General features: G+C 63.7%; 53 protein-coding genes, 1 tRNA gene and 1 pseudogene (1 of these 55 only partly in view). 29 read left to right on the forward strand and 26 right to left on the reverse strand.

Going from position 1 to position 57,414, the window contains the following annotated elements:
- Positions 1–198: pseudogene (locus VF716_RS15195) on the forward strand (hypothetical protein); the annotation flags it as partial.
- A gap of 29 nt (positions 199–227) precedes the next feature.
- On the opposite strand, the gene tyrS reads toward VF716_RS15195, so the two are convergent.
- A complete protein-coding gene (gene tyrS / locus VF716_RS15200) occupies positions 228–1,427 on the reverse strand; it encodes a tyrosine--tRNA ligase (protein WP_440552788.1) in 1,200 nt (399 codons plus the stop codon).
- Between the two features lie 175 nt (positions 1,428–1,602).
- Here tyrS and VF716_RS15205 point away from each other — a divergent pair, with 175 nt between their 5' ends.
- Positions 1,603–3,012, forward strand: coding sequence for a peptidoglycan DD-metalloendopeptidase family protein (locus tag VF716_RS15205; protein WP_061373959.1), 1,410 nt, complete (start codon positions 1,603–1,605; stop codon positions 3,010–3,012).
- Between the two features lie 2 nt (positions 3,013–3,014).
- The gene (locus VF716_RS15210) at positions 3,015–4,106 is read left to right on the forward strand and encodes an anhydro-N-acetylmuramic acid kinase (protein ID WP_430730986.1); all 1,092 of its coding nucleotides are present in this window, start codon (positions 3,015–3,017) and stop codon (positions 4,104–4,106) included.
- A gap of 59 nt (positions 4,107–4,165) precedes the next feature.
- On the opposite strand, the gene erpA is transcribed toward VF716_RS15210, so the two are convergent.
- On the reverse strand, positions 4,166–4,516 hold the full coding sequence (gene erpA / locus VF716_RS15215; RefSeq protein ID WP_011911967.1) for an iron-sulfur cluster insertion protein ErpA: 351 nt from the start codon (positions 4,514–4,516) through the stop codon (positions 4,166–4,168).
- 113 nt (positions 4,517–4,629) lie between these two features.
- Positions 4,630–5,664 (reverse strand): N-acetyl-gamma-glutamyl-phosphate reductase, encoded by a 1,035-nt coding sequence (gene argC, locus VF716_RS15220; RefSeq protein WP_019405631.1) that lies wholly within the window; start codon positions 5,662–5,664, stop codon positions 4,630–4,632.
- Between the two features lie 130 nt (positions 5,665–5,794).
- Here argC and hemJ point away from each other — a divergent pair, with 130 nt between their 5' ends.
- Complete coding sequence (hemJ, locus tag VF716_RS15225; protein ID WP_013981703.1) at positions 5,795–6,223, forward strand: protoporphyrinogen oxidase HemJ; 429 nt, start codon at positions 5,795–5,797, stop codon at positions 6,221–6,223.
- Positions 6,224–6,354: 131 nt separating this feature from the next.
- Positions 6,355–7,308, forward strand: coding sequence for a DUF805 domain-containing protein (locus VF716_RS15230; RefSeq protein WP_125881812.1), 954 nt, complete (start codon positions 6,355–6,357; stop codon positions 7,306–7,308).
- 9 nt (positions 7,309–7,317) lie between these two features.
- Here the strand turns inward: VF716_RS15230 and VF716_RS15235 are convergent, their stop codons facing one another.
- Entirely contained in the window at positions 7,318–8,796 is a 1,479-nt protein-coding gene (locus VF716_RS15235; protein WP_125881960.1) for an AAA family ATPase, read from the reverse strand.
- A gap of 76 nt (positions 8,797–8,872) precedes the next feature.
- On the opposite strand from VF716_RS15235, the gene VF716_RS15240 reads away from it, so the two are divergent.
- Positions 8,873–9,214 (forward strand): histidine triad nucleotide-binding protein, encoded by a 342-nt coding sequence (locus VF716_RS15240; RefSeq protein WP_014595767.1) that lies wholly within the window; start codon positions 8,873–8,875, stop codon positions 9,212–9,214.
- Positions 9,215–9,280: 66 nt separating this feature from the next.
- A complete protein-coding gene (coq7, locus tag VF716_RS15245) occupies positions 9,281–9,928 on the forward strand; it encodes a 2-polyprenyl-3-methyl-6-methoxy-1,4-benzoquinone monooxygenase (protein ID WP_017244325.1) in 648 nt (215 codons plus the stop codon).
- Between the two features lie 413 nt (positions 9,929–10,341).
- Here coq7 and VF716_RS15250 read toward each other — a convergent pair whose 3' ends face one another.
- The gene (locus tag VF716_RS15250) at positions 10,342–10,764 is read right to left on the reverse strand and encodes an OsmC family protein (protein WP_013981698.1); all 423 of its coding nucleotides are present in this window, start codon (positions 10,762–10,764) and stop codon (positions 10,342–10,344) included.
- 215 nt (positions 10,765–10,979) lie between these two features.
- Between VF716_RS15250 and crp the strand changes: the two genes are divergently transcribed.
- On the forward strand, positions 10,980–11,630 hold the full coding sequence (gene crp, locus VF716_RS15255; protein ID WP_020307843.1) for a cAMP-activated global transcriptional regulator CRP: 651 nt from the start codon (positions 10,980–10,982) through the stop codon (positions 11,628–11,630).
- Positions 11,631–11,672: 42 nt separating this feature from the next.
- Here crp and trpC read toward each other — a convergent pair whose 3' ends face one another.
- The 14 genes from trpC to VF716_RS15325 form a co-directional block, all read right to left on the reverse strand.
- The gene (gene trpC / locus VF716_RS15260; RefSeq protein ID WP_011911959.1) at positions 11,673–12,509 is read right to left on the reverse strand and encodes an indole-3-glycerol phosphate synthase TrpC; all 837 of its coding nucleotides are present in this window, start codon (positions 12,507–12,509) and stop codon (positions 11,673–11,675) included.
- Complete coding sequence (gene trpD, locus VF716_RS15265; protein ID WP_011911958.1) at positions 12,506–13,552, reverse strand: anthranilate phosphoribosyltransferase; 1,047 nt, start codon at positions 13,550–13,552, stop codon at positions 12,506–12,508. Before trpD ends, trpC begins: the two co-directional genes overlap by 4 nt.
- Complete coding sequence (locus VF716_RS15270; RefSeq protein ID WP_011911957.1) at positions 13,552–14,145, reverse strand: aminodeoxychorismate/anthranilate synthase component II; 594 nt, start codon at positions 14,143–14,145, stop codon at positions 13,552–13,554. Before VF716_RS15270 ends, trpD begins: the two co-directional genes overlap by 1 nt.
- Before the next feature lie 2 nt (positions 14,146–14,147).
- Positions 14,148–15,632, reverse strand: a complete 1,485-nt coding sequence (trpE, locus tag VF716_RS15275; protein WP_020307794.1) for an anthranilate synthase component I — start codon at positions 15,630–15,632, stop codon at positions 14,148–14,150.
- Between the two features lie 180 nt (positions 15,633–15,812).
- Positions 15,813–16,514: a phosphoglycolate phosphatase gene (locus VF716_RS15280; RefSeq protein ID WP_011911955.1), complete on the reverse strand. Its 702-nt coding sequence runs from the start codon at positions 16,512–16,514 to the stop codon at positions 15,813–15,815.
- A complete protein-coding gene (gene rpe / locus VF716_RS15285) occupies positions 16,511–17,185 on the reverse strand; it encodes a ribulose-phosphate 3-epimerase (RefSeq protein WP_020307793.1) in 675 nt (224 codons plus the stop codon). Before rpe ends, VF716_RS15280 begins: the two co-directional genes overlap by 4 nt.
- A 103-nt stretch (positions 17,186–17,288) precedes the next feature.
- Positions 17,289–18,569 (reverse strand): 4-aminobutyrate--2-oxoglutarate transaminase, encoded by a 1,281-nt coding sequence (gabT, locus tag VF716_RS15290; RefSeq protein WP_020307792.1) that lies wholly within the window; start codon positions 18,567–18,569, stop codon positions 17,289–17,291.
- 157 nt (positions 18,570–18,726) lie between these two features.
- Entirely contained in the window at positions 18,727–20,187 is a 1,461-nt protein-coding gene (gene gabD / locus VF716_RS15295) for an NADP-dependent succinate-semialdehyde dehydrogenase (RefSeq protein WP_037004979.1), read from the reverse strand.
- Between the two features lie 18 nt (positions 20,188–20,205).
- Positions 20,206–21,033, reverse strand: a complete 828-nt coding sequence (locus VF716_RS15300) for an ABC transporter permease (RefSeq protein WP_011911951.1) — start codon at positions 21,031–21,033, stop codon at positions 20,206–20,208.
- Between the two features lie 63 nt (positions 21,034–21,096).
- On the reverse strand, positions 21,097–22,350 hold the full coding sequence (locus VF716_RS15305; protein ID WP_011911950.1) for an ABC transporter permease: 1,254 nt from the start codon (positions 22,348–22,350) through the stop codon (positions 21,097–21,099).
- A 63-nt stretch (positions 22,351–22,413) separates the two neighbouring features.
- Positions 22,414–23,445 carry an ABC transporter substrate-binding protein gene (locus tag VF716_RS15310; RefSeq protein WP_011911949.1) on the reverse strand — a complete coding sequence of 344 codons (1,032 nt, stop codon included), beginning with the start codon at positions 23,443–23,445 and terminating at the stop codon, positions 22,414–22,416.
- Positions 23,446–23,492: 47 nt separating this feature from the next.
- Positions 23,493–24,602 (reverse strand): ABC transporter ATP-binding protein, encoded by a 1,110-nt coding sequence (locus tag VF716_RS15315; protein ID WP_011911948.1) that lies wholly within the window; start codon positions 24,600–24,602, stop codon positions 23,493–23,495.
- Between the two features lie 148 nt (positions 24,603–24,750).
- Positions 24,751–25,380 carry a response regulator gene (locus tag VF716_RS15320; protein ID WP_011911947.1) on the reverse strand — a complete coding sequence of 210 codons (630 nt, stop codon included), beginning with the start codon at positions 25,378–25,380 and terminating at the stop codon, positions 24,751–24,753.
- Positions 25,377–27,794 carry a PAS domain-containing sensor histidine kinase gene (locus VF716_RS15325; RefSeq protein ID WP_095461310.1) on the reverse strand — a complete coding sequence of 806 codons (2,418 nt, stop codon included), beginning with the start codon at positions 27,792–27,794 and terminating at the stop codon, positions 25,377–25,379. The genes VF716_RS15320 and VF716_RS15325 overlap by 4 nt, the downstream gene beginning before the upstream one ends.
- A gap of 95 nt (positions 27,795–27,889) precedes the next feature.
- On the opposite strand from VF716_RS15325, the gene VF716_RS15330 reads away from it, so the two are divergent.
- On the forward strand, positions 27,890–28,900 hold the full coding sequence (locus VF716_RS15330; RefSeq protein ID WP_125866310.1) for an alpha/beta hydrolase family protein: 1,011 nt from the start codon (positions 27,890–27,892) through the stop codon (positions 28,898–28,900).
- 5 nt (positions 28,901–28,905) lie between these two features.
- On the opposite strand, the gene VF716_RS15335 is transcribed toward VF716_RS15330, so the two are convergent.
- From VF716_RS15335 to VF716_RS15345, 3 genes are read right to left on the reverse strand one after another with little or no spacing between them, the layout of a single operon-like run.
- Positions 28,906–29,673 (reverse strand): TerB family tellurite resistance protein, encoded by a 768-nt coding sequence (locus VF716_RS15335; RefSeq protein ID WP_125866311.1) that lies wholly within the window; start codon positions 29,671–29,673, stop codon positions 28,906–28,908.
- 1 nt (position 29,674) lies between these two features.
- Positions 29,675–30,346, reverse strand: a complete 672-nt coding sequence (gene murU, locus VF716_RS15340) for an N-acetylmuramate alpha-1-phosphate uridylyltransferase MurU (protein ID WP_125866312.1) — start codon at positions 30,344–30,346, stop codon at positions 29,675–29,677.
- Positions 30,343–31,362 (reverse strand): aminoglycoside phosphotransferase family protein, encoded by a 1,020-nt coding sequence (locus tag VF716_RS15345; protein ID WP_095461307.1) that lies wholly within the window; start codon positions 31,360–31,362, stop codon positions 30,343–30,345. The genes murU and VF716_RS15345 overlap by 4 nt, the downstream gene beginning before the upstream one ends.
- Before the next feature lie 129 nt (positions 31,363–31,491).
- On the opposite strand from VF716_RS15345, the gene VF716_RS15350 reads away from it, so the two are divergent.
- The 11 genes from VF716_RS15350 to VF716_RS15400 all read left to right on the forward strand — a co-directional run bounded on the left by VF716_RS15350 (position 31,492) and on the right by VF716_RS15400 (position 45,557).
- Positions 31,492–34,299, forward strand: coding sequence for an LPS-assembly protein LptD (locus VF716_RS15350; RefSeq protein WP_095461306.1), 2,808 nt, complete (start codon positions 31,492–31,494; stop codon positions 34,297–34,299).
- The gene (locus VF716_RS15355; protein WP_026012444.1) at positions 34,280–35,587 is read left to right on the forward strand and encodes a peptidylprolyl isomerase; all 1,308 of its coding nucleotides are present in this window, start codon (positions 34,280–34,282) and stop codon (positions 35,585–35,587) included. The genes VF716_RS15350 and VF716_RS15355 overlap by 20 nt, the downstream gene beginning before the upstream one ends.
- Positions 35,588–35,696: 109 nt before the next feature.
- Complete coding sequence (gene pdxA, locus VF716_RS15360) at positions 35,697–36,686, forward strand: 4-hydroxythreonine-4-phosphate dehydrogenase PdxA (RefSeq protein WP_049325896.1); 990 nt, start codon at positions 35,697–35,699, stop codon at positions 36,684–36,686.
- 133 nt (positions 36,687–36,819) lie between these two features.
- Positions 36,820–37,614, forward strand: a complete 795-nt coding sequence (gene rsmA, locus VF716_RS15365) for a 16S rRNA (adenine(1518)-N(6)/adenine(1519)-N(6))-dimethyltransferase RsmA (protein WP_013981677.1) — start codon at positions 36,820–36,822, stop codon at positions 37,612–37,614.
- 33 nt (positions 37,615–37,647) lie between these two features.
- The gene (gene apaG / locus VF716_RS15370) at positions 37,648–38,031 is read left to right on the forward strand and encodes a Co2+/Mg2+ efflux protein ApaG (RefSeq protein ID WP_013981676.1); all 384 of its coding nucleotides are present in this window, start codon (positions 37,648–37,650) and stop codon (positions 38,029–38,031) included.
- The gene (locus tag VF716_RS15375; RefSeq protein WP_011911936.1) at positions 38,028–38,855 is read left to right on the forward strand and encodes a symmetrical bis(5'-nucleosyl)-tetraphosphatase; all 828 of its coding nucleotides are present in this window, start codon (positions 38,028–38,030) and stop codon (positions 38,853–38,855) included. Before apaG ends, VF716_RS15375 begins: the two co-directional genes overlap by 4 nt.
- Positions 38,852–39,181 carry a thiosulfate sulfurtransferase GlpE gene (gene glpE / locus VF716_RS15380; protein WP_095461305.1) on the forward strand — a complete coding sequence of 110 codons (330 nt, stop codon included), beginning with the start codon at positions 38,852–38,854 and terminating at the stop codon, positions 39,179–39,181. Before VF716_RS15375 ends, glpE begins: the two co-directional genes overlap by 4 nt.
- 271 nt (positions 39,182–39,452) lie before the next feature.
- Positions 39,453–41,375, forward strand: a complete 1,923-nt coding sequence (locus tag VF716_RS15385) for a PrkA family serine protein kinase (RefSeq protein ID WP_013981674.1) — start codon at positions 39,453–39,455, stop codon at positions 41,373–41,375.
- Positions 41,376–41,457: 82 nt separating this feature from the next.
- A complete protein-coding gene (locus tag VF716_RS15390; protein ID WP_011911933.1) occupies positions 41,458–42,729 on the forward strand; it encodes a YeaH/YhbH family protein in 1,272 nt (423 codons plus the stop codon).
- A gap of 10 nt (positions 42,730–42,739) precedes the next feature.
- Complete coding sequence (locus VF716_RS15395; protein WP_095461304.1) at positions 42,740–44,287, forward strand: SpoVR family protein; 1,548 nt, start codon at positions 42,740–42,742, stop codon at positions 44,285–44,287.
- 94 nt (positions 44,288–44,381) lie between these two features.
- On the forward strand, positions 44,382–45,557 hold the full coding sequence (locus tag VF716_RS15400) for a multifunctional CCA addition/repair protein (RefSeq protein WP_095461303.1): 1,176 nt from the start codon (positions 44,382–44,384) through the stop codon (positions 45,555–45,557).
- Here VF716_RS15400 and folK read toward each other — a convergent pair whose 3' ends face one another.
- Both folK and folB read right to left on the reverse strand, forming a co-directional pair.
- The gene (folK, locus tag VF716_RS15405; RefSeq protein WP_014595741.1) at positions 45,558–46,100 is read right to left on the reverse strand and encodes a 2-amino-4-hydroxy-6-hydroxymethyldihydropteridine diphosphokinase; all 543 of its coding nucleotides are present in this window, start codon (positions 46,098–46,100) and stop codon (positions 45,558–45,560) included.
- Positions 46,091–46,444, reverse strand: coding sequence for a dihydroneopterin aldolase (folB, locus tag VF716_RS15410; protein ID WP_095461302.1), 354 nt, complete (start codon positions 46,442–46,444; stop codon positions 46,091–46,093). The genes folK and folB overlap by 10 nt, the downstream gene beginning before the upstream one ends.
- A gap of 75 nt (positions 46,445–46,519) precedes the next feature.
- On the opposite strand from folB, the gene plsY reads away from it, so the two are divergent.
- Positions 46,520–47,089, forward strand: coding sequence for a glycerol-3-phosphate 1-O-acyltransferase PlsY (plsY, locus tag VF716_RS15415; RefSeq protein WP_043942105.1), 570 nt, complete (start codon positions 46,520–46,522; stop codon positions 47,087–47,089).
- An 11-nt stretch (positions 47,090–47,100) separates the two neighbouring features.
- Here the strand turns inward: plsY and tsaD are convergent, their stop codons facing one another.
- Positions 47,101–48,126: a tRNA (adenosine(37)-N6)-threonylcarbamoyltransferase complex transferase subunit TsaD gene (gene tsaD / locus VF716_RS15420; protein WP_125921162.1), complete on the reverse strand. Its 1,026-nt coding sequence runs from the start codon at positions 48,124–48,126 to the stop codon at positions 47,101–47,103.
- A gap of 195 nt (positions 48,127–48,321) precedes the next feature.
- Here tsaD and rpsU point away from each other — a divergent pair, with 195 nt between their 5' ends.
- The 8 genes from rpsU to VF716_RS15460 all read left to right on the forward strand — a co-directional run bounded on the left by rpsU (position 48,322) and on the right by VF716_RS15460 (position 56,984).
- Entirely contained in the window at positions 48,322–48,537 is a 216-nt protein-coding gene (gene rpsU, locus VF716_RS15425; RefSeq protein ID WP_003290642.1) for a 30S ribosomal protein S21, read from the forward strand.
- Between the two features lie 134 nt (positions 48,538–48,671).
- A complete protein-coding gene (gene dnaG, locus VF716_RS15430) occupies positions 48,672–50,624 on the forward strand; it encodes a DNA primase (protein WP_013981667.1) in 1,953 nt (650 codons plus the stop codon).
- 67 nt (positions 50,625–50,691) lie between these two features.
- Complete coding sequence (rpoD, locus tag VF716_RS15435; RefSeq protein WP_020307772.1) at positions 50,692–52,545, forward strand: RNA polymerase sigma factor RpoD; 1,854 nt, start codon at positions 50,692–50,694, stop codon at positions 52,543–52,545.
- Between the two features lie 110 nt (positions 52,546–52,655).
- Positions 52,656–52,732, forward strand: a tRNA-Ile gene (locus tag VF716_RS15440).
- A gap of 217 nt (positions 52,733–52,949) precedes the next feature.
- On the forward strand, positions 52,950–54,740 hold the full coding sequence (locus VF716_RS15445) for an SLC13 family permease (protein WP_013981665.1): 1,791 nt from the start codon (positions 52,950–52,952) through the stop codon (positions 54,738–54,740).
- A gap of 92 nt (positions 54,741–54,832) precedes the next feature.
- Positions 54,833–56,110 carry a bifunctional O-acetylhomoserine aminocarboxypropyltransferase/cysteine synthase gene (locus VF716_RS15450; protein WP_011911801.1) on the forward strand — a complete coding sequence of 426 codons (1,278 nt, stop codon included), beginning with the start codon at positions 54,833–54,835 and terminating at the stop codon, positions 56,108–56,110.
- A 68-nt stretch (positions 56,111–56,178) separates the two neighbouring features.
- Positions 56,179–56,616 (forward strand): thioredoxin TrxC, encoded by a 438-nt coding sequence (gene trxC / locus VF716_RS15455; RefSeq protein WP_011911800.1) that lies wholly within the window; start codon positions 56,179–56,181, stop codon positions 56,614–56,616.
- Positions 56,617–56,693: 77 nt separating this feature from the next.
- Positions 56,694–56,984 (forward strand): hypothetical protein, encoded by a 291-nt coding sequence (locus VF716_RS15460; RefSeq protein ID WP_011911799.1) that lies wholly within the window; start codon positions 56,694–56,696, stop codon positions 56,982–56,984.
- Between the two features lie 8 nt (positions 56,985–56,992).
- Here the strand turns inward: VF716_RS15460 and VF716_RS15465 are convergent, their stop codons facing one another.
- On the reverse strand, positions 56,993–57,414 hold the end of the coding sequence (locus tag VF716_RS15465) for a LysR family transcriptional regulator (RefSeq protein ID WP_011911798.1). It continues 478 nt past the right edge of the window; only the last 422 of its 900 coding nucleotides appear in the window; its start codon lies beyond the right edge, outside the window; it ends in the stop codon at positions 56,993–56,995.

Raw genomic sequence — 57,414 nt, forward strand, 5'->3', positions numbered from 1 at the left:
ACTGTCAACCACCTCTTTCAACCGCTTTCGATCAATCCGACCGAAGCCACCAACAGGACTCAACCACCACCCTGCCAGCGCGGCGCATTCTACTCGAATCCGCCACCAGTGCAACCCTTTTATTTAGCTAACCTTTTGATTTACAAGAGGTTTTGCTTGAGGACTGCACCGGAAGTGGTGCGCATTATAGGCACCTGAAAACAGCCGTCAACCGTTTATTTCAGTTTTTAACCCGACTTTAGCGAAACGCGAGCGAACGACTTCTTGCCCGCCTGACAGACATGCGTCGCGCCCAGCTCAAACACGAAGTCGCGATCCACGACCTTCCCGTCAACACGCACCCCGCCAGAGCCGAGCAGATCGCGCGCCATGGCAGCGTTCTTAACGAGGCCCGCTTTATTAAGCACAGAGGCAATAGGCATGTCCTGCTCGGAAACCAAGTCAATCTGAGGCAGGTCCTCTGGAAGCTCGCCATCCTTCATTCTATTACCTGCCGAGCGATGAGCCGTCGCAGCGGCCTCGTCACCATGGAATCGCGCAACGATTTCCTCAGCCAACTTGATCTTGATGTCGCGCGGATTGGCACCGCGCGACACGTCGGATCGAAACTCGGCAATCTCCTCCTCAGAGCGGAAGCTAAGCAGCTCGAAATACCGCCACATGAGCGAATCAGGAATCGACACCAGCTTGCTATACATCACTCCAGGCGCTTCCTGGATCCCAACGTAATTCCCAAGGGATTTGGACATCTTCTTGATGCCATCCAGCCCTTCAAGCAACGGCATGGTCACCACGCACTGGGAAGGCTGGCCGTACGCCCGCTGCAGCTCACGCCCCATGAGCAGGTTGAATTTCTGGTCCGTCCCGCCGAGCTCGATATCAGCTTTCAGCGCCACGGAGTCATAGCCTTGAACCAGCGGATACAGGAATTCGTGAATGGAGATCGGTTGGTTGGTCGAGTAACGCTTACTGAAGTCGTCACGCTCGAGCATTCGCGCAACTGTGTACTGGGAAGCCAGGCGAATGAAGTCTGCAGGCGACAGCTGGTCCATCCAGGTAGAGTTGAATGCCACTTCGGTTCTTGCCGGATCCAGAATCTTGAACACCTGAGCCTTGTAGGTCTCGGCGTTCTCCAGCACCTGATCGCGCGTCAGCGGCGGCCTTGTGGCACTTTTGCCACTTGGGTCACCAATCATCCCGGTGAAATCACCTATAAGGAAGACTACCTGATGCCCGAGCTCCTGAAGCTGGCGCATCTTGTTGATCAGCACCGTGTGACCGAGATGAAGGTCGGGAGCCGTCGGATCGAATCCAGCCTTGACGCGCAGCGGCTCGCCTCGCTCAAGCTTGGCAACCAGCTCAGACTCGACGAGCACCTCATCAGCGCCCCTCTTGATCACCGACAACTGCTCTTGAACCGACTTCATGGCAATGCCCCGCACCATCCATTATAAAGGGCGACAACCTTACAATATCGCAGGCCGTTTACAAACCTCGAGGCCTGCACCGGCCGGCAGTTAACTAGCCGCAAGGGTTGCCTCAGCAGGGCTTTGCTTATATTTTAGACAGTTATTTCCCGCACAAAAAAATGCCAGAAGCCCAATGATGCCTTCCAAATCAAAAGCTCCGAACTACCCCAAGAGCCATCTTCTGGCTGCTAGTGGTGTAGCCGCGCTGCTGAGCCTGGCGCTGCTCGTATTCCCATCCCGTGAAGTCGAAGCGAAGAAAACCTTCCTCGACCTCAAGCTCGAGTCCTCCGGACATATCATTGCCGAGCCTGATACCACCGCGCAAAGCCCCGCAGATTCTCCGTTCGCCTACGCTTCCGACATGCAGACATCCGAGCAGGCGAGCAGTGACGAGGGCAAACCAGAAGACCAGACTGGCGAGCCTGTTGCCGAAACCGATCCTCTGGCAAAAAGCGTAGTGGTAGCCAATGGGGATACGCTATCGACCGTATTTGCCAAGGTTGGCCTGTCGCCAGCCGTCATGCATGCAGTCCTGGCGAGCAGTCCGGATGCCAAGCAGCTTTCCCGCCTGAAGATCGGTCAGACGCTCGAATTCCAGCTGACCGAACAAGGTGAGCTGGCGAGCCTGCGAAGCAAGCTCAACAGTCTCGAAACCCTCGCGCTGGAACAAACCCCCAAGGGATACGTATTCAAGAAAGAGCAGGTGAAGCCGGAGGTCAGTACCGTCTACGCCCGCGGCGAGATCGATAGCAGCCTGTTCCTCGCAGCCAAGCGCGCCGGCCTCAGCCACAACCTGACGATGGATCTGGCCAATGTCTTCGGATATGACATCGATTTCGCGCTCGACATCCGCAAGGGCGACAGCTTCGAGGTCATTTATGAAGAGAAGACTGTGGAAGGTCAGCGCGTAGGTACCGGCAATATCCTGGCTGCCCGCTTCACCAACCGTGGCAAGACCTATTCTGCGGTTCGTTACACCAGCAAGGATGGCACCACCAGCTACTACAACGCCGACGGCACCAGCATGCGCAAAGCGTTTATCCGTACGCCGGTGGACTTCGCCAGAATCAGCTCGCGCTTCTCCAATGGCCGCAAGCATCCCATTCTGAACAAGATTCGTGCACACAAAGGTGTGGATTACGCCGCTCCACACGGCACGCCGATCAAGAGCGCGGGAGATGGCAAGGTCCTGCTGGCAGGCCGCAAGGGGGGCTACGGCAATACCGTGATCATCCAGCACGGCCAGCGCTATCGGACCCTTTACGCGCACATGCAGGGCTTCGCCAAAGGCGTACGCAACGGTTCCACCGTGAAGCAGGGCCAGATCATCGGGTATATCGGGACCACCGGCCTTTCCACCGGACCGCACCTGCATTACGAGTTCCAGGTAGACGGTGTCCACGTCGACCCACTCGGACTGAAACTGCCAATGGCCGACCCGATCGCCAAGAGCGAGATGCCACGTTTCATGCAGCAGAGCCAACCCCTGATGGCGCGCATGGATGAAGAAAGGGCCACCATGCTGGCCCTCAACCGGCAGTAATCGTGCCCCTCTATCTGGGAGTGATGTCTGGCACCAGCCTGGATGGTGTGGACCTCGCTCTTGTAGAGCAGACCGACCACACTTGCCTGCTTGCCACCCGCTACCAGGCGATGCCTGACCAGCTCCGCCAGGAGCTGTTGGCGTTGTGCTCATCCTCTGGGGATGAACTGGCGCGGGCGGCCATAGCGGAGCAGCATTGGGCGAAGCTGGTGGCCGGCATGGCCAACCAGCTACTCGCCGAGCAGCACCTCTCGCCCGAATCCGTACGCGCCATCGGCAGCCACGGCCAAACGGTGCGTCACGAACCCCAGCGCGGTTTCACCATTCAGATCGGCAATCCAGCGCTGCTGGCAGAGCTGACCGGCATCACCGTCGTCAGCGACTTCCGCCGTCGCGATGTGGCCGCTGGCGGCCAGGGCGCGCCGCTTGTGCCGGCCTTCCATGAGTCGGTCTTTGGCAGGGCTGATCGAGTGCGCGCGGTGCTCAACATCGGCGGCTTCAGTAATCTCAGTCTTCTATGTCCCGGTAAGCCCGCCCATGGTTTCGACTGCGGCCCGGGCAATGCCCTGATGGATGCGTGGATTCAGCGCCACTTGAGCCAACCGTACGACCGTAACGGCGACTGGGCGGCCAGAGGCACGACAGACCAAGGCCTGCTTGACGACATGCTGCGCGACAGCTTCTTCACGACCCGTGGGCCGAAGAGCACCGGGCGCGAGCGATTCAATCTCGAATGGCTGGAAAGAATGCTGGCAGGACGCGAGCACCTGCAGCCCGAAGCAGTACAGGCAACACTGCTCGAGCTAACCGCCAGAAGCATTGCCGAATCACTTGTTGGGAGCCAACCCGATACCCAGGACCTGCTCGTTTGCGGCGGCGGCGCGCATAACCTGGCGCTGATGCGGCGTTTACAAGCGCTACTCCCCGCCATAGATGTCAGGAGCACGGACGGCGAAGGCGTGCCGCCGGATTGGGTGGAAGCGATGGCGTTCGCCTGGCTCGCGCATTGCTGCCTGGAGCGCATCCCTGCCAACCGCCCCAGCGTGACCGGGGCAAGAGGCGAGCGCATCCTCGGCGCCATCTATCCCGCATAGCAAGCCGCGTAAACAAAAACGCCGCGCATAAGCACGGCGTTTTTCGGTTCAACGATGGGTCAGATTGAAAACGACTGTCCGCAACCGCAGGTGGTCGTGGCGTTCGGATTCTTGATGACAAAGCGCGAGCCTTCCAGACCTTCCTGATAGTCAACCTCAGCACCTGCCAGGTACTGATAGCTCATCGGGTCCACCACGAGACTGACGCCCTCGCGCTCGATAACCGTATCGTCATCGGCCACATCCTCATCGAACGTGAAGCCATACTGGAAACCCGAGCACCCGCCACCCGTGACGAAGACGCGCAGCTTCAGGCGCGGATTGCCTTCCTCATCGACGAGGCTCTTCACCTTGCTCGCAGCCCCCTGACTGAACTGGATGGCGGTGGGCGTGAAGGATTCGACACTCATTGGGTTCTCCTGGCGTGAAACGCCCTACTGCGTTGACGTTGCATTATCGGCTTGCCTGACAAAACCGGTCAACTATTCACCATTGCCCGGTCGAGCTACGTCATGCGACTCCATCACGGCAGCAGCGCCGCATTGCCCAGCCCCATGCGCTCGTCCAGATCAAAAAGGATGTTCATGTTCTGGACGGCCTGACCAGAGGCACCCTTCACCAGATTGTCGATGACCGACAGGATCACGACCAGATCGCCACCCTGAGGGCGGTGCACAGCGATACGGCAGACGTTGGCGCCACGCACGCTACGGGTCTCAGGGTGGCTGCCCGCGGGCATGACGTCCACAAAAGGCTCATCGGCATAGCGCTGCTCGTACAGGCGCTGCAGATCCACCGAAGTATCCGCAACCGTAGCGTACAGTGTCGCATGGATGCCGCGAATCATCGGGGTCAGATGCGGGACGAAGGTCAGGCCAATGTCACCCCGAGCCGCTCGGCGCAGCCCTTGGCTGATTTCAGGCAGGTGACGGTGCCCTTTGACGGCGTAGGCCATCATGCTTTCGCCAGCCTCGGTGAACAGCGATCCGATCTTTGCGGCGCGTCCGGCACCACTGACACCGGACTTGCAGTCGGCGATCAAGCGCGACGCATCGGCCAGTCCGCTCTCCAGCAAAGGCAGAAAACCCAACTGGGTCGCGGTTGGATAGCAGCCAGGTACCGCGATCAGGCGAGCCGTCCTGATCTGATCGCGATTGACCTCCGGCAGGCCGTAAACCGCTTCGGGCAGCAACTCGGGAGCGCCATGAGCCTGACCGTACCACTTGGCCCACTCATCGGCATCCTGCAATCGGAAATCAGCCGACAGGTCGATCACCCGCGTTCCCGCAGCCAGCAGCTCTCCGGCCAGTGCGTGAGCAACACCATGCGGCGTGGCGAAGAACACGACATCGCAGGCGCCCAGCGTGGCTGCATCGGGCACGCTGAATGCGAGGCCATCGTAATGCCCGCGCAGGTTCGGGAACATGTCGGTGACCTTCACTCCATCCTCAGAGCGGGAGGTGATCACCACCACTTCGGCCTGCGGATGCTGAGCGAGCAGGCGCAGCAATTCGACGCCCGTATAGCCTGTGCCGCCTACGATACCGACCTTGATCATGACCTGCCCTCGAACTGAAAACGTAAAGGCGCGATGATAAAGCTGCTTTGATCGCGGGCCAACCGTCGGGATGACGGGCGCGACCCCAGCCACTACTATCGACGCGTCCGCCTTCGAAGGATTCAATCCGATGCTTTACCTCTGGCTCAAAGCGCTGCACATCATCGCCATCGTTTGCTGGTTTGCCGGCTTGTTCTACCTGCCGCGCCTGTTCGTCTATCACGCGATGAGTGACGATCAACCTAGCCGGGAACGCTTCAAGATCATGGAAAGGAAGCTGTACCGCGGCATCATGCTGCCGTCGATGATCGCCACCCTGGTTTTCGGAGTATGGATGGTCATGCTCAACCCCGGATTGTTCAGCACCGGAGGATGGCTCCACGCGAAGCTGACCCTGGTGCTTCTGCTGATCGGCTATCACCACATGTGCGGTGCGCAGATGAAGCGCTTTGCACGTGACGAGAACATGCGGGGCCACGTTTTCTATCGCTGGTTCAACGAGATTCCCGTGCTCTTTCTGATCGCCATCGTCATTCTGGTGGTCATCAAGCCGTTCTGAAAGCTCCGATCAATGCCGGCCCGGCGGCCGGCTTTGTGGCATACAGCTCGAAGTCTTGGCTGAACCGTGTTGTTTCCGCTGAGCAAGCTCTCTACTCTTGCCCCACCACCCATCTGTGACACGGACGCCACATGCAAGAAGCTCAATTCAGGATTGTCTTCAACGGCGAATTGATGCCAGACATGCCTCTCGAGGCAGTGAAGACCAATCTCGCAGCGCTATTCAAGACCGACCTCGGCAAGGTGGAACGCCTGTTCAGTGGCGAGGCTGCCATCATCAAGAGCAAGCTCAGCAGCAATGAGGCCGACAAGTACCTCGGCGCGCTGCACCGGGCGGGGGCCAGGGCATACAAGGAGCCCGAGCGCATAGCGCCCTCGTTGAGTCTGGTCCAGACCGAGGAAGAACTGGCTGCTGCACGCGTTCATGAGCCCAGCGCCGCTCCGATGACCTGCCCCAAATGCGGCCACGTGCAAAGCCAGTCCAGCGAATGCAGCGCCTGCGGCATCATCATCGACAAGTACCTCGCACGCCAGGCCCAGCTGCGCGAGGAGATCAAGCCTCGCAGCGCAAGCGCAGGGCCTTCCCCGTACGCGCCTCCCTCGTCCCTCGTAGGCGAGGTCATGCCGATACACGGGGAACTCAAGCCCTTCTCCGTCAGCGGACGGATCGGTCGACTTCGCTATCTGGCCTGGTCACTGGTCGTCGTGCTCGCGTCAGCGGGGCTGTTCGGCATCGCCGGGATCATCATGGCCATCTCCAGCATTGCCGGCGTGATCTGCATGGGCCTGATCTTCATCGGCATGCTGGTGGTCAACGTACAGATCGGCGTGCAGCGCCTGCACGATTTTGGTTGGTCTGGCTGGCTGCTCCTGCTGAACCTGGTGCCAGTCGTCGGCACGATCTTCCCCTTCGTCATGATGCTCGTGCCGGGAAGCAAAGACGTCAATCGATACGGCTCGCCACCGCCCCCCAACAGCCTGTCGGTAAAGATACTCGCGACCCTCTGGCTGCTGGTCATCCTGATTGGCGTCGCGGCAGCATTGACCGTGCCGACGCTGGTCGATCTGCGCCAGAGTGCCTTCTGAGGTCAGCAGTCAATCAGCACGCACCGTACGGCCCTGCGCCCAGGCACGCAGGGCCGATAGATGCTCGGACATGACCACCGACAGTGGCGCGGTCGCTCGCAGGCTTTCGAGCAGCATCGCCTGATCGACCGGTCTTTGCTGGGCTTGGGCGGCATAGACGGCGCTGACCACCACCTGCTCGATTTCCGCACCAGAGAATCCTTCACTGGCCTCGGCTAGCGCCATGAGCCCGAGACCGTCCGGCTCCATTTCACGGCGAGCAAGGTGAATTCGGAAGATCTCCGCGCGCGTCGCCAGGTCGGGCAGGTCGACGAAGAACAGCTCGTCAAAGCGCCCTTTGCGCAGCAGCTCAGGCGGCAGCCGATCGATCGCGTTCGCCGTGGCCACCATGAACACCGGGGCGGTGCGCTCAGCCATCCAGGTCAGCAACGTCCCCAATACCCGCTGGCTGACACCGCCGTCCATGTCGCCGGTTGCCAGGCCTTTCTCGATCTCGTCCATCCACAGCACACAAGGCGCCATCTGTTCGGCCAGTGCCAGAGCCTCCCGCAGATTGCGCTCGGTTTCGCCGAAGTACTTGTTGTACAGGCACGCGAAGTCAAGGCGCAGCAGGGGCAGCCCCCATAAACCGGCAACCGCCTTCGCAGCGAGGCTCTTGCCACCACCCTGGACCCCGACCAGCATCACTCCGCGTGGCAGGTCGTCACCCTGACCGCCGAGGAATGCGCCCTGACGCTCAGCCAGCCAGCGCTTGAAATTCGCCAGCCCTCCGACTTCCGCAAAGCGCGCGGTTTCGTATTCGAAGCCCAGCACGCCGTCGAGATCCAGCAGCCGGAACTTGGCCCGGTTGAGTTCGGGCAGGTCATCTTGCGTGATGGCGCCGTCATCGCAGATGACATTGCGCGCGAGGGCTCGCGCCTCGGCGTGACTCAGGCCGCGCAGATTCTTCACGACCTGCTGCAGGGTCCGATTGTCGGTGCGAACCCTCGCCCCTCGATTGCGCTCGCTCCAGCGAGTGGCTTCCTCACGAACGATCGTAAGCAGCTCCTCTTCGGCAGGCAACGACAGGCTGAATCGTGCAGCGAGGCGTTGCACCTCGGGCGGCAGCTTGAGCGCATGCGACACCAGGACGACGGTGGGCGCCATGGGCGCTTCGCTCAGTGCAATATCCTTGAGCAAGCGCACCAGCTTTGGCTCGTCCAGGTACGGATGCAGATCGCAGAACACATAGAGGTTCGCCCGAACGTCCTGCTTCACCCGCTTGAGCGCCACCTCCGGCGAACAGCTCTCCTCCCCGCCTTGCAGCTCACCCCCGAAACCCAGATGCCGCAGCCCTTCGGTGGCAGACCAGACGTAAAAACCCAGGCCTTGCCGTACGGCCAGCCCCGTCAGGGTTTCGAGCACCCGCCGCTCGTCCCAGGACTCGACCAGCACGAGTTTGACGCGCGATTCGAGCACAAGGCCCAGATCATGGATATCGTTCTTCACCTCACCTCCCTGTGCAGGCTCACCCTGGCTCGATCGCCCTGATACACTGTACGGCCGACGCAATCGGAGAACCGTCATGGATTGCCTGTTTTGCAAGATCGTGGCCGGGGAAATCCCGGCGCGCAAGCTTTATGAGGACGATCAGGTCATTGCCTTCCACGACATTGGCGCTCAGGCTCCCGTCCACTTTCTGGTCATTCCGAAAAAGCACATTGCCACGCTGCATGACTTGAGCGAGAAGGACGACAAGGTGCTCGCCGGGCACATCCTCTTCACGGCGCAGCGCCTGGCCGAAGAACAGGGCTGCCAGGATGGCTTTCGAGTCGTAATGAACTGCAACGACCTTGGCGGGCAGACGGTCTATCACATTCATATGCACGTACTCGGACAACGCCAGATGCACTGGCCGCCCGGCTGACGGCAGCGCAATCCCCGCACCGCGAATGATGCCTTGCTAGCGACCTCATCTTTTTCCGGAGGACATATGCCCAGCCAACGCCACTACTCCCCTGCCGACCGACTGCTCATGCAGGCCGATGCGGCATTACGGACGCTGCTCCCGTTCAGCGGTCAACCCTCGCGCCCTTCGCCGGCACTGCTGAAGACCGAGACGGAGCTCAGCGAGAGTGAAACCCGCCATGTTGCCGGGTTGATGCGCATCAACCACACCGGTGAAGTCTGCGCCCAGGCGCTTTACCAGGGGCAGGCACTGACGGCGCGCCTGCCGCAGGTGCGCCAGGCGATGGAGCAGGCTGCGGATGAGGAGATCGATCATCTGGCCTGGTGTGAGCAGCGCATCCGCCAGCTGGGCAGCCACACCAGTGTGCTCAACCCGATTTTCTATGGCCTGTCCTTCGGCATCGGGGCCTCGGCCGGGTTGATCAGCGACCGCATCAGTCTCGGCTTTGTCGCGGCGACCGAAGACCAGGTCTGCAAGCACCTGGACGATCACCTCGGCCAGTTGCCAGCCGGGGATGAGAAATCCCGAGCCATTCTCGAGCAGATGCGCGAGGACGAAGCAGAGCATTCCACGGCGGCGATCGAAGCCGGCGGGCTGCGCTTCCCGGCACCCGTCAAGTTCGGCATGAGCCTGGTTTCTAAAGTCATGACCAAGGCCACCTACCGCATCTGAATAGGCGAGCGGGCACAAGAAAGGGCGCAGCGGCGCCCTTTCTTGTTTATGTCGAACCTCTGATACGCCGGGCATGTATCCGCGAAGACACAATTGAATTCATGCTCGATGCGATGTGTTCGTTCCCTCGATCCGAATGAGCCCGCGCGAAAAGCCGAAGGTGACGATGTTCTATCGAATCTTCGATCAGCAAAGAGTGCCTTCAGCGGCAAGATCACGGCAATTTCGAGATATTTGCACTTGTGATCGATCACATCGCTAAGAATCTGGTGAGCCATTCGGCGTCGTACGCGTCGTCCATGCGTTGTACATACGCCAGTTGATCTCAGACGTCTCGGCATGCAGAGCCGTATATATCGGAGTGCAATGTCTTGATCAGGTTATTGAGCCAGGCCGGACCTGTACGGCCACGATCAGTCCAGTTCGACGATTTCGTAGGCATGGGTGATCTCGACGCCAGCTCTACCGAGCATGATGGAAGCGGAGCAGTACTTCTCGGCCGACAGCTCGACGGCGCGCTTGACCTGAGCCTCCTTCAGCCCGCGACCCTTGACGACGAAACGCAGATGGATACGGGTAAATACCTTGGGGTCTTCCGAAGCGCGTTCGGCCTCTACGAAGGCTTCGCAACTATCGACCGCCTGCCGCGACTTTTTCAGGATGCTGACCACGTCGAAATTGCTGCAGCCACCCAGGCCGAGCAGCAGCATCTCCATGGGCCGTACACCGAGGTTTCGCCCACCGTTCTCGGGTGGCCCGTCCATGACAACGACATGACCGCTTCCGGACTCACCCAGGAACATTGCGCCATCGACCCATTGAATGCGCGCTTTCATCGCCAACTCCATAAAGACCAGAACAAATAGCTTAACATGGGCCTTCCAGTCGTCAGCGACAACACACACGACTAAAGGTGCGTTGACCCGCACGTTTCCGGTGTCGCAACTTTGCTCTCGGACTACCTTCGTCGTTAAGCTGACGAAAGCTGAATCATAGTCACAAATAACAATAACCAATCAGTCTTTCAAATACTTATCCGGGACCCCACAGCATGGTAGCTATCTCACTCACGCCCAAGATCAAGATAAAGAATATCGACAAGTTGCTCGCGCACTGCCATAGACGGCGGTACACGGCAAAAAGCACGATCATTTACGCTGGCGACCGTTGCGAGTCGCTTTTTTTCATCGTCAAAGGCTCGGTCACCATCCTTATCGAGGATGATGACGGCCGCGAGATGATCATCGCTTACCTGAACGCGGGCGACTTTTTCGGAGAGATGGGGCTTTTCGAAAAGGAAGGTTCGGACAAGGAACGTAGCGCCTGGGTCCGCGCAAAAACCGAGTGCGAAGTGGCCGAGCTGAGCTACGCGAAATTCCGCGAGCTGACCCAGCAGGATCCGGACATTCTCTATGCCCTCGGCAGCCAGATGGCCGAACGCCTGCGCAACACCACGCGCAAGGTCGGAGACCTGGCCTTTCTCGACGTTACCGGCCGCGTCGCGCGTACGCTGCTGGATCTGTGCAAGCAGCCCGACGCGATGACCCATCCGGACGGCATGCAGATCAAGATCACCCGTCAGGAAATCGGTCGCATTGTTGGTTGCTCCCGCGAAATGGTCGGCCGCGTGCTGAAGAGCCTGGAGTCGCAGGGTCTCGTCTACGTCAAAGGCAAGACCATGGTGGTGTTCGGCACCCGCTGACCCGCCAGGCTCGCCGCCTGTCCGCGTCACGCGGGCAGGCGGTCATTCCGGATCGGCGACCACACCGCGGCTTCGAGCCCGGTCGGGAAAGAACAGTCGCTGCAACTCGACGCCCGGCTGCTCGGCGCGCATGAAAGCCTCGCCTACCAGAAACGCGTAGACCTGATTGATTTCCATCAGCTCGACGTCAGCCCGATTAAGAATCCCGCTCTCGGTAATCACCAGACGATCCTTCGGCACCCGCGGCAGCAGGTCCAGCGTGGTCTCCAGACTGACCTCGAACGTGTGCAGGTTGCGGTTGTTGATGCCGACCAGCGGAGTCTCCAGGCGCAGCGCCCGCTCCAGTTCGTCGCCATCGTGCACCTCGACCAGAACGTCCAGGCCGTGAGCCTTGGCCACCGCCGCCAGCTCATGCATCCGCGCATCGTCCAATGCCGCAACGATCAGCAGGATGCAGTCGGCGCCAAGTGCGCGCGCCTCGACCACCTGATAGGGATCGATCATGAAGTCCTTGCGAATCACCGGCAGCGAGCAGGCCGCACGGGCTTGCTGCAGATAGGCATCGGCACCCTGGAAGAAATCGATGTCGGTCAGCACCGACAGACAGGCAGCTCCGCCGGCCTCGTAACCGGCCGCGATCTCGGCAGGCAGGAACGGGTCGCGAATGACGCCCTTGCTCGGCGAGGCCTTCTTCACTTCGGCGATCACCGCTGGCTCCTTGGCGTTCACGCGCTGCTCGAGCGCCGCCGCGAAGCCGCGCACCGGGTCGGCGATCGCGGCCTGCTGCTCCAGCTCTGCCAGGCCGATTCGACGGCTGCGCTCGGCAACCTCCTCGAGCTTGCGCGCGATGATCTTCTCCAGCACGGTCGGCACACTCATTTCTGATTCTCCTGCTTGAACACCGCGGTGAAGGACACCAGCTCTTCCAGCTTGTCGCGGGCGATACCCGAGCACAGCGCGTCATGGGCCATTTCCACGCCCTGTTTCAGCGTGGTCGCCACATCGGCGGCATAAAGCGCGGCCCCGGCGTTAAGCACGATCATGTCGGCAGCCTTCTGCCCGTTCTCGCTCTTGCGCCGGCCCAGCGCATCCCGGATCAGTGCCAGCGAGCCCTGGGCGTCCTCGACATTGAGGCCGATCAGGCTCTGACTCTTGATACCGAAATCCTCGGGCTGGATGCTGTACTCACGGATCTCGCCGTCCTTCAGCTCGGCGACATGAGTCGGCGCCGCCAGGCTGATCTCGTCCAGCCCATCCTGCGCGTGCACCACCAGCACATGCTTGCTGCCCAGCCGAGACAACACTTCGGCCATCGGCCGGCACAACGCCTTGCTGAACACGCCGAGCACCTGATGCCGGACACCCGCCGGGTTCGCCATCGGCCCGAGGATGTTGAACAGGGTACGCAACCCGAGTTCGCGGCGAGGCCCGGCCGCGTACTTCATGGCGCCATGATGGGCCGGTGCGAACATGAAACCGACACCGACGGTATCGACACTGCGCGCCACCTGCTCGGGCGTCAGGTCGAGGAAGACCCCGGCCGCCTCGAGCAGATCGGCACTGCCGCTCTTGCCGGATACCGCACGATTGCCGTGCTTGGCCACCTTGCCGCCAGCAGCCGCAACAACGAACGAGGCAGCGGTGGACACGTTGAAGATGTTCATCCCGTCGCCACCGGTGCCACAGGTGTCGACCAGCTTGTCGGTGTCGAAACGCACCGGAGCGGCCAACTCGCGCATGACCTGCACGGCGCCGACGATCTCGTCGATGGTTTCGCTCTTCATGCGCATGCCCATGAGGAACGCACCGACCTGCGCGTCTGTGCACTGACCGGTCATGATCTGGCGCATCACCGCCTGCATCTCTTCGGTGGTCAGGTCGAGCTGACCGACGATGCGGTTGAGGGCTTCCTTGATATCCATCAGCGCACACCTCCGGTCTGCTTCAGAAAATTCGCGAACAGCTCATGGCCCTGTTCGGTGAGGATCGACTCGGGGTGGAACTGTACGCCCTCGATGTTCAGCGTCTTGTGTCGCAGCCCCATGATCTCGTCCACCGAACCGTCATCGAACTGAGTCCAGGCGGTGATCTCCAGGCAATCGGGTAGCGTTTCGCGCTTGACCACCAGCGAGTGGTAACGGGTGACGGTCAGCGGATTATTGAGCCCGGCGAACACACCCTGATCATGGTGAAACACCGGACTGGTCTTGCCGTGCATGGCCTGACGGGCGCGCACCACATCGCCACCGAAGGCCTGACCGATGCTCTGGTGGCCGAGGCAGACGCCGAGAATCGGCAACTTGCCGGCGAAATGACGAATCAGCTCCAGCGACACACCGGCCTCGTTCGGCGTGCACGGGCCGGGCGAGACGACGATACGCTCCGGATTCAGCGCTTCGATTTCGGCTACGCTCAGTTCGTCGTTGCGCACCACTTTGACGTCAGCGCCCAGCTCGCCGAGGTACTGCACGACGTTGTAGGTAAAGGAATCGTAGTTATCCAACATCAGCAGCATGATCAGTTCTCCTGCTCGTCGCGCTCGGCGAGGGCTACCGCGCGGAACATGGCGCGGCGCTTGTTCAGCGTCTCTTCCCATTCAAGGGCCGGCTGCGAGTCGGCAACGATGCCGGCACCGGCCTGCACATGCAGCTCGCCGTCCTTGATCACCGCGGTACGGATGGCGATGGCGGTATCCATGTTGCCGTTCCAGGCGAGATAGCCGACGGCGCCGCCGTACACACCACGCTTGACCGGCTCGAGCTCGTCGATGATTTCCATGGCGCGAATCTTCGGTGCACCCGAGAGCGTGCCGGCCGGCAGGATCGCGCGCAGCGCGTCCATCGCCGTCAGGGGCGCCTTGAGCTGGCCGGTGACGTTGGAAACGATGTGCATGACATTCGAATAGCGCTCGATGACCATCTTCTCGGTCAGCCGCACCGTGCCTGTCTGGGCGACACGACCGACGTCGTTGCGCCCCAGGTCGATCAGCATCAGGTGTTCGGCGAGCTCCTTGGCATCGCTGAGCAGGTCCTGCTCCAGCGCCAGATCAGCTTCTTCGTTGGCGCCGCGTGGACGGGTGCCGGCGATGGGACGGACCGTGACCAGACCTTCCTCGACGCGCACCAGCACTTCCGGCGACGACCCCACCACGTGGAAGTCGCCGAAGTTGAAGAAGTACATGTAGGGCGTCGGGTTGAAGCAGCGCAGTGCGCGGTAGAGATCGATCGGCGCAGCCTTGAACGGGATCGACATGCGCTGGGAAATCACCACCTGCATGCAGTCGCCGGCGAGGATGTAGTCCTTGATGCGATTGACCGCCTGCTCGTAATCCTCGCGGCTGAAGCTGGAGCGGAAGGTCGGTTCGGCACCGTTGCTCCTTTCGAAATCCAGGCCCAGGCGCGGGGTGATCGACTGGCGCAGCTTCGCCCGAAGCGCCTGCAGGCGGGCCTGACCTGCCTCATAGGCTTCCGGCTGCGACGGGTCGACCAGCACGATGCAGTGCAGCTTGCCGGCGAGGTTGTCGAACACGACCACGGCGTCGGAAACCATCAGCAGGATATCCGGTGTGCCCAGCGGATCCGGGTTGGGGCAACTGCCCAGTTTGCGCTCGACATAGCGCACGCTGTCGTAGCCGAAGTAGCCGACCAGCCCGCCGTTGAAGCGCGGCAGTCCTTCGACCGGCGCGACGCGGTAGCGCTGCTGGAAGGACTCGACGAAGGCCAGCGGGTCCTCGACCTCGCAGGCCTCGGTCTCGACGCCATCGGTAGTCACGCTGATGCGGTGGTCCTGCACGCGCAGCACGGTGCGGCACGGCAGGCCGATGATCGAATAGCGCCCCCACTTCTCGCCGCCCTGAACGGATTCGAGCAGATAGGAGTTCGGCGCATCGGCCAGTTTCAGGTACAGCGACAGCGGCGTGTCGAAGTCGGCAAGGGTTTCGAACGACAGGGGGATGCGGTTATGGCCTTCGGCGGCCAAACGCAGGAATTCTTCGCGGGTCATGTCAGCCTCGTGGTCTGAGGAGGGTTCGAACGAACAACGGCAAACGCGCCGGCCTGGCCGGCAGGAAAAAGTCAGGCGCGCCAGCGCCAACGGGCCAGGGCCTTGATGACTTTCATCCATTGTCTGCGGGTGAGCACCACGAGCTGATCTCTTCGGTGGGTCAAAAAGAGTCCGGCCACACTAGCGCAGGCCCGGAACCGAAGCAACCAGCTCGCGCAGGTCGTCGAGCACCAGCGCCGGCTGCTCATCCGCGATGGGCTCGCCGTGGTTGTAGCCGTAGGTAAGCGCGACACAGCGTACTGTCGCGGCCTTGGCAGCCCGTACGTCGTTGCGTGAGTCCCCAACGAACAGCGATTCGCTGGGCGCAACGCCCGCCTTGTCCATCACCCAGAACAGCGCCGCCGGGTCGGGTTTCTGCTGCGGCAAGGTATCGCCACCGACCAGCCAATCGAAGTAACCGGCCAGCCCCTTCTCCTCCAGCAGCGGTTCGATGAACTGCGCCGGCTTGTTGGTGATGATCGCCAGCTTCACCCTACGCTCGCGCAGCCAGTCCAGACAGTCACGAACGCCCGGATAGACAGCGGTCAGCTCGTGGCCGCCGGCGTAGGCCTGCATGAACAGCGCCAGCGCCTCGTCAGCCAGCTCGTCGGCCACACCGTCATGGTCCAGCTGCCCGGCCAAGGCGCGACGCACCAGCACCCGCGAGCCGTTGCCAACCCAGTCGCGCACGCGGGCCACACCGGCCGGTGGGCGGCCGAGCAGCATCAGCATCTTGTCCACTGCGGCGGCCAGGTCCGGTACCGAGTCCATCAGGGTGCCGTCCAGATCGAACATCACCAGCCGTGGCAGCGTGCCGTCGAACAGTTGCTCCAGGCGAGTCATGGGCGGGCCAGCGCCAGCTCGGCGCGCATCTGGTCGATCACCGCCTTGTAGTCCGGCTGGTTGAAGATGGCCGAGCCGGCGACGAAGGTGTCGGCGCCTGCTGCGGCGATCTCGCGGATGTTCTTCGGATTGACGCCGCCATCGATCTCCAGGCGAATCTCGCGACCGCTGGCGTCGATCAGGGCGCGCGCCTCGCGCAGCTTGTCCAGCGTGCCAGGAATGAACTTCTGCCCGCCGAAGCCAGGGTTGACGCTCATCAGCAGGACCATGTCGACCTTGTCCATGACGTACTTGAGCACGTCCAGCGGTGTCGCCGGGTTGAACACCAGACCGGCCATGGCACCGCCGTCCTTGATCAGCTGCAGCGAACGATCGATGTGCTCCGAGGCTTCCGGATGGAAGGTGATGTAAGTCGCGCCGGCCTCGAGGAAGTCGCCGATCATACGATCCACCGGCTTGACCATCAGGTGCACGTCGATGGGCGCGGTGACGCCATGCTTGCGCAGCGCCGAGCAGACCATCGGGCCGATTGTGAGGTTGGGCACGTAGTGGTTGTCCATCACGTCGAAATGGACGATGTCGGCGCCGGCGGCCAGCACGTTGTCCACTTCCTCGCCCAGGCGGGCGAAATTGGCGGAAAGAATCGAAGGGGCGATGGCGAACGGCTGCATGACGACCTCGGGTAGCACGGCAAGATGCCGCGCATTGTACCCGAGGGGTCAGGGTTGCGGCGCGCCTGACATCCGCTCACGAATGCCGGCGCGCCAGGTCGGATCAGGTCAGCTCGTCGAAACACTCGCCGAGGATGGCCAGGCCGCGCTCGAGCAGCTCGTCCTCGACGGTCAGCGGCACCAGCACGCGCAGCACGTTGTAGTAGGTACCGCAGGACAGCAGGATCAATCCCTTCTCCCGCGCCCGGGCGACGATCTGCGACGTGAGCGCCGCGGCCGGTCGCGCCAGGTCGCCATCCTCGAACAGCTCGATGGCGATCATCGCGCCGAGGCCGCGCACCTCGCCGATCTCCTTGTGCTTGGCCTGGATCGCCTTGAGGCCGGTGGTGAGCTTCTCCGCCACGGCCTTGCAGCGGTCGAGCAGATGCTCCTCCTCGAAGATTTCCATGACCGCCAGCGCCGCCGCGCAGGACAACGGGTTGCCGGCATAGGTGCCGCCCAGCCCGCCGGGTGCGATGGCATCCATGATCTCGGCCTTGCCGCACACGCCGGCGATCGGGAAGCCGCCGCCGACCGACTTGGCGAAGGTGGTCAGGTCGGCGACCACGCCCATCTGCTCCATGGCGAAGAAGGTGCCGGTGCGCCCGGCGCCGGTCTGCACCTCGTCGGCGATCAGCAGGATGCCGTGCTCGTCGCAGAGCGCGCGCAGGCGGGCCATGAAATCCTTCGGCGCGACATTGAAGCCGCCCTCGCCCTGCACCGGTTCGACGATGATCGCGGCGATGTCGCGCGGCTCGGCATCGTTCTTGAAGATGCGCTCGATGCTCGCGATCGAGTCATCGACGCTGACACCATGGATCGCGCAGGGATACTGCGCACGGAAGATCCCGCCCGGCATCAGGCCCATGCCGGCGGAGTACGGGGCGACCTTGCCGGTCAGGCCGAGGGTCATCATGGTGCGGCCGTGATAGGCGCCGGTGAAGGCAATCACGCCGGCACGGCCGGTGGCGGCGCGGGCGATCTTCACCGCGTTCTCCACGGCCTCGGAGCCGGTGGTGACCAGCAGAGTCTTCTTGGCGAAATCACCCGGCACCCGCGCGTTGATCTTCTCGCACAGCTCGACGTACGGCTCGTAGGCCAGCACCTGGAAGCAGGTGTGGGTGAGCTTGTGCAGCTGGTCTTCCACCGCCTTGACGATCTTCGGGTGCAGGTGGCCGGTATTCAGCACGGCGATGCCGCCGGCGAAATCGATGAACTCGCGGCCCTCCACATCCACCACGCTGCTGTTCTTCGCGTGGTCGGCAAAGATCGGGTGGATCTGGCCGACGCCACGGGGAACGGCGGCGACACGGCGTTGCATCAGGGATTCGTTGGTCTTGCTCATAAGCTCCTCGGTAGCCGCTCATCGTCGGCACGGGTCGGAAAGAACGCCAGGAAGCGGGCGCGGCAGCATACGATGATCGACTGCCGCACCATCCGGAGCGTTCGGATTACAGTAAAACTCCGTGCATTATTTTGCACGCCTGTTTTGAGCCGCTTGGTCAGATGCCGCCCAGGCACAGGTATTTGATTTCCACGTATTCATCCAGGCCGTACTTCGAGCCTTCACGTCCGAGGCCCGATGCCTTCATGCCACCGAACGGCGCCACCTCGGTGGATATCACCCCGGTGTTGATGCCCACCATGCCGTACTCCAGCGCCTCAGCGACACGGAACACCCGACTCAGGTCGCGTGCATAGAAGTAGGCGGCGAGGCCGAACTCGGTGTCGTTGGCCTGGCGGATCACCTCGGCCTCATCGCGGAAGCGGAACAGCGGCGCCAGCGGGCCGAAGGTTTCCTCGCGCGCCACGTCCATCTCGGCAGTGACGCCGCCCACCAGCGTCGGCTCGAAGAAGTTGCCACCCAAGGCATGGGGCTTGCCGCCGGCCAGCAGGGTGGCGCCCTTGTCCAGCGCGTCCTGCAGATGGCGCTGCACCTTGGCCACGGCTGCGGCGTCGATCAGCGGACCGGTGGTCACGCCCTCCTCCGCTCCGTTGCCGACCTTCAGCCGCGCAACCGCCGCGGAGAATTTGTCGACGAAGGCGTCGTAGATGCCGTCCTGCACGTAGATGCGATTGGCACATACGCAGGTCTGCCCGGCGTTGCGGTACTTGGAGATCATCGCGCCCTCGACCGTCGCGTCCAGATCGGCGTCGTCGAAGACGATAAAGGGGGCGTTGCCGCCCAGCTCCAGCGAGAGCTTCTTGAGCGTCGGCGCGCACTGCTGCATCAGCTTGATGCCCACCGCCGTCGAGCCGGTGAACGAGAGCTTGCGCACCACCGGGTGTTCACAGAGCTCGGCGCCCACTTCGCGGGACGTGGCGGCATCGGCGGTGATCACGCTGAACAGCCCCGCCGGGATGCCCGCGCGCTCGGCCAGTGCGGCCAGTGCCAGCGCCGAGAACGGTGTCTGCGGTGCCGGCTTGAGCACCATGGCACAGCCCGCGGCGAGGGCCGGGCCGGCCTTGCGGGTGATCATCGCGCTGGGGAAATTCCACGGCGTGATTGCCGCGGTGACGCCGACCGGCTCCTTCTGCACCAGGATGCGCTTGTCGCCCGCGTGAGCCGGGATCACGTCGCCGTACAGGCGCTTGCCTTCCTCGGCGAACCATTCGAGGAAGGATGCGGCGTAGGCAACTTCGCCGCGTGCCTCGGCCAGCGGCTTGCCCTGTTCGGCGGTCATGATCCGCGCCAGGTCTTCCTGATTCTCCAGCATCAGTTCGTACCAGCGCCGCAGGCGCGCAGCGCGCTCCTTCGCGGTCAGCGCGCGCCAGGCCGGCTGGGCTGCCTGCGCGGCTTCGATGGCGCGGCGGGTTTCACCACGGCCCATGTTCGGCACGACGCCGATCAGCTCGCCGGTGGCCGGGTTGAAGATCTCGGTGCGCGCGCCACTGTCGGCCTCGCACCATTCACCGTTGAGATAGGCCGTTTGGCGCAACAGATCGGGTTGCCCAAGTTGCAGAGTCATGTGCGTATTCCGTCAGGCAGGTTGTTGGGTGCGCAGCTTCTCGGCGCGGCCTCGCAGCCACTCCAGGGTCAGCAACAGAGCGATGGAGAAGCCGATCAGCAAGGTCGCCGCGGCGGCTATGGTCGGGCTGAGGTTCTCGCGGATGCCGCTGAACATCTGCCGTGGCAGGGTGATCTGCTCGGGGCCGGCGAGGAACAGCGTCACCACCACTTCGTCGAACGAGGTGGCGAAGGCGAACAGCGCGCCGGAAATAACCCCCGGTGCGATCAGCGGCAGGGTCACCCGGAAGAACGCCGTCAGCGGCGAGGCGCCGAGACTGGCCGCAGCGCGCACCAGGTTGTAGTTGAAGCCCTGCAGCGTCGCGGAGACCGTGATGATCACGAAGGGCACGCCGAGCACCGCGTGCACGAGGATCAGCGACAGGTAGCTGTTGCCCATGCCCAGCGGGGCGAAGAACAGGTAGCTGGCGACACCGATGATCACCACCGGCACCACCATCGGCGAGATCAGCACCGTCATCAGCAGCGCCTTGCCGCGGAACTCCGCGCGGGTCAGGCCGACCGCCGCCAGGGTGCCAAGGACCACGGCGAGCAAGGTCGCAGCCGGGGCGATGAGCAGACTGTTCTTCAGCGAGCGCATCCAGTCCGCCGAGGTGAACAGCGCCTCGTACCAGCGCAACGAGAACCCCTGCAGCGGATAGACCAGGAACGAACCGGAGTTGAACGACAGCGGCACGATGACCAGCACCGGCACGATCAGAAACAGCAGCACCAGCGCGCAGAGGATGCGCAGAGCGTAGTACCAGGCCCGCTCGACGGGCGACATGTAGGGGCTCAGCATGAACGGTTCTCCTGCCCGGCATGAAGACTCTGAAAAGGCGGCCGCGCCGCGACGTGGCCCATCTCAACCCAGCCGCAGGCGACTGGCACCGACCAGCCAGCTGTAGATGACGTACAGCAGCATGGTGGCGAGCAGCAGCAGACCGCCCAGCGCCGTGGCCATGCCCCAGTTGATGGTGGTGTTGGTGTAGAAAGCGACGAAGTAGCTGACCATCTGGTCGTTCGGGCTGCCGAGCAGCGCCGGGGTGATGTAGTAGCCGATGGCGATGATGAACACCAGCAGGCTGCCGGCACCGACACCGGCCAGCGTCTGCGGGAAGTACACCCGCCAGAAGCTGGCGAACGGGTGACAGCCCAGCGAGACCGCCGCACGCATGTAGCTTGGCGAGATGTTCTTCATCACGCTGTAGATCGGCAGGATCATGAACGGCAGCAGGATGTGCACCATGGCGATGTACACACCGGTGCGGTTGAACACCAGCTGCAGCGGCTCGTCGATCAGGCCCATCTTGAGCAGCGCGCCGTTGATCAGCCCGCCCGACTGCAGCAGCACGATCCACGCGGCGACGCGCACCAGAATCGAGGTCCAGAACGGCAGCAGCACCAGGATCATCAGCAGGTTGCTCTGCCGCGCCGGCAGGTTGGCCAACAGATAGGCCAGCGGATAGGCCAGCAGCAGGCAGATCACCGTGATCACCAGGCCCATCCAGAACGTGCGGGCAAAGATGTCCAGATACACCGCCTGATCCGGCGAGACCTTGGCCAGTTCACCCAGCTCGTCGATGCGGTGATCCAGCGCCGCCAGCAGGTAATAACCGGTCACCGCACTGTCGTTACGCTGGATGATCTGCCAGAACGCCGGATCGCCCCAGCGCTCGTCGAGCGACTCCAGCGCCTCCTGATACGACGCGGGCGTCTCGCGGAACGGCAGCGCTCGCGCGGTCTTGGTCAGCAGGCTGCGGTAGCCGGCCAGCTCCATGTTCAGCCGCTTGGACAGATCGCCCAGGCTCTGTTCACGGCGCGCCTGATAGAGGTCCTCGGCCAATGCCTGGTAGGCGGGTTCCGCCGGCAGTCCGCGGCCATCCCATGCGGCCAGCGCCTCCAGCGTGCGTGGCAACGTGTTCACCACCTCCGGATTCTCGACACTGCGCCAGAGCAGCGAGGCGATGGGAACCAGGAAGGTCAGCAGCACGAACAGCAGCAGCGGCAGGATCAGCGCCTGCGACTTGAGCTTGTTCACCCGTTCGGCCCGTGCCAGTCGCTGTTTCAGATTGGGCTCGGCGATCTGGTTCGCCGGCAGGGATATTGCTGTGGCCATGAAGACTCCGCGATTCGTTCCGATGGCTGGGACCGGCCCCGCCAGTGCGGCGGGGCTCCAGGGTCAGCGTGCTGCCCAGGCGTTGAAACGCTGTTCGAGCTGTTCGCCGTAGTCGGCCCAGAAGGTCACGTCCATCGCCACCTGGTCGGCAATGTTCTCCGGCGCGGTGGGCATCTGCGCCAGGCGCTTTTCATCCAGCAGCGACACGGCCTGGGTGTTCGCCGGGCCATAGGCGATGTTCTCGGCATAGGCCTTCTGCTGCTGCGGCTCGACGGTGAAGGCGATGAACTTGCGTGCCTGCTCCTGGCTCTTCGCGCCCTTGGGGATGGCCCAGGAATCGAAGTCGTAGATGCCGCCGCTCCAGACGATCTGCAGGTTGCTCTCGTTCTGCACGGCAGCGATGCGGCCGTTGTAGGCGCTGCTCATTACCACGTCGCCGGAGGCGAGGAACTGCGGCGGCTGCGCGCCGGCTTCCCACCACTGGATATGCGGCTTGAGCTGATCGAGCTTCCTGAAGGCGCGGTTCTGGCCGTCCTTGGTGGCCAGCACCTGATAGACCTCCTTGGCCGGCACACCATCGGCCATCAGCGCAAATTCCAGGGTGTACTTGGCACCCTTGCGCAGGCCGCGCTTGCCGGGGAATTTCTCGGTATCCCAGAAGTCCGCCCAGCCGGACGGCGCGCTCTTGAGCTTGTCGGCGTTATAGGCGAGTACCGTCGACCAGACGAAGAAGCCAACGCCGCAGGGCTGTATCGCACCCTCGACGAAATCGTCCGGATTGCCGACGACGCCCGGATCGAGCTCCTCGAACAGCCCCTCGTCACAACCGCGCGCCAGCTCAGGCGACTCCACCTCCACCAGGTTCCACGACACACTGTTGGTGTCGACCATCGCCTTGACCTTGGCCATTTCGCCGTTGTATTCGCCGGCGACGATGCGGCCGTGACCGGCGGCTTCCCACGGCTGATAGAAGGCCTTCACCTGGGCCTGCTTGTTGGCGCCGCCGAAGCTCACCGCAGTGAGGTTCTCGGCAACCGCGTGCCCGGCACAGACGAGCCCGAGCGCCAGCGCGGACAGTTTCAGGTAGTTGCTCATGACAGTTCGCTCCTTGATGCAGTTGTTTGGGGTGCTGCGGGAGTGGCTCAGGCCGCCTGCAGCGGGTCGAGCGCGCGGACGTGCTCGACGTGCCAGCCGATCGGCACCACGTCGCCCACGCGCAGGGCTTGGTCGAACTCGGCGATCGGCTGCTTGACGAAGAAATCACTGACGCCGCAGACCTCGAGACGGATGCGGATGTGGTCGCCCAGGTAGATGAACTCGGCAACGCGCCCGGTGAAGCGGTTCGGGCAGCTGGCACTGGCACCGTTGAGCAGCACCCGCTCCGGACGGATCGACAGGCTGACCGGCGACCCCGTCGCACCGACATTGACCGCCAGCGCCTCGACGGTTTCGCCGCGACCGAGCTTGACCGTGCAGCTCTCGCCACGCCGCTCCAGCAGGTGCGCAGGCAGGCGGTTGTTTTCGCCGAGAAAGTTGGCGACGAAGGTGTTCAACGGCTTTTCGTACAGGGTGCGCGGGTCTTCGATCTGCTGGATCTGGCCCTGATGGAACACCGCCACCCGATCGGACATGGTCAGCGCCTCACCCTGGTCGTGGGTGACGTACACCACGGTGACGCCGAGGCGCTCGTGCAGGTGCTTGATCTCCATCTGCATCTGCTCGCGCAGCTGCTTGTCCAGTGCGCCCAGCGGTTCGTCCATCAGCACCAGCTGCGGCTCGAACACCAGCGCGCGGGCGAGCGCCACGCGCTGCTGCTGGCCACCGGAAAGCTGCGCCGGATAGCGGTTGCGAAAGCCCTCCAGCTGGACCATCGCCAGCGCGCGCTTGACCCGCTCCTTGATGTCCGGCTTGGCCATGCCGCGCACGCTGAGCGGGAACGCCAGGTTTTCCGACACGGTCATGTGCGGGAACAGCGCGTAGTTCTGAAACACCATGCCCATGTCGCGCTTGTGCGGCGGCACGTTGTTGATCGCCCGGCCATTGAGGAGAATCTCCCCCGCGGTGGGCGTCTCGAAACCGGCCAGCATCATCAGGCTGGTGGTCTTGCCCGAGCCGGACGGCCCGAGCAGGGTGAGGAATTCGCCGCGGCGGATATCCAGGTTCAGATCCCTGACGATCAGCGACTCGCCGTCATAACTCTTCTGGACGCCGCGAAAGCTCACCAGGATATCGTTCGTCGTTGACTCGACCATGCTGCTGCACCTGCCTAACCGTTGAACCGTGGCCACAGCGTAGAAGCGCAGCGGCGGCGGAAAAATCGGTGCAGCGGAGCGATTGCCCTAGGCGTGCAGGAGAGTCGCGTGTAGGGAACGCCCTACAGACGGGTCGGCGGGCGGGAGCTCAGACCAGCTTGTGCTCCATGGCGTAGCGCACCAGGTCGGCCACGGAATGCGCGGCCAGCTTCTGCATCAGGCGGGCCTTGTGGGTGCTGATGGTCTTGCTGCTCAGGGCCAGCTTGCCGGCGATGTCGTTTACCGAATCGCCCTGCACCAGGCGTTCGAACACCGAGTACTCGCGCTCGGAAAGCAATGCATGGGGCGGCCGCGAATCGGTCAGACCGACCTCGAAGACCATGCGGTCGGCCAGTGCCGGATCGATGTAGCGCCCGCCACCGGCCACCTTGCGCAAGGCAGTCAACAGCAGCGCCGGCTCGCTGTCCTTGGTCGCGTAGCCAGCGGCACCTATCTTCAGTGCCCGCGCCGCCATCTGCGCTTCGTCGTGCATCGACAGCACCAGCACCGCCGGAGGCTGGCTCAGCGCGCGAATCCGTGGGATCGCCTCAAGGCCGTTGACGCCGGGCATGGAAAGGTCCAGCAGCACCACGTCGCAGCTGACCTGGCGCAGCTGGTCGAGCAACTGCTGGCCGTTGGCGGCCTCGCCGACCACCTGCATGTCGCGCGCCATACCGATCAACTGTTTGATGCCCTCACGGACGATGGTGTGATCCTCGGCGACCATGACCCTGATCATGACGGCAGTGCTCCAGTGCTTGCAGGTGAAGGAAGTGGCAGCGGGTCCAGCGGGACCCGTGCCGTGATGGTAGTGCCCTCGCCGGGCTGACTGTCGATGCAGAGCTGGCCGCCGAGCATCTGGATGCGCTCGCGCATGCCCACCAGACCGAACGAGCTGCCCGCGCTGCGCGCCGCGTCGGCGAAGCCACAGCCGTCATCGCTGACGCGCAGGCAGAGCATGTCGCCCTCGAGCTGCAGCTGCACGCTGACCGTTTGTGCGCGGGCATGGCGCATCACGTTGGTCAACGACTCCTGAAGGATGCGGAACAGGCCGATGGCCTTGGCATTGCCCAGCGCGGGCGGGCACTCGGGCACCTCGACCAGGCAGGCCACGCCGCTGCGTTCCTCGAAGCGCCGCGCCTGCCACTCCACCGCCGAAGCGATGCCGGCGTCGAGGATCGGCGGGCGTAGCGCCGTGGCCACGTCGCGCACCCGCTGGAACAGCTGGGCGATCAGCCGCTTCATGCTGTCCAGCCGCTGCGCCAGCGCTGGATCGAGCTCGGCGAAGCCCAGCTCGCACATCGAGGTCTCGAGCTTCAGCACGGTCAGCACCTGGCCCAGCTCGTCATGCACCTCGCGCGCGATGTGCGCCTTCTCCTCCTCGCGCACCGTCTCCAGGTGCGCGGCCAGCTGGCGCAATTGCGCGCGCGAGGCATCCAGCTCCAGCTCGATGCGCTTGTTCTCGGTGATGTCCCAGACGATACCGTCCCACACCTGGCGGCCATCCGGCTGGCCGCGCACGGAAGCGCGGATATCGGCCCAGCGCACGTCACCATCGCGATTGAGAATGCGCCCCTGCCATCGCCAGTCCTGGCTTTTCTCCAGCGCCAGCTGCTGGCTGGCCCAGTAGCCGGCCTCGTCATCAGCATGCACCAGGCTGCGGATGCCCTGCCCCGGCTGCAACAGGCGCTCGGCGGAGTAGCCCACCAGGCGCTGGCTGGCTTCGCTGATATAGGCGACCCGTACCGGCGCCTGCGGCCCGTCGCGCTCCAGGCGAAACACCAAGCCCGGCACGTTGCCCGCCATGGCCTTCAGGCGCGCCTCGCTCTCCTGCAGCTGGGCGCTGGCGCGGCGGCGCTCGGTGATGTCGGCGAGAAAGACCACCAGGTATTCGCGGCTACCGAAGCGCAGGAAGCTGTAGGTGACCGCCGCCGGAAAGCGCTGGCCGTCGGCGCGCTGCCACTCGCATTCATGCACCTGGCGGTCGTCTTCGCCCGTGCGCGCGGCCCGCCAACGCGCCAGCCAGGCATCCATGCCCAGCGCCGGGTCGAAGGTTTCCAGCGGCAGGTCGAGCAAGCCACCGGACGAATGCCCGAGCAGCAGTTCGGCGGCCTGATTGGCGTAGCGCACTCGGCTGTCCCAGTTGAGCCAGAGGATGCCGACAGTGCTGTGATCGAGACAGAACTGCGTCAGCCGCTGCGCTTCCTCGGCCGCCTCGCGCAGCTCGATATCGCGGCGTGCGGTCTTCAGCCGACTTTCCAGCAGGCCATGCTGACGTCGCTGCCAGGCCAGCATCAGCAGGCAGGCCAGCAGCAATACGCCCAGCAGCAAGGCCAGGCTTCGCCAGTAGCCGACCTCGCGCCCGAGGTCGATGCTTCGAGGCTTGAGCCATTGTTCCTGCAGCTGGCCGAACTCCCGAGCCGGGAACTGCCGCAGCGCGGCGTCGAGCACCGCGGCGAGCTCGGGGCTGTCGCGCCGCGAAGCGATCCGCAGCAGCTGCGGGTTGCCCAGGTCGCCGACCACTGCCAGGGCGTCGTATTCGAGCTGTTGCGACAGACGAGCGAACAGCGGCTCGTCGACGACCGCGTAGCTGGCCTTGCCCTCCAGTACCTGGCGCAAGGCATCGGCCTGACTCGCCGCGGTGAGCACGGTGATATTGGGGTAGTTGCTGGCAAGGAACTCGCTGACCGGCCCCGGCCCCGCCGCGGCAACCAGCTCGCTGGGATGCAGGTATTCCAGGTCGACGGCGCGTGGACCACCGCGATCACCGACGATCAGCCGCGGGATGCGCAGGAAAGGATCACTGTAGCGCCACAGGCGCAACCCGGCCGGCGTCTGGCGCAGCCCGGGTGCCACGTCGATCCTGCCTTCCAGCGCCGCCTCCTGCAGTGCCGCCTCGTCGTTGAAGCGGCGCCATTGCAGCTGCACGCCGAGTTCGGCGGCAAGCTGTTCCATCAGCTGCACATGGAATCCGGACAGGCGCCGCTGACGCTGGTCATATTCGGCATACGGCGCGCCCATCACCACGCCCACCCGCCATTCGGCATGCTGTTCGAGCCAGGCACGACTGGGGGCATCCAGCGACACGGCGCCAGCGGCAAATGGCGTGGCCAGGCTGAGCAGAAGAAAGAGGCGCAGGGATAGAGCGAACATATATTCACGCGATTGATGGGCGTGCCGACACGCTGTTGTAATGCATAACCCCTGCCGGCGCCAGCGTGGTGCCGGCCGCTATCCGGAGACAGCCCATGTGCCGCCTGCCCGCTATCGTGCTCCTGCTCAGCGTTGCGCTCGGTGGCAGCCTGCCGTCTGTTGCTCAGGCTCAGGAGCCGGAAGCCGCCGAGCAGACGCCGGCGGATGAGCCAGCCTCCCGCCCGCGTCCGGCCCCGCAGACCCGCGGCGAGGTATTGGCTGCCGGGCTGCAGCGGCAGCTCGAGACGGCGGCGCAGATCGAGCTGGGCGGCGACGACAGGTTTCTTGCACTCTGGCAGCCAGCCAATACCGCCAAGCCCCGCGGGGTGGTGGTCATCGTGCCGGGCGAAGGCGAGACGGCCGACTGGCCGCGGGCGGTCGGCCCGCTTAGACGGGGCCTGGCGGCACATGGCTGGCATACCCTCAGCCTGACGCCCGACGATCCGGAGCTGAGTCCCGGCCCGCGCCTGCCGCAACCCGAGCCATCGGCTGCGGCCGATAAGCCCGCCGGGGACAGCGACAGCGAGACCGAACAGCCTGCTGCGCCGCCCGATTCGGCTGGCTATCTACCCGAACAGACAGCCCCGGCGGACAGTGACGAGCCTGACGCGACCGCAGCCGAGCAGGATGCGCCGCAGCCCAGCCACGCCGAGCGCATGCAGGCGCGACTGGCGGCCGCCATCGAACATGCCCGGACCTTGCAGGCACCGACAATCACCCTGCTCGGCCATGGTACGGGGGCTTACTGGGCTGCCCGCTACCTCGCGCAGACACCGTCGAAGGAGATCGCCCAGCTGGTCCTGATCGATCCGCGCGCGCCGGCAGACGCCGAGAAAGCCTTGGATGATGATCTGGCGAAGCTGGCGGTCGGCATCGGCGACTTCCACACTGGCGACCGCCCGGTTGCCCAGCGGCAGGCCATGCAGCGACGCAACGCCATGCGCCGCGCCGGACATCCGGATTATCGACAGGTCGCCCTGCCGAACCTGGAAGGTGATCGCTACGGCGATCAGGAGCAGCTGGTGCGCCGGGTGCGCGGCTGGCTCGAGCGCAAGCCGGTGCGCTGAGCGCCTCAGCGAAAGCCGCGGCGCTCGCGGATCAGTGCATAAGCGCTGTGCAGCTCGCGGGTGCGCTCGGTCGCTTCGCGAACCTGCGCCGGGCTCGCTCCCGCGCCAGCCTGCTTGTCCGGGTGATGCTTGCTCAGCAGGCGGCGATAGGCCCGTTTGATCAGCTGCGGGTCGCTGTCTTGGCGCACACCCAGTAGCTGCAAGGCCTGCTCGTAGGCTCCGCCGCGCCCGGCCGGCGCCTCGTTGCGCCGCGCCGCGCCCTGGTCGAGCGCAGCCACTTCGGCAGCATTCCAACCCAGCCACTTGCCCCAGAGCAGCACCAGTTCATGCTCACGTGCGCCCATGCTTCCCTGGGCTCGGGCCATGCGCCAACAGGCCTGGATCAGGCGCCGGCCTTCTTCACGCTGACCGCGGAGCCGCTGCAGGGTCACACGCAAGCCATCGCCGCTGGCCTTGCCGCGATTGAACGCCGCGATGGCCCGCTGCTGCCCCGACGCATCGAGGCCCTGGCGGCGCATCTCCTCGCGTGCCGCCTGGATATGCGCAGGACTGACCCGCCCGCCACTTTTGGCCAGGCGCCCGAGTAGAAAGAACAGCAGCTCATTGCCCTTCAGCGCCGACTTGCCAGCCAGGCGCTCACGCAAGCTGGCCCATGAATCGAGGCCCAGGCGACGATCGACTACCTGCCCCAGCAGACCACCGAGCAGCGCACCAGGAATGCTGGCGAGCAACCAGCCGATCAACAGCCCCAGCAGGGTAATGGGCCAGAACATCTCAGCGCCGCGCCTCGAGTATCCGCTCAACTTCCGCCAGCCGTTCGTGGGTGCCGACGTCGATCCAGATGCCTGCGAAACGCTCGCCGCTCACCTGCTGGTCGGCCATGGCACGCCGCAGCAGGGGCGCGAGCTTGAACGCACCCGCCTGACAGCCCTCGAACAAGGCCGGATGCAGCACCGAGATACCGCTGTAGGTCAGCGCGTCGCCCTCCCCTTCGGCTGTCGCGACACGCTCGGCGGCCAGGTGGAAATCGCCGCCGGGGTTGTGCGGCGGATTGTCGACCAGCACCAGGTGGGCCAGCCCATCGAGCGGTTTGCGAAGCCGGGCGAAATCGTAGTCGGTCCAGATATCGCCATTGACCACCAGGAAGGGCTCATCGCCAAGCAGGCCCAGGGCCCGGTGGATTCCGCCGCCGGTCTCCAGCGGCTCGCCTTCGGCCGAATAGCGGATCGCCACGCCGAAGCGGCTGCCATCGCCGAGGTAGTCCTCGATCTGCTGGCCGAGCCAGGCATGGTTGATGACGAGTTCGGCGAAGCCGGCAGCCGCCAGCGCGCGAACGTGATACTCGATCAGCGGCACGCCGGCGGCGCGCACCAGCGGCTTGGGCGTGTGCAGGGTCAAGGGACGCAGGCGCTCGCCCTTGCCCGCGGCGAGGATCATGGCCTTCATGCCTGCGGCGCCTCCGGCAGTTCGGCGATCAGCTGCTGCAACTCGCCCAGCTCCGGCCGCCGCGCCAGCACGGCCTCGATATAGGCGAAGAAACGCGGCACATCGGCGAGATAACGGGGCTTGCCGTCGCGATGGCAGATTCGCGCGAAGATGCCGATCACCTTGAGGTGACGTTGCACCCCCATCAGATCGCTGGCGCGCAGGAATTCCTCGAACGACTCGGGCAGCGCCACGCCCGCCGCACGGGCACGGCCCCAATAGGCTTCCAGCCACGCCCGTACCTGCGGCTCGGGCCAGCTGAGGAAGGCGTCCTTGAACAGCGAGGTGATGTCGTAGCTGACCGGACCGAGCACCGCATCCTGAAAGTCCAGGACGCCAGGGTTGGGCTCGCTGATCATCAGGTTGCGCGGCATGTAGTCGCGATGCACCAGAACCCGTGGCTGCGCCAGGGCCGAGTCGATCAGCAGCCGGCAGATGCGCTCCCACGCGACCTGCTGCGCTTCGCTGAGCGCATGGCCCAGGTGGCGCTGCACGTACCATTCGGGGAACAGCTGCAGCTCACGTCGCAGCAAGGCCTCGTCATAGGCCGGCATCGACTGCGCGAGCGGCTGCAGCTGGAACTTAAGCAGCGCCTCGATGGCATCGTCGAACAGCTGATCGGCGTTACCCGCGTCGATCACGTCCAGATAGGTCTGGCGTCCGAGGTCGGTCAGCAGCAGGAAGCCGCGATCCAGATCGGCCGCCAGCACCTGTGGCACATGCACGCCGGCTTCATCCAGCATCTGCGCCACCTTGACGAAGGGACGGCAGTCTTCCTGGGGTGGCGGCGCGTCCATCACGATCAGGCTGTGCTCGCCGCCCTGCCAGCGGAAGTAACGACGAAAACTGGCATCGCTGCTCGCCGCGGTGAGCTCCGCGGTCGGTACTTCGCCCCAGCCGCAACGGGCAAAGAGTTCCGGTAGTTGCTGGTCCAGCCAGGCGCTGAGGTCCAGCAGACGTTGATCTTGATGCGGCATCCAGGGGGTCTCCACGGCGCTAGCCGATAGGCGGGTCATGCTTTATTATCCTGCATCTTTCTCAGCCCATCGAGAGGCGTGCGGCCCAGCCGGCCGATGGCTCGCCGCAAGCACGGACCAAAAAACAAGATGGCAGTCAAATACCCCGCGTTTCGTAAAAAATTCCCTCTATTGGTTACTGGCGGTTTGCTCGCATTGCAACCGGTAGCTGTTCCTTTTGTCATCGCCGCCGAACAGTTCGCCTGCCAGCCGGACGCATCCGGTGGCTGGAACTGTGCCTCCAACGCAGCCAGCCCCGCACTGCCACCGCGCCCGAGTCATAGCGGCAGCGCCGTGAGCACGACGGGGACAGTCAAGTCAGCCACTGCCAAGACGCAAGAGCCGACCGCCACAACCAAGCTGGTCACCGAGAGCAAGGGCCGCGCGCTGGCCTCGCGCAGCGCAGACTATAGCCATCTGGACTGGGTGCCACGCGATCAGCTGACGCCTGCTCAGCTCGCCGAAACCGGCCCGTACTGCGCAGGCACCTATGTGGAGCCTGACCGTCCCGGCAAATTCGACACCACGCCGATGAGCGAAGCGCCGACCTACGTGTCGGCCAAGGCCACCCGCTACGAGCAGGAGCAGGAAATCGCCACCCTCGCTGGCGATGTGGTCCTGCGCCAGGGCAGCATCCAGGTCGAGGCGGACGAAGCCAGCCTGCACCAGTTGGAGAACCGCGGCGAGCTGACCGGCAACGTGCGCTTTCGCGACCGCGACGCACTGCTGGTCGGCGACCGCGCCGAGATCTTCCTCGACAGCGGTGAAGCCAAGGTGGAGAACGCTGAGTACGTCGTGCATTCCGGCAAGGTCCGCGGCAGCGCGCAGTACGCCAAGCGCGAGGAAACCGCAATCATCCGCCTGAAGGACGGCACCTACACCAGCTGCGAGCCGGGCGAGAACAGCTGGCACCTGAAGGGCAACAACGTCACCTTGAACCCGGCTACCGGCTTCGGTTCGGCCACCAACGTGACGCTGCGGGTCAAGGATATTCCGGTGTTCTACACCCCTTATATCCACTTCCCCATCGATGATCGTCGCCAGTCCGGCTTTCTCGCACCGAGTATCGGCTCGTCCAGCGACAACGGCTTCTCGCTGCAGACGCCCTATTACTTCAACTTGGCGCCGAATTTCGACGCCACGTTGTATCCGCATCTGATGACCGACCGCGGCCTGCTGATGGAAGGCGAGTTCCGCTACCTGACGCGCAGCAGCGAGGGCCAGTTCGGCGCCGCCTACCTGGACGACAGCAACGACGACCGCAAGCTGCAGTCCGAGTACGAGGACCAGCGCTGGATGTACAGCTGGCAGAACCGTACCGGCCTGGATTCGCGCTGGCTCGCCGAGGTGGACTACACAGATATCAGCGATCCCTACTACTTCCAGGATCTGGATACCAACCTGGATATCAATCAGCCTGACTTCCTTGACCAGCGCGGCACGCTTACCTATCGCGGCGACACCTACACGGCGCGCCTCAACGTGCACGCCTATGAACGCGCGACCGTCACCGACATCACGCCGTATGAGCGATTGCCGCAGCTAACCCTGGATGGACGCCTACCTTTCCAGCCGGGCGGCCTAAACTTCGCCTACAAGACCGAGTTCGTGAGTTTTCAGCGCAGCCTGCGTACTGGCAACTTTGTTGATAAGAACGGCGGACCTATCAACCCGGACAACACGGTAGGAACACCTTGGTATGACACTAGGCTTAGGGGACTGAACCGCGCCGAGGGTGAGCGCATCCACCTGGAGCCGGGCGTCAGCCTGCCGCTGAACTGGAGCTGGGGCTTTATCAAGCCATCGCTGAAATACGCCTACACCCAGTACGATCTGGATCTGGACGCTCGCGGGCGCGATCCGGAATTCGACGGAGTCACCGACTTCAAGCGTTCGCCAGACCGCAGCGTGCCAATCCTTAGTGTCGACAGTGGTTTGTACTTTGACCGCGACACCCAATGGTTCGGCAAGGACTATCGCCAGACGCTCGAGCCGCGCCTGTTCTATCTCTACGTTCCGGAAGAAGATCAGGACGACATTCCGATCTTCGATACAGGCGAAAGCAGCTTCAGCTACTCCTCGCTGTGGCGCGAGAACCGTTTCTCCGGCAAGGACCGCATCGGCGATGCCAATCAGGTTTCGCTTGGCGTTACCAGCCGCTGGGTCGAGCCCAACGGTTTCGAGCGTCAGCGCTTCAGCATCGGCCAGGCGTTCTACTTCGAAGATCGCAAAGTAACGATGCCAGACAGCCCTGGTAGAACCCCTCTAGACCAGCGAAGCGACTACACATCGGACGTATCGCCCTACGCCCTGGAATACATGTACCGCTACAACCAAGACTGGCGCTTCACCTCGACCTTCAACTGGGATCCGGACAGCCACAGCACCCGTTCCGGCAGTGCCATGTGGCATTACCAGCCGGCTGACAACCCGGGCAAGATCGTCAATCTCGGTTATCGCTATCGCAACGACACCATGCGCTTCGACCAGGCGACCGGTGAATGGACCTATGGCGGCGACTACGGCACGCCGGGCACGCCGGAGTACATCAAGGACTACTACAAGATCAACCAGCACGACTTCTCGGTCATCTGGCCGGTGGTCCCGCAATGGAGCGTCATCGCCCGCTGGCAGCATGACTACAGCCGCAGCCGCACCCTGGAAGCCTTCGGTGGCTTCGAGTACGACAGTTGCTGCTGGAAGCTGCGCCTGATCAATCGCTACTGGATCGACTACGACGAGACCAGCCTCAACCCCGACCGCAACGACGAGCCGGACCGCGGCATCTTCCTGCAGATCGTCCTCAAGGGACTCGGCGGCGTAGTCGGCAATGCGACCGAAACTTTCCTCGACGAAGGCATCCAAGGCTACCGTGAACGTGAAGACCAAGCTTTCTGAAGTACTGCGCCCGCTCGCGCTCGGCGCACTGCTGCTGAGCGGTGCGACCCTCGCGCCTGCGGCCCTCGCCCAGGTTCAACCACTGGATCGCGTGGTGGCGATCGTCGATAACGACGTCATCATGCAGAGCCAGTTGAATCAGCGCATGCGCGAGGTCCAGCAGACCATCGAGAAGCGCGGCGCCGATGCGCCGCCGACCGACGTGCTGCAACAACAGGTGCTCGAGCGCCTGATCACCGAGAATTTGCAGCTGCAGATCGGTGAGCGCTCCGGCATCCGCATCTCCGACGAAGAACTCAACCAGGCCATGGGCACCATCGCCCAGCGCAACAACATGTCGCTGGAGCAGTTCCGCGAGGCGCTGGCCCGTGACGGCCTGAGTCTGGAAACCGCCCGCGAGCAGATCCGCCGCGAGATGGTCATCAGCCGTGTGCGTCAGCGCCGCGTCGCCGAGCGTATCCAGGTGTCCAACCAGGAGGTGCAGAACTTCCTCGCGTCGGATCTCGGCAAGCTGCAGCTGTCCGAGGAATACCACCTGGCCAATATCCTCATCGCCGTGCCGGAAGGTGCCGACTCGGCCACCATCCAGGCTGCCGAGCGCACGGCCATGGACACCTATCAACAGCTACAGCAGGGCGCGGACTTCGCCCGCCTGGCCGTGTCCCGCTCGGGCAGCGAGAACGCGCTGGAAGGTGGCGACATGGGTTGGCGCAAGGCCGCCCAGCTGCCACCACCGTTCGACACAGAAGTACGCGAGCTGTCGGTCGGCGAAGTGACCCAGCCGGTGCGTACGCCGCCGGGCTTCATCATGCTCAAGCTGCTGGACAAGCGTGGTGGCGAAACGCAGGTGCGCGACGAAGTGCATGTGCGTCACATCCTGATCAAGCCCAGCGCGATCCGCAGCGACGAAGAAGCCCGTCTGCTGGTGCAGCGTCTGCGTGACCGCATCAATGCCGGCGAAGATTTCGCTCAGCTGGCCAGGAGCTTCTCAGAGGACCCGGGTTCGGCTCTCAACGGTGGCGACCTGAACTGGATCGATCCGGCCTCGCTGGTGCCCGAGTTCCGTGAAGTCATGGCAAACACCCCCAGTGGCGAGCTGTCCCAGGTATTCAAGTCGCCCTATGGTTGGCACATCCTCGAGGTGCTCGGCCGCCGCGCCACCGATGCCAGCGAGCAGTTCCGCGAGCAACAGGCGCTGAGCCTGCTGCGCAACCGCAAGTACGATGAAGAGCTGCAGGCCTGGCTGCGCCAGATCCGTGACGAGGCCTACGTCGAGGTCAAGCTCTAAGCTGCACGCTGTAACTACACGCAACAGCAATGCGGGGTGATGGCCTGAGGGTCGCCACCCCGTTTTCATTTCCGGCGGATCACTGCCCGATGCCTAGCGGAGAATCTCGATGCCCACGTCCCGCCCCTTCGTTCTGACGCCCGGCGAACCGGCCGGCATCGGCCCGGATCTGTGCCTGTTGCTGGCACGCCAGGCGCAACCGCGGCCACTGGTGGCCATCGCCAGCCGCGCGCTGCTGGCCCAGCGCGCCGAACAGCTGGGGCTGAGCATCGAACTGCGCGATGCCGGACCGCAGGACTGGCCCGGCGAGCCCGCGCCAGCCAACTGTCTGTACGTCTGGGACACACCGCTCGCCACTGCGGTGACGGCAGGCCAGCTCGACCCGCGCAATGCTCACTATGTACTGGAGACGTTGACCCGCGCCGGACGCGGCTGCCTGGACGGCAGTTTCGCCGGCATGATCACCGCCCCGGTGCACAAGGGCGTGATCAACGAAGCCGGCATTCCCTTCTCGGGACACACCGAATTTCTCGCCGAGCTGACCCACACCGAACAGGTGGTGATGATGCTCGCCACGCGCGGCCTGCGTGTGGCGCTGGTAACCACCCACCTGCCGCTCAGGGATGTCGCCGATGCGATCACCGCCGAGCGTCTGCAGCGGGTCACGCGCATCCTGCACGCGGACCTGGTGAGCAAGTTCGGTATCGCCCGCCCACGCATTCTGGTCTGTGGCCTGAATCCCCATGCCGGGGAAGGCGGCCACCTGGGGCGCGAGGAAATCGAAGTCATCGAGCCGACGCTGGCGGGTCTGCGCGAGGAGGGCATCGAGCTGATCGGCCCACTGCCCGCCGACACGTTGTTCACCCCCAAGCACCTCGAACACTGCGATGCAGTGCTGGCGATGTATCACGATCAGGGCCTGCCGGTGCTCAAGTACAAGGGCTTCGGCGCAGCGGTCAACGTCACCCTCGGCCTGCCGATCGTACGCACCTCTGTGGACCACGGCACCGCCCTGGACCTTGCCGGGACCGGCCGCGTCGACATCGGCAGCCTGCAGGTCGCGCTGGAAACGGCCTATCAGATGTCGGGCGCCGCTTAGGAAGCCGGTCCACCCCGGCATCCGTCTCGCAATGGGTGCCGGCCCGGCGACTCAGCTGGTAAGCTTCGCACCTTTCATTTTTCGCTTTACGCTCTTGCTTGACGCTTGCGGCTTGAAGCCTGGAGCTGCCTTCATGTCCGACTACCAACACCGCGCGCGCAAACGCTTCGGCCAGAACTTCCTGCACGACGCCGGCGTGATCCACCGCATTCTGCGGGCGATCCACGCCAAGCCGGGTGAGCGACTGGTGGAGATCGGTCCCGGGCAAGGTGCCCTCACCGAAGGGCTGCTCGACAGCGGCGCCCAGCTGGATGTCGTCGAGCTCGACCTGGACCTGATCCCCATCCTGCAGGCCAAGTTCGCCGGGCGCGAGAACTTCAACCTGAACCAGGGCGACGCCCTGAAGTTCGACTTCAGCCGGCTCAGCCAGGAGCCGGCCAGCCTGCGCATCGTCGGCAACCTGCCCTACAACATCTCGACCCCGCTGATCTTCCACCTGCTCGAACACGCCCAGCTGATCCGTGACATGCACTTCATGCTGCAGAAGGAAGTGGTCGAGCGATTGGCCGCGCAACCTGGCGGGGGTGATTGGGGGCGGCTGTCGATCATGGTGCAGTATCACTGCCGGGTGGAGCATCTGTTCAACGTCGGCCCGGGCGCCTTCAACCCGGCACCGAAGGTCGATTCGGCGATCGTTCGCCTGGTGCCGCACGAGACGCTGCCTCATCCGGCGCGGGATCACCGCCAGCTCGAGCGCGTCGTGCGCGAGGCGTTCAATCAACGGCGCAAGACCCTGCGCAACACCCTCAAGGGCCTGCTGGATGCCGAAGCCATCGAGGCAGCGGGCGTAGATGGCAGTCTGCGCCCCGAACAGCTGGACCTGGCGGCCTTCGTCCGCCTTTCCGATCAACTGACCGAGCGCAGCTAGGGCATCCGCCCTGGCGCCTCCCGCGAGCTGACCATGACCGAAGACCCACGCTACCGCATCGACGTCAGCGTCACGCCCCGCTATCTGGCCGCGCAATCCGAGCCGGAACAAAACCGCTATGCCTTTGCCTACACCGTAACCATCGAGAACAAAGGCGAGGTGGCGGCGCAGCTGCTGTCGCGACACTGGATCATCACCGACGGCGACGGCCACGTGCAGGAAGTGCGTGGCGCCGGCGTCATCGGCGAACAACCGTTGATCGCACCGGGCGAGCACCACGTCTACACCAGCGGAACGTTGCTGCCGACCTGTGTCGGCAGCATGCAGGGCAGCTATCAGATGGTGGCCGAGGACGGTCACAGCTTCGATGCCGTCATCGCACCGTTCCGCCTTGCCGTACCCGGAGCATTGCATTGACCACCTATGCCGTCGGCGACCTGCAGGGTTGCCTCGAACCCCTGACCTGCCTTCTGGAGCGGGTCGACTTCAGCCCCTCGCGGGATTGCCTGTGGCTGGCCGGTGATCTGGTCAACCGCGGCCCGCAGTCGCTGGAAGCCCTGCGTTTCGTGCGCGACCTCGAATCCTCCGCGATCACCGTGCTGGGCAACCACGACCTGCACCTGCTGGCGGTGGCCCATAACATCGAGCGCATGCGCAAGTCCGACACCCTGCAGGCGATCCTCGACGCTCCGGATCGCGCCGACCTGATCGACTGGTTGCGCCAGCAGAAACTCATTCACTATGACGCCGAGCGGCATACCGCCATGGTGCACGCCGGCATCCCGCCGCAGTGGTCGCTGGAAAAGGCCCTGCGCCGCGCCGCCGAGGTTGAGCAGGCGCTGCAGGACGACGCATTGCTGCTGCCCTTCCTCGACGGCATGTATGGCAACCAGCCGGCGAAGTGGAACAAGGAGCTGCACGGAGTGCCGCGCCTGCGCCTGATCACGAACTACTTCACCCGCATGCGCTTCTGCAAGGCCGACGGCACGCTCGACCTGGACGCCAAGGAAGGTGCCGACAGCGCGCCAGCCGGCTACGCGCCCTGGTTCAGTCACGCCAGCCGCAAGACCCGCAACGTCAAGCTGATCTTCGGCCACTGGGCCGCACTGGAAGGCCAGTGCGACGAGCCGAACGTCTTCGCGCTGGACACCGGCTGCGTCTGGGGCAACGCCATGACCCTGATGAACCTCGACAGCGGCGAAATGCATCGCTGCGAATGCGAACACGGGAAACCTGCATGACCGACTTCAAACGCATCCCGCCGGAACAGGCCCACGCCATGCGCAATGCAGGCGCGGTCATCGTCGATATCCGCGACCCGCACAGCTTCGCCAACGGCCATATCAGCGGCTCGCGGCACCTGGACAACCGTTCGCTGCCGGACTTCATCGCTGCGGCCGACCTCGACCATCCGCTGATCGTTACCTGCTATCACGGCCACTCCAGCCAGAGCGCCGCCGCCTATCTGGTCAACCAGGGCTTCTCCGAGGTCTACAGCCTCGACGGTGGCTTCGAGCTCTGGCGCCATACCTACCCCAGCGACGTCGAGCACGACGAACAACAGTAAAAAATTATTTCGCCTCAACGCCGCGTCATCCGCGGCCCAGACGCTGTTGTCAGCCGAACGGCAGCGCCGAAAACCCCTCGCGCACCTTGACCTTGCCGAATCCGAACTATCCTTGAGTTCAGGCCATCCAAATAAATGAAGCCGGGAAACGGCTGACGGAATTCAGGGTTTCGACCATTAGGTGTTCGGGGGAACTCCACTGGCCGCCACTTCGGCCGTGCTCCAGAGTGCCTGATGACGCGCCTATTCGTGCATCGATCGAGGTGAAGTCATGAGCATTTTCAGCCACTTCCAGCAACGTTTCGAAGCGACCCGCCAGGAGGAATATTCACTCCAGGAATACCTCGATCTGTGCAAGGCGGACCCACGAACCTACGCCAGCGCGGCCGAGCGCCTGCTGATGGCGATCGGCGAGCCCGAACTGGTGGACACTTCCACCGACCCACGACTGTCGCGCATCTTCTCCAACAAGGTGATCCGCCGTTATCCGGCCTTCGAGGATTTCCATGGCATGGAGGAATGCATCGACCAGATCGTCTCCTACTTCCGCCACGCCGCACAGGGCCTGGAAGAGAAGAAGCAGATCCTCTATCTCCTCGGCCCGGTGGGCGGCGGCAAGTCGTCGCTGGCCGAAAAGCTCAAGCAACTGATGGAACGCGTGCCCTTCTACGCCATCAAGGGCTCGCCGGTCTTCGAATCGCCGTTGGGGCTGTTCAACCCGGTGGAGGACGCGCAGATCCTCGAGGAGGACTACGGCATCCCGCCGCGCTACCTGAACTCGATCATGTCGCCCTGGGCCACCAAGCGCCTGCAGGAATTCGGCGGCGACATTTCCAAGTTCCGCGTGGTCAAGCTCTATCCGTCGATCCTCAACCAGATCGCCGTGGCCAAGACCGAGCCGGGTGACGAGAACAACCAGGACATCTCTTCGCTGGTGGGCAAGGTGGATATCCGCAAGCTCGAGGAATTCCCGCAGAACGATGCCGACGCCTACAGCTACTCGGGCGCGCTGTGCCGGGCCAACCAGGGCCTTATGGAATTCGTCGAGATGTTCAAGGCGCCGATCAAGGTCTTGCACCCGCTGCTGACCGCGACTCAGGAGGGCAACTACAACAGCACCGAGGGCCTGGGCGCGATTCCCTACAGCGGCATCCTGCTGGCCCACTCCAACGAGTCGGAGTGGCACAGCTTCCGCAACAACAAGAACAACGAGGCCTTCATCGACCGCATCTACATCGTCAAGGTGCCGTACTGCCTGCGCGTCTCGGATGAGATCAAGATCTACGACAAGCTGCTGGCCAACAGCTCGCTGTCCAGAGCTCATTGCGCGCCGGACACGCTGAAGATGCTGGCGCAGTTCTCGGTGCTGTCGCGCCTGAAGGAGCCAGAGAACTCCAACATCTATTCGAAGATGCGCGTCTATGACGGCGAGAACCTCAAGGACACCGATCCCAAGGCAAAGTCGATCCAGGAATACCGCGATGCCGCTGGCGTCGACGAGGGCATGAACGGGCTTTCCACCCGTTTCGCCTTCAAGATTCTTTCCAAGGTATTCAACTTCGACCCCCATGAGATCGCCGCCAACCCGGTGCACCTGCTTTACGTGCTGGAGCAGCAGATCGAGCAGGAACAGTTCCCCGCCGAGGTGCGCGAGCGCTACCTGCGCTTCATCAAGGAGTACCTGGCGCCGCGCTACATCGAGTTCATCGGCAAAGAGATCCAGACCGCTTATCTCGAGTCGTACAGCGAGTACGGGCAGAACATCTTCGATCGCTACGTGCTGTACGCCGACTTCTGGATTCAGGATCAGGAATACCGCGATCCGGAGACCGGCGAAATCCTCAACCGCGTGGCGCTCAACGAGGAGCTGGAAAAGATCGAGAAGCCAGCCGGCATCAGCAACCCGAAGGATTTCCGCAACGAGATCGTCAACTTCGTGCTGCGCGCCCGCGCCAACAACAACGGCAAGAACCCGTCGTGGCTGTCCTACGAGAAGCTGCGCGTGGTGATCGAGAAGAAGATGTTCTCCAACACCGAGGACCTGCTGCCGGTCATCAGCTTCAACGCCAAGGCCAGCAAGGAAGACCAGAAGAAGCACAACGATTTCGTCGTGCGCATGGTTGAGCGCGGCTATACCGAGAAGCAGGTTCGCCTGCTCTCCGAGTGGTATCTGCGGGTGCGTAAATCGCAGTAAGCGGCTGGAAGCCTGAAGCCGGGAACGGAACGCTCCGCTTCCGGCTTCAGGTCTATGCTTTTCAGCCTAGCCCGGAGGGCCTATGAGCTACGTGATCGACCGTCGCCTGAATGGCAAGAACAAAAGCACGGTGAACCGCCAGCGCTTCCTGCAGCGGTACCGTGGGCACATCAAGAAAGCGGTGGAGGAAGCCGTTGGCCGTCGTTCCATCACCGACATGGAACATGGCGAACAGATCAGCATCCCCGGACGCGACATCGATGAGCCGGTACTTCACCACGGCCGCGGCGGACGCCAGACCATCGTCCACCCCGGCAACAAGGAGTTTGTCGCCGGCGAGCGCATTCCAAGGCCGCAGGGTGGCGGCGGTGGGCAAGGCGCAGGCCAGGCCAGCAACAGCGGCGAAGGCATGGACGACTTCGTCTTTCAGATCACCCAGGAGGAGTTTCTCGACTTCATGTTCGAGGACCTGGAGCTGCCCAACCTGGTCAAGCGTCACCTTACCGGCACGGACACCTTCAAGACGGTACGCGCCGGCATCGCCAACGAAGGCAACCCGTCGCGCATCAACATCGTCCGCACCCTGCGTTCGGCCCATGCCCGCCGCATTGCGCTATCGGGCAGCAGCCGTGCCCAGCTCAGGGCGCTGAAGGCCGAGCTGGAACGGCTGCGACTGGAGGAGCCGCACAATTTCGGCGACATCAAGGCTGCCGAAGAAGAGATCGAACGGCTCAAGGCGCGCATCAACCGCGTGCCATTTCTGGACACCTTCGATCTCAAGTACAACCTGCTGGTCAAGCATCCCAACCCCAGCTCGAAGGCGGTGATGTTCTGCCTGATGGACGTTTCCGGTTCGATGACCCAGTCCACCAAGGACATCGCCAAGCGCTTCTTCATCCTGTTGTACCTGTTCCTCAAGCGGAACTACGACAAGATCGACGTGGTATTCATTCGCCACCACACCAGCGCCAAGGAAGTGGACGAGGAAGAGTTCTTCTACTCGCGCGAAACCGGCGGCACCATCGTTTCCAGCGCGCTGAAGATGATGCAGGAGATCATGGCCGAGCGTTATCCGGCCAACGAGTGGAACATCTACGCCGCGCAAGCTTCCGACGGCGACAACTGGAACGACGATTCGCCGCTGTGCCGCGATATCCTGATCAACCAGATCATGCCGTTCGTGCAGTACTTCACCTACGTCGAAATCACCCCGCGCGAACACCAGGCGCTTTGGTACGAATACAACCAGGTCGCCGAAGCCTTTTCCGATGCGTTCGCCCAACAGCAACTGGTGAGTGCCGCGGACATCTATCCGGTGTTCCGCGAACTCTTCCAGCGGCGCATGACCAGCTGAGGTGTGCAGCATGAAACGACAGCCCATTTCCACCGGCTCGGAATGGACCTTCGACCTGATCCGGCAATACGACCGCGAAATCGGCCGCATCGCCGAACGCTACGCGCTGGATACCTATCCGAACCAGATCGAGGTGATTACCGCCGAGCAGATGATGGACGCCTATGCGTCGGTGGGCATGCCGCTGGGCTATCACCACTGGTCCTACGGCAAGCAGTTCCTGCATACCGAAAAGCACTACAAACGTGGCCAGATGGGGCTGGCCTACGAGATCGTGATCAACTCCGACCCCTGCATTGCCTACCTCATGGAAGAGAACACCATGTGCATGCAGGCACTGGTAATTGCCCATGCGAGCTACGGCCACAATAGTTTCTTCAAGGGCAACTACCTGTTCCGCACCTGGACCGACGCCAGCTCAATCATCGACTACCTGGTGTTCGCCAAGCAGTACATCATGCAGTGCGAGGAACGCCACGGCATCGATGCGGTGGAAGACCTGCTCGACTCGTGCCACGCGCTGATGAACTACGGCGTCGACCGCTACAAGCGCCCCTACCCCATCTCTGCCGAGGAAGAACGGCGCCGGCAGAAGGACCGCGAGGAGCATCTGCAGCGGCAGATCAACGATCTCTGGCGAACCATTCCCAAGGGCGCCGACAAGGGCGACGGGCAGGCCGGGAACCAGCGCTTCCCGGCCGAGCCGCAGGAGAACATCCTCTACTTCATCGAGAAGCATGCGCCGCTGCTGGAACCCTGGCAGCGGGAGATCGTGCGCATCGTGCGCAAGATCGCGCAGTACTTCTACCCGCAGCGCCAGACCCAGGTGATGAACGAGGGCTGGGCCACCTTCTGGCACTACACCCTGCTCAACGATCTGTACGACGAAGGCCTGGTCACCGACGGCTTCATGATGGAGTTTCTGCAGTCGCACACCAGCGTCATCTACCAGCCCGGATTCGACAGCCCCTACTACAGCGGCATGAACCCTTACACCCTCGGCTTCGCCATGTACCAGGACATCCGCCGGATCTGCGAGAACCCGACCGAAGAGGACAAGCGCTGGTTCCCGGACATCGCCGGCAGCGACTGGCTGACCACGGTGAAATTCGCCATGAACAACTTCAAGGACGAGAGCTTCATCCTGCAATTCCTCTCGCCCAAGGTGATCCGCGACCTGAAGCTGTTCAGCATTCTCGACGACGACCGCAAGGACGAACTGCTGGTGCCGGCGATCCACGACGAAAGTGGCTACCACACCATTCGCGAACTGCTCGCGGCGCAGTACAACCTCGGTAATCGCGAGCCCAACGTGCAGGTGTGGAACGTCGACCGCCGTGGTGATCGCTCGCTGACCCTGCGTCACATGCAGCATGACCGCAAGCCGCTGGGCGCATCCACCGACGAGGTACTCAAGCATCTGCACCGGCTGTGGGGGTTCGACGTGCACCTGCAATCGATGCAGGACGACAAGCTGGTCAACACCCATCACATGCCCCCGCGCGCCAGCAACGAGACGGAGACCGACAGCCGCTTCCCCGGCATGAACTTCGCCTGACCGACGTCGCGGGCAACGCCCGCGACCCCTTTCTCAGCACAATCTGTGGCCATACGGCCGATATCCTTTATCCTCCGCGCCTACGGAGGTGGTTATGCAGATCTACAAAGTCGGCGGCGCGGTGCGTGATCGCCTGCTGGGGCGCGCAGTCAGTGAAGTGGACTGGGTGGTGGTCGGCGCCACCCCGGAGGTAATGCAGGCCCGGGGCTTTCGCCCGGTGGGCGCAGACTTTCCGGTGTTCCTGCATCCGCAGAGCGGCGAGGAGTACGCCCTGGCGCGTACCGAGCGCAAGAGCGGCCGCGGTTATGGCGGCTTCACCTTCCATGCCAGCCCCGAGGTCACCCTCGAGGAGGATCTGCAGCGACGCGACCTCACCATCAATGCCATTGCCGAAGACGAGCAGGGGCAACTGATCGACCCCTACGGTGGCCAGCGTGATCTGCAGGCCCGACTGTTGCGCCACGTGTCGCCGGCCTTCGCCGAAGACCCGCTGCGCGTGCTGCGCGTGGCGCGCTTCGCCGCGCGTTACGCCGAGCTCGGCTTCCGCATCGCCGACGAAACCCTTGAGCTGATGCGTCAGCTGGCGCGCTCCGGCGAGCTGTCGGCACTCACCGCCGAACGCAGCTGGAAGGAGATCTCCCGCGCATTGATGGAGCCGCGCCCGGATGTCTTCATTCAGGTACTGCAAGCCTGTCACGCCCTACCGGAGCTGTTCCCCGAACTGGCTGCCAGTTTCGAGGAGCAGAGCGCACATGGCGAAGCATTGCTTGGCGCACTGCGGCGCTGTGCGAAGCACGCCCAGCCACTGCCGGTACGCTGGGCCTGCCTGTTACGCGGCAGCGCCGGACCAGCCGCCAGCCAGGAGGCACGCCTGCAGGCCATCGCCGCCCTGAACCAGCGCTGCAAGGCGCCGCGGGATTGCCAGGAACTGGCGATGCTGTTCGGCCGCTACCACCAGGACGCACTCGATGCACGCACGCTGCCCGCCGAGGCATTGCTCGACATGCTGCAGCACTTCGATATCTATCGCCGCCCGGAACGCTTCGAGCACTTCATCGCGGCCTGCGAAATGACCGCCCCGGCAGACGGCTCCGCGCAACCCTTACCCCAGGTCGACTACCTGCGGGCGGCGGCGAAAACAGCTCGTGACGTCGCGATCAAACCGCTGCTGGAACAAGGCCACCAGGGCGCCGAGCTGGGCAAGGCACTCGCCGCTGCCCGACTCGAGGCACTGGGGCGGCATTGCCAGCAGAATGCGAATAACGGCTAGTCAGGCACAACGCGGCGGGTGGGCGCGGACCAGCTCCGGGGGCGTGAGCTCCGCGCCGCGCCACTGGAAGGGCACCGGCCAGAGCTGTTGGTCGATGGTCGATTGCGCCCACAGCTCGGCAAAGCTGGCATCCGCGGCGGGATGCCGTACGGTCGGGGCCAGCAGCGCCAGCGGCCAGAGCACGAAGGCGTTCTTGAGAATCTCCGCACGCGGCAGCAGCAAACCGTGGAAATTGCCGACCAGCTCGCCATAGAGCAGCACGTCGATATCCAGTGGCAATCCCTTGCGATCCGGCGCGTAACGCCCGTTGTCCGCCTCGATGAACTTGAGCCGCCGGTCCAGTTCGGTCAGCGGCAGCTCGGTATCGCCGGCGACCACGAGGTTGTAGAAGTTGTCGCCCTTGTAGCCAACCGCCAGACTCTCGAACACCGGCGAACAACGCATGCTCACCAGCAGCTCGGCCAGCGCATCGAGGCCGGCATGCAGATGGGGCTCACGCTGGACATTGCTGCCCAGGCCGAGCAGCACCGGAGTTAGCGACATCCGCGTTCGATCTCCACGCCCAGCGCACGGGCGCGCGCATTGACGCCGGGCTTGGTGACCCGCAGGCGCAGCCAGAGAATGCCGAACTCGCCCATCAAGCGCTGCGCCAGGCGTTCGGCGAAGGTCTCGACCAGCTCGAAGCGCGCCTCGGCAGCGAACTGATCAATGGCCGCCGCGACCTTGGCATAGTCCAACGCCTTGTCCAGCTCGTCGTTCCGCGCCGCCGGACGGATGTCCCAGCCCAGCGTCAGGTCCAACTGCAGGCACTGCCGGATGCCGCGCTCCCAATCATAGGCGCCGATCACCGTATCCACTTCCAGGCCTTCGATGAAGACTGTATCCACGCAACGTTCTCCTGCGGCACGACAAGCTCGAAACGCGCCGTTAGACTCAGGGACTCCCTGCCCCGGATGGATTCCATGTTCTGGCTGCTGACCTTGCTCGCGTACCTGATCGGCTCGCTGTCATTCGCCATACTGCTCAGCCGCCTGGCCGGAATACCCGACCCGCGCGCCAGTGGCTCCGGCAACCCCGGTGCCACCAATATGCTTCGTCTGGCCGGCAAGCGTCTGGCGATCTGCACGCTGTTCGGCGATCTGCTCAAGGGCTTGCTGCCCGTCCTGCTGGCCGCCTCGCTGGACATGAGCGTTCAGCAGCAGGCCTGGATCGGTCTGGCGGCGGTATGCGGCCATCTCTATCCGTTGTACTTCCGTTTTCGCGGCGGCAAGGGCGTGGCGACCGCCGCCGGCGCCCTGCTCGCGCTCTACCCGCCGGCCGCGCTGTTGGCCATCGCCGCCTGGCTCCTGGTATTCCGCATGACCCGCACCAGTTCGCTGGCAGCCCTGATCGCCCTGCCGCTCTGCCTGCCGCTGCTGGCCTGGCAGCAGCCCGGTGCGCTGCTGCCGATGAGCCTGTTGGCAACGCTGATAGTCTGGCGTCACCGCAGCAATGTGCGCGATCTGTTCGCTGGCCGGGAAAGGCACTTCTAGGTCGATGCGGTTCAGATCGCCGGCAGCGTCTCCATTGACCAGCGTGGCTGCACGGCGATCGCCGGCCCATCATGCTGGCCCGCCAGCAGGCGTTGACAGCCAGCGTAGGCGATCATTGCGCCGTTGTCGGTGCAGAAACGTGGCCGCGCATAGAACACCTGCCCCTTGAGTTCGGCAAGCATTGTTTCCAGCGACTGACGCAGCGACTGGTTGGCACTGACCCCTCCGGCGATGACCAGCGATTTCAGCCCGGTCTGCTTCAGCGCCCGTCGGCACTTGATGGTCAGCGTCTCCACCACCGCCTGCTGGAAGGCCAGCGCGATGTCACAGCGAGTCTGCTCGCTGTCGTCGCCGGCATCGCGGCACTGCCGCCAGGTATTGAGCGTGAAGGTCTTCAACCCACTGAAGCTGAAGTCCAGTCCCGGCCGGTCGGTCATCGGGCGCGGGAAGACGAAGCGGCCCGGCGTGCCCTGCTCGGCCAGCCGTGCGATCTCCGGTCCGCCCGGGTAGCGCAGGCCCATGAGCTTGGCGGTCTTGTCGAACGCCTCGCCAGCGGCATCGTCCACCGATTCGCCGAGCAGCTCGTAGCGGCCGATGCCATCCACACGCACCAGCTGCGTATGCCCGCCAGACACCAGCAAGGCGACGAACGGAAACGCCGGAGGCTGCGCTTCGAGCATCGGCGCCAGCAGATGGCCTTCCATATGATGCACGCCGACCGCCGGCACGCCCCAGGCCAGCGCCAGCGCCTGAGCACAGGACGCACCGACCAGCAGGGCACCGACCAGACCCGGGCCGGCCGTATAGGCCACCGCGTCGACCTGCCCCGGCTCGCGGCCGGCCTCGGCCAGCACCTGACGGATCAGCGGCAGCATGCGTTTCACGTGATCACGGGAAGCCAGCTCCGGCACCACGCCGCCATAGACGCGATGCAGGTCGATCTGGCTGAATAGCGCGTCGGCCAGCAGGCCCCGCTCGCTGTCATAGAGCGCGACGCCCGTTTCGTCGCAGGACGTTTCCAACCCCAGCACCAGCATGGGTTCAACCTTCCGGAAGGCGAATGAAGCCGTGCATATTAATCGTCGGGCCGTCCGACCGACCAGCGCTTTTCGATCAGGGGCTTTGCATTCCGGCATTGGAGCGGGTAACATCCGCAACCCTTAAAACCAGCGTGCTTGCGAGTCATTGCCGAAGCGCGTTGCCACCGGTAATCAAGTGAAGGTAAGTCCTGGATGCCCGCTGTCAAAGTTAAAGAGAATGAACCCTTCGACGTAGCACTGCGTCGCTTCAAGCGCTCCTGCGAAAAAGCCGGCGTTCTGGCCGAAGTCCGTTCGCGTGAGTTCTACGAGAAGCCGACTGCCGAGCGCAAGCGCAAGGCTGCTGCCGCAGTCAAGCGTCACGCCAAGAAAGTGCAGCGCGAGCAGCGCCGTAGCGTCCGCCTGTACTGATCCAGTACGGCTGACGTCGCATCAAACCCGGCTTCGGCCGGGTTTTGCATTGCATGCAGACTCCGCTTCGCCAGCCGGCGAAAGGCCGGAGTTTTTTTCATTTCCGGCGCATGCGAGCGTAATCTGATACCCCTATGGCCGGACTGATCCCCCAATCCTTCATCGATGACCTGCTCAACCGCTCCGACATCGTCGAAGTGGTCGGTTCGCGCATCCAGCTGAAGAAGACCGGCAAGAACTACAGCGCCCTCTGCCCGTTCCACAAGGAAAAGACGCCGTCCTTCAGCGTCAGCCCGGACAAACAGTTCTACTACTGCTTTGGCTGCGGCGCCGGCGGCAACGCCCTCGGCTTCGTCATGGACCACGACCAGCTGGACTTCCCCCAGGCGGTCGAAGAGCTGGCAAAGCGCGCCGGCATGGAAGTCCCACGCGAGGACAGCGGGCGCAAGCACAAGCCCCGCCAGCCGGTCGATTCACCGCTCTACCCACTGCTCGCCGCCGCCGCCGACTATTACCGCCAGGCGCTGAAAAGCCATCCGACGCGCAAAGCCGCGGTGGAATACCTCAAGGGACGCGGGCTGTCCGGCGTCATCGCCCGCGACTTCGGCCTGGGCTTCGCACCGCCCGGCTGGGACAACCTGATGAAGCACCTCGGCGGCGACGCGCTTCAGCAGAAGGCGCTGATCGATGCCGGCCTGCTGATCGAGAACGCCGAGAACGGCAAGCGCTACGACCGCTTTCGCGACCGCGTGATGTTTCCCATCCGCGACAGCCGTGGTCGGGTGATCGCCTTCGGCGGTCGGGTGCTGGGCGACGACAAGCCCAAATATCTCAACTCGCCGGAGACCCCGGTATTCCACAAGGGCCAGGAGCTCTACGGCCTCTACGAAGCGCGCCAGGCCAACCGCGATCTCGACGAGATCATGGTGGTCGAGGGCTACATGGACGTCATTGCCCTGGCCCAGCAAGGTCTGCGCAATGCCGTCGCCACCCTGGGCACCGCCACCAGCGAGGAACACCTCAAACGCCTGTTCCGCATCGTTCCCAGCGTGCTGTTCTGCTTCGACGGGGACGCCGCCGGACGCAAGGCTGCCTGGCGCGCACTGGAGGCTACATTGCCGAACCTTCAGGACGGGCGCCGCGCCCGCTTTCTGTTCCTGCCGGACGGCGAAGATCCGGACACCCTGGTCCGCGCCGAGGGCACCGACGCCTTTCGCGCCCGCATACAGCAGCACTCGCAACCACTGGCCGACTATTTCTTCCAGCAACTGAGTGAAGAGGCCGATCCACGTTCCCTGGAAGGCAAGGCCCATCTGGCGACACTGGCCGCACCGCTCATCGAAAAGATACCGGGCAACAACCTGCGCGCACTGATGCGTCAGCGCCTGGCCGAGATCACTGGGCTCAACGGCGAGGCGCTGCAGCACATGGCCGCCGCGCCCGTATCCGCGCCCAGCAGCACGCCGACCTACGACGACTACACCTACTACGACGCCAGCCCGGCCTACGGCGAGCCCGACCACTTCGAGCCACCGGAACCCGTGCAGCCGCAACCGCGCAACGGCAAGCCAGGCAAGAAAGAGTGGAAAAAGGACTGGAAAAAAAACGGCCAGGGTCCAGACTTAATGCCACGCGGGCCGCGCACACCCGCCACGGTCGAGCCTCCGGCACTGACCACCCTGCGCACCCTGCTGCACCACCCGGAGCTGGCGCAGAAGGTCGAAGACGTCAGCCATTTCGCCGCAGAAGACGATACCTATGCCCAACTGCTGGTAGCGCTGCTCGGCACTCTGCAGAAAAACCCCAAGCTGCGCAGCCTGCAGCTGATCGCCCGGTGGCACGGCACCGATCAGGGGCGACTTTTACGCGCACTGGCAGAGAAAGAATGGCTGATCTCTGCCGATAACCTTGAACAGCAGTTTTTCGACACCATTAATAGCCTTGCCGCCAGACAGCGGGAACGGCGCCTCGAAAGCCTGCTGCGCAAGGCTCGCCAGGGTGAACTCAGCGCAGAGGAAAAAGACCAACTGCGTAACCTATTGAGCCGCAACGCAATACCCGCTACACCGACCTCAACTGGCGCGTGAGGTCCTAGCTCGGCTATAATGCTCAGCTTGTTTTCAGCCCGCCAGAACCTTCAGTGGATAGGGTTATATGTCCGGAAAAGCGCAACAGCAGTCCCGCCTCAAAGAGTTGATCCAGCGTGGCCGTGAGCAGGGTTACCTGACTTACGCCGAGGTCAACGACCACCTGCCGGAGGATATTTCCGATCCGGAACAGGTGGAAGACATCATTCGCATGATCAACGACATGGGCATCAACGTATTCGAGACCGCTCCGGATGCCGATGCCCTGTTGTTGGCCGAAGCCGATACCGATGAAGCCGCAGCCGAAGAGGCCGCAGCCGCACTCGCCGCGGTCGAGACCGATATCGGCCGCACCACCGACCCAGTGCGCATGTACATGCGCGAGATGGGCACCGTCGAACTGCTGACCCGCGAAGGCGAGATCGAAATCGCCAAACGCATCGAGGAAGGCATTCGCGAAGTCATGAGCGCGATCGCCCACTTCCCTGGCACCGTCGACAGCATCCTCGCCGACTACGAGCGCGTGACGAACGAAGGCGGTCGCCTGTCCGACATCCTCAGCGGCTACATCGACCCCGACGACGACGGTGCTGCCGCACCGCAGGAAGTCGAGCCGGAAACGCCACAGACCACGGCCAAGCCGGTCGCCGACGACAAGGACGACGACGAAGAAGAAGAGTCGGATACCGAGGAAGAAGAAGGCGACGGCGGGCCCGATCCGGAAGTTGCGCGCGTGCGCTTCGGCGCGGTCGCCGAACAGCTTGAGAAAGCCAACAAGGCCCTTAAGAAGCACGGCCGCGCCAGCCAGCAGGCCACCGAGGAGCTCGAAGCCCTCGCCATCCTGTTCATGCCGATCAAGCTCGTGCCCAAGCAGTACGATGCCCTGGTCGAGCGCGTGCGTGATGCCCTGAACCAGATCCGCGCTCAGGAACGCGCCATCATGCAGTTGTGCGTGCGTGATGCCCGCATGCCGCGCGCCGACTTCCTGCGTCAGTTCCCGAGCAACGAGACCAATCTCGACTGGGCCGAGCAATTGGCTGCAGGCAAGAGCAAGTACGCCGAAGCCATCGGCAACCGCAAGGAAGAGATTCAGCGCTGCCAGCAGAAGCTCATCGAACTGGAACAGCAGTGCGAACTCGCCATCGCCGACATCAAGGACATCAATCGCCGCATGTCCATTGGTGAGGCCAAGGCCCGCCGGGCGAAGAAGGAGATGGTCGAGGCCAACCTGCGCCTGGTGATCTCCATAGCCAAGAAGTACACCAACCGCGGCCTGCAGTTCCTCGATCTGATCCAGGAAGGCAACATCGGCCTGATGAAGGCGGTGGACAAGTTCGAATACCGCCGCGGCTACAAGTTCTCGACTTACGCCACCTGGTGGATTCGCCAGGCGATCACTCGCTCCATTGCCGACCAGGCGCGGACCATCCGCATCCCGGTACACATGATCGAGACGATCAACAAGCTCAACCGCATCTCCCGTCAGATGCTGCAGGAAATGGGCCGCGAGCCCACGCCCGAAGAGCTTGGCGAGCGCATGGAAATGCCCGAGGACAAGATCCGCAAGGTACTGAAGATCGCCAAGGAGCCAATCTCCATGGAAACGCCGATCGGTGACGACGAAGACTCGCACCTGGGCGATTTCATCGAAGATTCGGCCATGCAGTCGCCGATCGACGTGGCCACCGTGGAAAGCCTCAAGGAAGCCACCCGCGAAGTACTGTCCGGCCTCACCGCCCGTGAAGCCAAGGTACTGCGTATGCGCTTCGGCATCGACATGAATACCGACCACACCCTCGAGGAAGTCGGCAAGCAGTTCGATGTCACCCGCGAGCGCATTCGTCAGATCGAAGCCAAGGCGCTGCGCAAGCTGCGCCACCCGACGAGAAGCGAGCACCTGCGCTCCTTCCTCGACGAGTAAGACCCAGAACCCCCGGCATGCCGGGGGTTTCTTTTTCACCAATGCCTATCAAACAGGGCGCTTCGATTGGCGCCACTGTCATCCGCCGTTATAATCCGCCGGCCTTCTGGGGGCCTATAGCTCAGTTGGTTAGAGCAGAGGACTCATAATCCTTTGGTCCACGGTTCGAGTCCGTGTGGGCCCACCACCTTCAAAGCCGCGCATTGCGCGGCTTTTTCATTTGTGCAGGACACCAGGTCTGCCCTACAGCTGTCGCGCTGGAGTGCCGGCTACTGCCATAGCTCGCTAATAACCAGATCGCATATAAACAGCAGGAAAGGTTTCTGGACTCTCTAAGCTGACCTCTCTATCGTGCGCGCGGGGCCGCTGTTCGGCTCTTCGTCGTCGCCACCTTAAGGATGTCCATGTTTCCCGAATCGCTGCCGCTGTTGTTCGTCTGCGCCTTGCTGATCTGGGTATTGGTGGCGTTCATCAGGGAGAGCTGGAGCCCGGATATCGTCGTCGCAATCGCGGTGGCGGTGTTGCTGGCCACCCAGCTGCTGACACCGGGCGAGGTGCTCGGCGTGCTGTCCAACTCGGCGCCAGTGACGATCGCCTGCATGTTCATCATCTCCGCGGCGCTGGAGCGCACCGGCTGTATCGATGCCCTGGGCACCTGGCTCGGCGACCTGGTCGGCACCAGCCCTACCCGCGTACTGTTCGGCCTGACGATCACCGCGCTGGTGATTTCCGCCTGCCTGAACAACACGCCAGTGGTCGCAATCCTCACGCCGGTGGCGATTTCGCTGGCCAAGCGCGCCGGCACCACGCCGTCGAAGCTGCTGATTCCGTTGTCCTACGCGACCATTCTCGGCGGCACGCTGACCATGATCGGCACGTCCACCAACATCCTCGTCGATGGCGTGGCGCGCAAGGCCGGCCTGGCGCCGTTCGGCATGTTCGAGATTACTGCGGCCGGCCTGATCATGGCAGCTGCCGGCATGATCTACCTGCTGACGGTCGGCAGGCATCTGCTACCGGAGCGCGACACCCTGTCCAAGCTGCTCGGCCCGCGCCTGGATCGCAACTTCATGACCGAACTGCGCGTGCCGCTCAACTCCCCGGTGATCGGCAAGACCATCGCCGAGGCCAACCTGAACGGCGGCAGCGGCCTGCAGGTGCTGCAGGTGAACCGCGACAGCCAGCTGTTCAGCCGCCCGGAGCACGACTTCGTCCTCAGCGCCGGCGACCTGCTGATGATCCACGGGCAGGTCAAGGATGTGGTGGAGCTGCGCGAGAGCGGCCACCTGACCTTCAACCGCGGCGATGCCTTCGAGACCATCAGCAGCGAAGACGTGATTCTCGCCGAAGCCATTGTCGGCCGCGGGTCGCGCTACAGCCACCGGCCGATGCGCGACCTCGACCTGTCCGCCCGCTATGGCATCAGCGTGCTTGCGGTGCACCGCCAGGACGAGAACATTCAAGGCAACTTCGATGATTTCCAGCTGCAGTTCGGCGACGTCATGCTGGTCGAAGGCACGCCGGCGCAGATCAAGCGTTTCGCCGACAACGGCGAGCTGATCAGCCTCAACGCCGTACAGGAGCGCGCGTTCCGCCGTGACAAGGCGCCGATCGCCATCATCGCCACGCTGGCAGTGATGGGGCTCGCCGCCTTCGGCGTGATGCCGATCGAAGGCCTGGCGATCATCGGCGCCGCCACGGTACTGGCCACGCGCTGCCTCGATGTCGAGGACGCCTACAAGGCCGTGGACTGGAAGATCCTCAGTCTGATCTTCGGCATGCTGGCCATCAGCATCGCCATGGACAAGGTAGGACTGGTACAGCTGATCGTACAGAACGTGACCACCGTGACGCCCTGGGCCGGGCCGTTGTTCATGCTGTCGTTCATCTACCTGCTGACCTCGCTGCTCACCGAGATGCTGTCCAACAACGCCGTGGCGGTGCTGATCACCCCCATCGCCATCGGCCTGGCGCAGCACCTGGGCGTCGACCCACGCGCCTTCGTGGTGGCGGTGATGTTCGCAGCAAGCGCCAGCTTCGCCACACCGATCGGCTACCAGACCAATACCTTCGTCTACAACGCCGGGGGCTATCGCTTCGCCGACTTTCTCAAGATCGGCATCCCGCTGAACCTGCTGCTCTGGCTGGTCGGAACGCTGGTGATCCCGCTGTTCTGGCCACTCACGCCGATTTGACGGAAAGGCTTGCGCTGGATCATTGACCGGTCAGGTGTTCAGTTTCATGCTCTCGGGCCTTTGCCATGACGAACAAGAAAAAGGAGCGCGCCATGAAACTGGAAACCCTCGCCATCCACGCTGGCTACAGCCCAGACCCCACCACCAGGGCGGTGGCGGTGCCGATCTACCAGACCACCTCCTACGCCTTCGATGACACCCAGCACGGCGCCGACCTGTTCGACCTGAAGGTGCCGGGCAACATCTACACGCGCATCATGAATCCCACCACCGACGTGCTCGAACAGCGCGTCGCAGCGCTTGAAGGCGGGGTGGCCGCACTTGCCGTAGCTTCGGGCATGGCAGCGATCACCTACGCCATCCAGACCATCGCCGAAGTAGGCGACAACATCGTCTCGGTGGCCAAACTCTATGGCGGCACCTACAACCTGTTTGCCCACACCCTGCCGCGCCAGGGCATCGAGGTGCGTTTCGCCGCCCACGATGACATCGCAGCGCTGGAAGCGCTGATCGACGATCGCACCAAGGCGGTGTTCTGCGAATCCATCGGCAACCCGGCGGGCAATGTCATCGATCTCGCCGCCCTGGCCGAGGCCGCGCACCGCCACGGTGTGCCGCTGATCGTCGACAACACAGTCGCCACGCCGATGCTCTGCCGGCCGTTCGAGCATGGCGCCGACATCGTCGTGCATTCGCTGACCAAGTACATGGGCGGCCACGGCACCAGCATTGGCGGCATCGTCGTCGACTCCGGCAAATTCCCCTGGGCACAGCACAAGGAGCGCTTCGCCCTGCTGAACACGCCGGACGTGTCCTACCACGGCGTCACCTACACCGAGGCCTTCGGCCCGGCCGCCTTCATCGGTCGCTGCCGCGTGGTGCCGCTGCGCAACATGGGCGCAGCGATTTCCCCGTTCAACTCGTTTCTGATCCTGCAGGGGCTGGAAACCCTGGCGCTGCGCATGGAGCGTCATTGCGAGAATGCGCTGAAGGTCGCCGAGTTCCTCCAGGCCCACCCGCAGGTAGCCTGGGTCAAGTACGCCGGCCTGCCGGATCATCCCGAACACGAACTGGCACGCCGCTACATGGGCGGCACGCCGGCCTCGATCCTCTGCTTCGGCATCGAAGGCGGCATGGAGGCCGGCGCACGGTTCATCGATGCACTCAAGCTGGTGGTGCGCCTGGTCAACATCGGCGATGCCAAGTCCCTGGCCTGCCATCCGGCGAGTACCACGCACCGCCAGCTGAATGCCGAGGAGCTGGCCCGCGCCGGGGTGTCGCAGGATCTGATCCGGCTGTCCATCGGCATCGAGCATATCGACGACATCCTTGCCGACCTGGCCCAGGCGCTGAGCGCATCCAGGGGCTGAGAGCGCCCGCGGCTTGATATCCGCCGGCGAGGCTCCACATTATCGGCATACCGCCGTGGAGCCTCGCCATGACCGATTCGTTGATCGTTCCCTGCGCACAGTGCGCCAGCCTCAACCGCATCCCTGCCGCGCGCGTACATGACGCGCCACGCTGCGGGCGCTGCAAGTCCGAGGCGCTACCGGACCAACCGTTCGAGCTGCAACAGAGCCAGTTCGCCAACCAGATCAAGGGCGACCTGCCGCTACTGGTGGATGTCTGGGCGAGCTGGTGTGGCCCCTGCCGCAGCTTCGCCCCGACCTTCGCCCAGGCCGCCCGCCAGCTGCAGGGCCGCTGCCGCCTGGCCAAGCTCGACAGCGAAGCCAATGCCCAGCTGTCGACACAGCTCGGAATCCGCTCCATTCCCAGCCTGATCCTGTTCCGTGACGGTCGCGAAGTGGCACGACAGAGCGGTGCCATGCCACTGCCGCAACTGCTCGCCTGGCTGGCACAGCAGGGCGTGCGGTGAGGGGCCGACCGTCTGCTGGAACGTTTGCCGTTGCCGTCGAGTCCACTGAACATCAGTGACCTCCACGGGAGCGCCTCATGTTCGGCAAGTCTTCGCACACCTTCGAAATCAACTACATCTACCAGAACGACCCGCGCGCCGAGACCTATGACGCCGACGTCGACAGCCTGTCCCAGGGCGAGGCGGCGCGGCACCTCATCCAGCTGCACAATGCCGACGCCGAGAACAGCCTGGTGATGCCGAAGGCCGATGCCGACGAGGCGCAGCTGCTGGAGCAGGCCGAAGTCCTGGGCATCACCGACATCCGCGTGACCCGTGTGCACAAGCACGAGAAAGGCGATACACCCGGCCACTACAAGCAGCCCTGAGCGAACGCCTAGCGCTGCGCGGAGGCCTCGCGCGTTACCAGCTCCATGAAGGCCTGCGCCAACGGCGACTGCTCCTGCCGGCGTTTGACCAGCCAGACGGCGGTGGTCGCATCCTTGTCCTGCAGGGTGAGAAAGCGCACGCCGTCGATGCGGATGCGCTGGAACGACGCCGGCAACACCGACACTCCCAGCCCGGCGGCGACCAGGCCGATGATGGTCAGCGCCTCGTTCGCCTCTTGGGCAATGCGTGGATTGAAGCCCGCACGGCGCGCCAGGCTGAGCAACTGGTCGTACAGCCCCGTACCGTAGCTGCGCGGGAAGAACACGAAGGGCTCCTCGGCCAGATCAGCCAACGTCAGCCCCTCGTCCCCGGCATCCGCCAGCCGGTGTCCCGCATGCATCAGCGCCACCAGCGGCTCACTGAACAGCT

The sequence above is a fragment of the Stutzerimonas sp. Brlt_14 genome (genome assembly GCF_051948915.1).
Classification (GTDB): Bacteria; Pseudomonadota; Gammaproteobacteria; order Pseudomonadales; family Pseudomonadaceae; genus Stutzerimonas; species Stutzerimonas stutzeri.

Coding starts and splice junctions, on each gene's coding strand:
- VF716_RS15390 (WP_011911933.1), top strand. CDS start 41,458: ATGAGCTACGTGATCGACCGTCGCCTGAATGGCAAGAACAAAAGCACG.
- rpoD (WP_020307772.1), top strand. CDS start 50,692: ATGTCCGGAAAAGCGCAACAGCAGTCCCGCCTCAAAGAGTTGATCCAG.
- argC (WP_019405631.1), bottom strand. CDS start 5,664: ATGATCAAGGTCGGTATCGTAGGCGGCACAGGCTATACGGGCGTCGAA.
- hemJ (WP_013981703.1), top strand. CDS start 5,795: ATGCTTTACCTCTGGCTCAAAGCGCTGCACATCATCGCCATCGTTTGC.
- crp (WP_020307843.1), top strand. CDS start 10,980: ATGGTAGCTATCTCACTCACGCCCAAGATCAAGATAAAGAATATCGAC.
- VF716_RS15330 (WP_125866310.1), top strand. CDS start 27,890: ATGTGCCGCCTGCCCGCTATCGTGCTCCTGCTCAGCGTTGCGCTCGGT.
- rpe (WP_020307793.1), bottom strand. CDS start 17,185: ATGCAGCCGTTCGCCATCGCCCCTTCGATTCTTTCCGCCAATTTCGCC.
- murU (WP_125866312.1), bottom strand. CDS start 30,346: ATGAAGGCCATGATCCTCGCCGCGGGCAAGGGCGAGCGCCTGCGTCCC.
- rpsU (WP_003290642.1), top strand. CDS start 48,322: ATGCCCGCTGTCAAAGTTAAAGAGAATGAACCCTTCGACGTAGCACTG.
- folK (WP_014595741.1), bottom strand. CDS start 46,100: ATGTCGCTAACTCCGGTGCTGCTCGGCCTGGGCAGCAATGTCCAGCGT.
- VF716_RS15240 (WP_014595767.1), top strand. CDS start 8,873: ATGGATTGCCTGTTTTGCAAGATCGTGGCCGGGGAAATCCCGGCGCGC.
- VF716_RS15310 (WP_011911949.1), bottom strand. CDS start 23,445: ATGAGCAACTACCTGAAACTGTCCGCGCTGGCGCTCGGGCTCGTCTGT.
- VF716_RS15460 (WP_011911799.1), top strand. CDS start 56,694: ATGTTCGGCAAGTCTTCGCACACCTTCGAAATCAACTACATCTACCAG.
- rsmA (WP_013981677.1), top strand. CDS start 36,820: ATGTCCGACTACCAACACCGCGCGCGCAAACGCTTCGGCCAGAACTTC.
- VF716_RS15445 (WP_013981665.1), top strand. CDS start 52,950: ATGTTTCCCGAATCGCTGCCGCTGTTGTTCGTCTGCGCCTTGCTGATC.
- tyrS (WP_440552788.1), bottom strand. CDS start 1,427: ATGAAGTCGGTTCAAGAGCAGTTGTCGGTGATCAAGAGGGGCGCTGAT.
- VF716_RS15230 (WP_125881812.1), top strand. CDS start 6,355: ATGCAAGAAGCTCAATTCAGGATTGTCTTCAACGGCGAATTGATGCCA.
- plsY (WP_043942105.1), top strand. CDS start 46,520: ATGTTCTGGCTGCTGACCTTGCTCGCGTACCTGATCGGCTCGCTGTCA.
- apaG (WP_013981676.1), top strand. CDS start 37,648: ATGACCGAAGACCCACGCTACCGCATCGACGTCAGCGTCACGCCCCGC.
- trpC (WP_011911959.1), bottom strand. CDS start 12,509: ATGAGTGTGCCGACCGTGCTGGAGAAGATCATCGCGCGCAAGCTCGAG.
- VF716_RS15315 (WP_011911948.1), bottom strand. CDS start 24,602: ATGGTCGAGTCAACGACGAACGATATCCTGGTGAGCTTTCGCGGCGTC.
- VF716_RS15305 (WP_011911950.1), bottom strand. CDS start 22,350: ATGGCCACAGCAATATCCCTGCCGGCGAACCAGATCGCCGAGCCCAAT.
- erpA (WP_011911967.1), bottom strand. CDS start 4,516: ATGAGTGTCGAATCCTTCACGCCCACCGCCATCCAGTTCAGTCAGGGG.
- glpE (WP_095461305.1), top strand. CDS start 38,852: ATGACCGACTTCAAACGCATCCCGCCGGAACAGGCCCACGCCATGCGC.
- VF716_RS15280 (WP_011911955.1), bottom strand. CDS start 16,514: ATGACTCGCCTGGAGCAACTGTTCGACGGCACGCTGCCACGGCTGGTG.
- VF716_RS15320 (WP_011911947.1), bottom strand. CDS start 25,380: ATGATCAGGGTCATGGTCGCCGAGGATCACACCATCGTCCGTGAGGGC.
- VF716_RS15395 (WP_095461304.1), top strand. CDS start 42,740: ATGAAACGACAGCCCATTTCCACCGGCTCGGAATGGACCTTCGACCTG.
- VF716_RS15385 (WP_013981674.1), top strand. CDS start 39,453: ATGAGCATTTTCAGCCACTTCCAGCAACGTTTCGAAGCGACCCGCCAG.
- dnaG (WP_013981667.1), top strand. CDS start 48,672: ATGGCCGGACTGATCCCCCAATCCTTCATCGATGACCTGCTCAACCGC.
- VF716_RS15205 (WP_061373959.1), top strand. CDS start 1,603: ATGATGCCTTCCAAATCAAAAGCTCCGAACTACCCCAAGAGCCATCTT.
- VF716_RS15300 (WP_011911951.1), bottom strand. CDS start 21,033: ATGCTGAGCCCCTACATGTCGCCCGTCGAGCGGGCCTGGTACTACGCT.
- VF716_RS15325 (WP_095461310.1), bottom strand. CDS start 27,794: ATGTTCGCTCTATCCCTGCGCCTCTTTCTTCTGCTCAGCCTGGCCACG.
- VF716_RS15250 (WP_013981698.1), bottom strand. CDS start 10,764: ATGAAAGCGCGCATTCAATGGGTCGATGGCGCAATGTTCCTGGGTGAG.
- pdxA (WP_049325896.1), top strand. CDS start 35,697: ATGCCCACGTCCCGCCCCTTCGTTCTGACGCCCGGCGAACCGGCCGGC.
- gabT (WP_020307792.1), bottom strand. CDS start 18,569: ATGAGCAAGACCAACGAATCCCTGATGCAACGCCGTGTCGCCGCCGTT.
- VF716_RS15450 (WP_011911801.1), top strand. CDS start 54,833: ATGAAACTGGAAACCCTCGCCATCCACGCTGGCTACAGCCCAGACCCC.
- trpE (WP_020307794.1), bottom strand. CDS start 15,632: ATGACCCGCGAAGAATTCCTGCGTTTGGCCGCCGAAGGCCATAACCGC.
- VF716_RS15270 (WP_011911957.1), bottom strand. CDS start 14,145: ATGCTGCTGATGTTGGATAACTACGATTCCTTTACCTACAACGTCGTG.
- tsaD (WP_125921162.1), bottom strand. CDS start 48,126: ATGCTGGTGCTGGGGTTGGAAACGTCCTGCGACGAAACGGGCGTCGCG.
- coq7 (WP_017244325.1), top strand. CDS start 9,281: ATGCCCAGCCAACGCCACTACTCCCCTGCCGACCGACTGCTCATGCAG.
- trpD (WP_011911958.1), bottom strand. CDS start 13,552: ATGGATATCAAGGAAGCCCTCAACCGCATCGTCGGTCAGCTCGACCTG.
- VF716_RS15345 (WP_095461307.1), bottom strand. CDS start 31,362: ATGCCGCATCAAGATCAACGTCTGCTGGACCTCAGCGCCTGGCTGGAC.
- VF716_RS15335 (WP_125866311.1), bottom strand. CDS start 29,673: ATGTTCTGGCCCATTACCCTGCTGGGGCTGTTGATCGGCTGGTTGCTC.
- trxC (WP_011911800.1), top strand. CDS start 56,179: ATGACCGATTCGTTGATCGTTCCCTGCGCACAGTGCGCCAGCCTCAAC.
- VF716_RS15350 (WP_095461306.1), top strand. CDS start 31,492: ATGGCAGTCAAATACCCCGCGTTTCGTAAAAAATTCCCTCTATTGGTT.
- VF716_RS15400 (WP_095461303.1), top strand. CDS start 44,382: ATGCAGATCTACAAAGTCGGCGGCGCGGTGCGTGATCGCCTGCTGGGG.